The organism is Flavobacterium taihuense, assembly GCF_019351435.1.
GTDB classification, from domain to species: Bacteria; Bacteroidota; Bacteroidia; order Flavobacteriales; family Flavobacteriaceae; genus Flavobacterium; species Flavobacterium taihuense.
In genome coordinates this window covers 230,686-287,688 of the sequence record NZ_JAHWYN010000005.1, presented here as the reverse complement: position 1 = coordinate 287,688, position 57,003 = coordinate 230,686, and the positions used below count along the sequence as shown (strand labels likewise).

General features: G+C 33.7%; 57 protein-coding genes, 2 tRNA genes and 1 rRNA gene (1 of these 60 only partly in view). 23 read left to right on the top strand and 37 right to left on the bottom strand.

Annotated elements, in window-relative coordinates; genetic code table 11:
- Positions 1-116 (bottom strand): 16S ribosomal RNA (locus KZH69_RS08005); the annotation flags it as partial.
- Positions 117-1,103: 987 nt separating this feature from the next.
- Here KZH69_RS08005 and KZH69_RS08000 point away from each other — a divergent pair.
- The 7 genes from KZH69_RS08000 to KZH69_RS07970 all read left to right on the top strand — a co-directional run bounded on the left by KZH69_RS08000 (position 1,104) and on the right by KZH69_RS07970 (position 7,513).
- A complete protein-coding gene (locus KZH69_RS08000; protein WP_219316905.1) occupies positions 1,104-1,535 on the top strand; it encodes a DUF2721 domain-containing protein in 432 nt (143 codons plus the stop codon).
- Between the two features lie 43 nt (positions 1,536-1,578).
- On the top strand, positions 1,579-2,472 hold the full coding sequence (locus KZH69_RS07995; protein WP_219316904.1) for an EamA family transporter: 894 nt from the start codon (positions 1,579-1,581) through the stop codon (positions 2,470-2,472).
- 164 nt (positions 2,473-2,636) lie between these two features.
- The gene (gene aqpZ / locus KZH69_RS07990; protein ID WP_219316903.1) at positions 2,637-3,344 is read left to right on the top strand and encodes an aquaporin Z; all 708 of its coding nucleotides are present in this window, start codon (positions 2,637-2,639) and stop codon (positions 3,342-3,344) included.
- A gap of 72 nt (positions 3,345-3,416) precedes the next feature.
- Positions 3,417-4,019 (top strand): alpha-ketoglutarate-dependent dioxygenase AlkB family protein, encoded by a 603-nt coding sequence (locus tag KZH69_RS07985; RefSeq protein WP_219316902.1) that lies wholly within the window; start codon positions 3,417-3,419, stop codon positions 4,017-4,019.
- A gap of 181 nt (positions 4,020-4,200) precedes the next feature.
- Positions 4,201-4,479, top strand: a complete 279-nt coding sequence (locus tag KZH69_RS07980; RefSeq protein ID WP_219316901.1) for a DUF2805 domain-containing protein — start codon at positions 4,201-4,203, stop codon at positions 4,477-4,479.
- A gap of 261 nt (positions 4,480-4,740) precedes the next feature.
- Complete coding sequence (locus KZH69_RS07975; protein WP_219316900.1) at positions 4,741-6,603, top strand: M61 family metallopeptidase; 1,863 nt, start codon at positions 4,741-4,743, stop codon at positions 6,601-6,603.
- A 193-nt stretch (positions 6,604-6,796) separates the two neighbouring features.
- On the top strand, positions 6,797-7,513 hold the full coding sequence (locus KZH69_RS07970) for a DUF4369 domain-containing protein (protein ID WP_219316899.1): 717 nt from the start codon (positions 6,797-6,799) through the stop codon (positions 7,511-7,513).
- A 421-nt stretch (positions 7,514-7,934) separates the two neighbouring features.
- On the opposite strand, the gene KZH69_RS07965 is transcribed toward KZH69_RS07970, so the two are convergent.
- The 7 genes from KZH69_RS07965 to idi all read right to left on the bottom strand — a co-directional run bounded on the left by KZH69_RS07965 (position 7,935) and on the right by idi (position 11,169).
- Positions 7,935-8,008 (bottom strand) — tRNA-Thr (locus tag KZH69_RS07965).
- Positions 8,009-8,078: 70 nt separating this feature from the next.
- Positions 8,079-8,152: transfer RNA gene (locus KZH69_RS07960), tRNA-Thr, on the bottom strand.
- 75 nt (positions 8,153-8,227) lie between these two features.
- Positions 8,228-8,497: a hypothetical protein gene (locus tag KZH69_RS07955; RefSeq protein ID WP_111410923.1), complete on the bottom strand. Its 270-nt coding sequence runs from the start codon at positions 8,495-8,497 to the stop codon at positions 8,228-8,230.
- Between the two features lie 150 nt (positions 8,498-8,647).
- Entirely contained in the window at positions 8,648-9,616 is a 969-nt protein-coding gene (locus KZH69_RS07950) for a type I phosphomannose isomerase catalytic subunit (RefSeq protein WP_219316898.1), read from the bottom strand.
- A gap of 62 nt (positions 9,617-9,678) precedes the next feature.
- Positions 9,679-10,134: a peroxiredoxin gene (locus tag KZH69_RS07945; RefSeq protein ID WP_219316897.1), complete on the bottom strand. Its 456-nt coding sequence runs from the start codon at positions 10,132-10,134 to the stop codon at positions 9,679-9,681.
- Entirely contained in the window at positions 10,134-10,544 is a 411-nt protein-coding gene (locus tag KZH69_RS07940) for a 6-pyruvoyl trahydropterin synthase family protein (RefSeq protein WP_219316896.1), read from the bottom strand. Before KZH69_RS07940 ends, KZH69_RS07945 begins: the two co-directional genes overlap by 1 nt.
- A 97-nt stretch (positions 10,545-10,641) precedes the next feature.
- The gene (idi, locus tag KZH69_RS07935) at positions 10,642-11,169 is read right to left on the bottom strand and encodes an isopentenyl-diphosphate Delta-isomerase (RefSeq protein WP_219316895.1); all 528 of its coding nucleotides are present in this window, start codon (positions 11,167-11,169) and stop codon (positions 10,642-10,644) included.
- Positions 11,170-11,339: 170 nt separating this feature from the next.
- On the opposite strand from idi, the gene KZH69_RS07930 reads away from it, so the two are divergent.
- The 8 genes from KZH69_RS07930 to KZH69_RS07895 all read left to right on the top strand — a co-directional run bounded on the left by KZH69_RS07930 (position 11,340) and on the right by KZH69_RS07895 (position 17,611).
- Positions 11,340-11,795, top strand: a complete 456-nt coding sequence (locus KZH69_RS07930; protein ID WP_219316894.1) for a GNAT family N-acetyltransferase — start codon at positions 11,340-11,342, stop codon at positions 11,793-11,795.
- Between the two features lie 152 nt (positions 11,796-11,947).
- Positions 11,948-12,508, top strand: a complete 561-nt coding sequence (msrB, locus tag KZH69_RS07925; protein ID WP_219316893.1) for a peptide-methionine (R)-S-oxide reductase MsrB — start codon at positions 11,948-11,950, stop codon at positions 12,506-12,508.
- Between the two features lie 18 nt (positions 12,509-12,526).
- Positions 12,527-13,159, top strand: a complete 633-nt coding sequence (gene msrA, locus KZH69_RS07920) for a peptide-methionine (S)-S-oxide reductase MsrA (protein WP_219316892.1) — start codon at positions 12,527-12,529, stop codon at positions 13,157-13,159.
- Between the two features lie 75 nt (positions 13,160-13,234).
- On the top strand, positions 13,235-13,771 hold the full coding sequence (locus tag KZH69_RS07915) for a MepB family protein (RefSeq protein WP_219316891.1): 537 nt from the start codon (positions 13,235-13,237) through the stop codon (positions 13,769-13,771).
- Positions 13,772-13,818: 47 nt separating this feature from the next.
- The gene (locus KZH69_RS07910) at positions 13,819-15,429 is read left to right on the top strand and encodes a trehalase family glycosidase (RefSeq protein WP_219316890.1); all 1,611 of its coding nucleotides are present in this window, start codon (positions 13,819-13,821) and stop codon (positions 15,427-15,429) included.
- A gap of 16 nt (positions 15,430-15,445) precedes the next feature.
- A complete protein-coding gene (locus tag KZH69_RS07905; protein WP_219316889.1) occupies positions 15,446-15,919 on the top strand; it encodes a nuclear transport factor 2 family protein in 474 nt (157 codons plus the stop codon).
- 76 nt (positions 15,920-15,995) lie between these two features.
- Positions 15,996-16,442: a GNAT family N-acetyltransferase gene (locus KZH69_RS07900; RefSeq protein WP_219316888.1), complete on the top strand. Its 447-nt coding sequence runs from the start codon at positions 15,996-15,998 to the stop codon at positions 16,440-16,442.
- Between the two features lie 209 nt (positions 16,443-16,651).
- Positions 16,652-17,611: a quinone oxidoreductase family protein gene (locus tag KZH69_RS07895; RefSeq protein WP_219316887.1), complete on the top strand. Its 960-nt coding sequence runs from the start codon at positions 16,652-16,654 to the stop codon at positions 17,609-17,611.
- Between the two features lie 456 nt (positions 17,612-18,067).
- Here the strand turns inward: KZH69_RS07895 and KZH69_RS07890 are convergent, their stop codons facing one another.
- A complete protein-coding gene (locus KZH69_RS07890; RefSeq protein WP_219316886.1) occupies positions 18,068-19,630 on the bottom strand; it encodes an NAD(P)/FAD-dependent oxidoreductase in 1,563 nt (520 codons plus the stop codon).
- A gap of 175 nt (positions 19,631-19,805) precedes the next feature.
- Here KZH69_RS07890 and KZH69_RS07885 point away from each other — a divergent pair, with 175 nt between their 5' ends.
- Entirely contained in the window at positions 19,806-20,042 is a 237-nt protein-coding gene (locus tag KZH69_RS07885; protein WP_219316885.1) for a hypothetical protein, read from the top strand.
- Between the two features lie 96 nt (positions 20,043-20,138).
- On the opposite strand, the gene recQ is transcribed toward KZH69_RS07885, so the two are convergent.
- The gene (gene recQ / locus KZH69_RS07880) at positions 20,139-22,334 is read right to left on the bottom strand and encodes a DNA helicase RecQ (RefSeq protein ID WP_219316884.1); all 2,196 of its coding nucleotides are present in this window, start codon (positions 22,332-22,334) and stop codon (positions 20,139-20,141) included.
- Between the two features lie 85 nt (positions 22,335-22,419).
- Between recQ and KZH69_RS07875 the strand changes: the two genes are divergently transcribed.
- From KZH69_RS07875 to KZH69_RS07855, 5 genes are all read left to right on the top strand, one after another.
- A complete protein-coding gene (locus KZH69_RS07875; protein ID WP_219316883.1) occupies positions 22,420-23,385 on the top strand; it encodes a KpsF/GutQ family sugar-phosphate isomerase in 966 nt (321 codons plus the stop codon).
- On the top strand, positions 23,385-24,200 hold the full coding sequence (gene tatC / locus KZH69_RS07870) for a twin-arginine translocase subunit TatC (protein WP_219316882.1): 816 nt from the start codon (positions 23,385-23,387) through the stop codon (positions 24,198-24,200). Before KZH69_RS07875 ends, tatC begins: the two co-directional genes overlap by 1 nt.
- On the top strand, positions 24,193-24,540 hold the full coding sequence (locus tag KZH69_RS07865) for a carboxymuconolactone decarboxylase family protein (protein WP_219316881.1): 348 nt from the start codon (positions 24,193-24,195) through the stop codon (positions 24,538-24,540). Before tatC ends, KZH69_RS07865 begins: the two co-directional genes overlap by 8 nt.
- Before the next feature lie 81 nt (positions 24,541-24,621).
- Complete coding sequence (gene lptB / locus KZH69_RS07860) at positions 24,622-25,362, top strand: LPS export ABC transporter ATP-binding protein (protein WP_219316880.1); 741 nt, start codon at positions 24,622-24,624, stop codon at positions 25,360-25,362.
- A gap of 29 nt (positions 25,363-25,391) precedes the next feature.
- Entirely contained in the window at positions 25,392-25,652 is a 261-nt protein-coding gene (locus tag KZH69_RS07855; protein WP_219316879.1) for a DUF5808 domain-containing protein, read from the top strand.
- Between the two features lie 40 nt (positions 25,653-25,692).
- Here the strand turns inward: KZH69_RS07855 and KZH69_RS07850 are convergent, their stop codons facing one another.
- Entirely contained in the window at positions 25,693-26,538 is an 846-nt protein-coding gene (locus KZH69_RS07850; protein ID WP_219316878.1) for a glycoside hydrolase family 25 protein, read from the bottom strand.
- Between the two features lie 7 nt (positions 26,539-26,545).
- Positions 26,546-27,268 (bottom strand): CDP-alcohol phosphatidyltransferase family protein, encoded by a 723-nt coding sequence (locus tag KZH69_RS07845; RefSeq protein WP_219316877.1) that lies wholly within the window; start codon positions 27,266-27,268, stop codon positions 26,546-26,548.
- Between the two features lie 187 nt (positions 27,269-27,455).
- Here KZH69_RS07845 and KZH69_RS07840 point away from each other — a divergent pair, with 187 nt between their 5' ends.
- Together KZH69_RS07840 and KZH69_RS07835 are read left to right on the top strand one after the other, a co-directional pair.
- Positions 27,456-28,526 carry a putative type IX sorting system protein PorV2 gene (locus tag KZH69_RS07840; RefSeq protein ID WP_255557682.1) on the top strand — a complete coding sequence of 357 codons (1,071 nt, stop codon included), beginning with the start codon at positions 27,456-27,458 and terminating at the stop codon, positions 28,524-28,526.
- Between the two features lie 45 nt (positions 28,527-28,571).
- Positions 28,572-29,711, top strand: coding sequence for a lipoprotein N-acyltransferase Lnb domain-containing protein (locus tag KZH69_RS07835; RefSeq protein WP_219316876.1), 1,140 nt, complete (start codon positions 28,572-28,574; stop codon positions 29,709-29,711).
- A gap of 1 nt (position 29,712) precedes the next feature.
- On the opposite strand, the gene KZH69_RS07830 is transcribed toward KZH69_RS07835, so the two are convergent.
- The 25 genes from KZH69_RS07830 to KZH69_RS07710 all read right to left on the bottom strand — a co-directional run.
- Entirely contained in the window at positions 29,713-31,113 is a 1,401-nt protein-coding gene (locus tag KZH69_RS07830) for a sugar transferase (protein WP_219316875.1), read from the bottom strand.
- A 57-nt stretch (positions 31,114-31,170) separates the two neighbouring features.
- On the bottom strand, positions 31,171-32,178 hold the full coding sequence (locus KZH69_RS07825; RefSeq protein ID WP_219316874.1) for a glycosyltransferase family 4 protein: 1,008 nt from the start codon (positions 32,176-32,178) through the stop codon (positions 31,171-31,173).
- Positions 32,150-33,493, bottom strand: coding sequence for an O-antigen ligase family protein (locus tag KZH69_RS07820; protein WP_219316873.1), 1,344 nt, complete (start codon positions 33,491-33,493; stop codon positions 32,150-32,152). The genes KZH69_RS07825 and KZH69_RS07820 overlap by 29 nt, the downstream gene beginning before the upstream one ends.
- 1 nt (position 33,494) lies before the next feature.
- The gene (locus tag KZH69_RS07815) at positions 33,495-34,568 is read right to left on the bottom strand and encodes a glycosyltransferase (RefSeq protein WP_219316872.1); all 1,074 of its coding nucleotides are present in this window, start codon (positions 34,566-34,568) and stop codon (positions 33,495-33,497) included.
- Positions 34,568-35,557 carry a glucosamine inositolphosphorylceramide transferase family protein gene (locus tag KZH69_RS07810; protein WP_219316871.1) on the bottom strand — a complete coding sequence of 330 codons (990 nt, stop codon included), beginning with the start codon at positions 35,555-35,557 and terminating at the stop codon, positions 34,568-34,570. Before KZH69_RS07810 ends, KZH69_RS07815 begins: the two co-directional genes overlap by 1 nt.
- A gap of 6 nt (positions 35,558-35,563) precedes the next feature.
- Positions 35,564-36,712 carry a glycosyltransferase gene (locus tag KZH69_RS07805; protein ID WP_219316870.1) on the bottom strand — a complete coding sequence of 383 codons (1,149 nt, stop codon included), beginning with the start codon at positions 36,710-36,712 and terminating at the stop codon, positions 35,564-35,566.
- Between the two features lie 14 nt (positions 36,713-36,726).
- Positions 36,727-37,536 carry a class I SAM-dependent methyltransferase gene (locus KZH69_RS07800; protein ID WP_219316869.1) on the bottom strand — a complete coding sequence of 270 codons (810 nt, stop codon included), beginning with the start codon at positions 37,534-37,536 and terminating at the stop codon, positions 36,727-36,729.
- A complete protein-coding gene (locus tag KZH69_RS07795) occupies positions 37,533-38,534 on the bottom strand; it encodes a glycosyltransferase family 2 protein (protein WP_219316868.1) in 1,002 nt (333 codons plus the stop codon). Before KZH69_RS07795 ends, KZH69_RS07800 begins: the two co-directional genes overlap by 4 nt.
- Positions 38,531-39,550 carry an exostosin domain-containing protein gene (locus KZH69_RS07790; protein ID WP_219316867.1) on the bottom strand — a complete coding sequence of 340 codons (1,020 nt, stop codon included), beginning with the start codon at positions 39,548-39,550 and terminating at the stop codon, positions 38,531-38,533. The genes KZH69_RS07795 and KZH69_RS07790 overlap by 4 nt, the downstream gene beginning before the upstream one ends.
- An 11-nt stretch (positions 39,551-39,561) precedes the next feature.
- Entirely contained in the window at positions 39,562-40,353 is a 792-nt protein-coding gene (locus KZH69_RS07785; RefSeq protein ID WP_219316866.1) for a glycosyltransferase family 2 protein, read from the bottom strand.
- 2 nt (positions 40,354-40,355) lie between these two features.
- A complete protein-coding gene (locus KZH69_RS07780; RefSeq protein WP_219316865.1) occupies positions 40,356-41,888 on the bottom strand; it encodes a glycosyltransferase family 2 protein in 1,533 nt (510 codons plus the stop codon).
- Positions 41,885-43,036, bottom strand: coding sequence for a glycosyltransferase family 4 protein (locus KZH69_RS07775; protein WP_219316864.1), 1,152 nt, complete (start codon positions 43,034-43,036; stop codon positions 41,885-41,887). Before KZH69_RS07775 ends, KZH69_RS07780 begins: the two co-directional genes overlap by 4 nt.
- A gap of 4 nt (positions 43,037-43,040) precedes the next feature.
- Positions 43,041-43,919 carry a hypothetical protein gene (locus KZH69_RS07770; RefSeq protein ID WP_219316863.1) on the bottom strand — a complete coding sequence of 293 codons (879 nt, stop codon included), beginning with the start codon at positions 43,917-43,919 and terminating at the stop codon, positions 43,041-43,043.
- A gap of 1,956 nt (positions 43,920-45,875) precedes the next feature.
- Positions 45,876-46,358 (bottom strand): endonuclease domain-containing protein, encoded by a 483-nt coding sequence (locus KZH69_RS07765; RefSeq protein ID WP_369410643.1) that lies wholly within the window; start codon positions 46,356-46,358, stop codon positions 45,876-45,878.
- 181 nt (positions 46,359-46,539) lie between these two features.
- Positions 46,540-47,973, bottom strand: a complete 1,434-nt coding sequence (locus KZH69_RS07760; protein ID WP_219316862.1) for an MBOAT family O-acyltransferase — start codon at positions 47,971-47,973, stop codon at positions 46,540-46,542.
- An 8-nt stretch (positions 47,974-47,981) separates the two neighbouring features.
- On the bottom strand, positions 47,982-49,379 hold the full coding sequence (locus KZH69_RS07755; protein WP_219316861.1) for a glycosyltransferase family protein: 1,398 nt from the start codon (positions 49,377-49,379) through the stop codon (positions 47,982-47,984).
- Between the two features lie 41 nt (positions 49,380-49,420).
- Positions 49,421-50,239 (bottom strand): polysaccharide pyruvyl transferase family protein, encoded by an 819-nt coding sequence (locus tag KZH69_RS07750; protein WP_219316860.1) that lies wholly within the window; start codon positions 50,237-50,239, stop codon positions 49,421-49,423.
- Between the two features lie 6 nt (positions 50,240-50,245).
- Complete coding sequence (locus tag KZH69_RS07745) at positions 50,246-51,121, bottom strand: N-acetylneuraminate synthase family protein (RefSeq protein ID WP_219316859.1); 876 nt, start codon at positions 51,119-51,121, stop codon at positions 50,246-50,248.
- Positions 51,122-51,185: 64 nt separating this feature from the next.
- Positions 51,186-52,364 carry an acylneuraminate cytidylyltransferase gene (locus tag KZH69_RS07740; protein ID WP_219316858.1) on the bottom strand — a complete coding sequence of 393 codons (1,179 nt, stop codon included), beginning with the start codon at positions 52,362-52,364 and terminating at the stop codon, positions 51,186-51,188.
- A gap of 83 nt (positions 52,365-52,447) precedes the next feature.
- Positions 52,448-53,059: a class I SAM-dependent methyltransferase gene (locus KZH69_RS07735; protein ID WP_219316857.1), complete on the bottom strand. Its 612-nt coding sequence runs from the start codon at positions 53,057-53,059 to the stop codon at positions 52,448-52,450.
- 38 nt (positions 53,060-53,097) lie between these two features.
- Entirely contained in the window at positions 53,098-54,168 is a 1,071-nt protein-coding gene (locus tag KZH69_RS07730) for a glycosyltransferase family 2 protein (RefSeq protein WP_219316856.1), read from the bottom strand.
- Between the two features lie 9 nt (positions 54,169-54,177).
- Positions 54,178-54,960 carry a glycosyltransferase family 2 protein gene (locus tag KZH69_RS07725; protein WP_219316855.1) on the bottom strand — a complete coding sequence of 261 codons (783 nt, stop codon included), beginning with the start codon at positions 54,958-54,960 and terminating at the stop codon, positions 54,178-54,180.
- 14 nt (positions 54,961-54,974) lie between these two features.
- Positions 54,975-55,823, bottom strand: coding sequence for a glycosyltransferase family 2 protein (locus KZH69_RS07720; protein WP_219316854.1), 849 nt, complete (start codon positions 55,821-55,823; stop codon positions 54,975-54,977).
- Positions 55,824-55,848: 25 nt separating this feature from the next.
- Positions 55,849-56,835, bottom strand: coding sequence for a glycosyltransferase family 2 protein (locus tag KZH69_RS07715; RefSeq protein WP_219316853.1), 987 nt, complete (start codon positions 56,833-56,835; stop codon positions 55,849-55,851).
- Positions 56,836-56,845: 10 nt separating this feature from the next.
- Positions 56,846-57,003, bottom strand: the 3' end of a protein-coding gene (locus KZH69_RS07710) for a glycosyltransferase (RefSeq protein ID WP_219316852.1). It continues 1,066 nt past the right edge of the window; 158 of the gene's 1,224 nt are visible here — the last part of the coding sequence; its start codon lies beyond the right edge, outside the window — the gene reads right to left on this strand; it ends in the stop codon at positions 56,846-56,848.

The following is a 57,003-nucleotide window of genomic DNA, read 5'->3' as shown; positions in this document are numbered from 1 at the left end:
TACGCGTTACGCACCCGTGCGCCGGTCTCTGGTTCCGAAAAACCATACCCCTCGACTTGCATGTGTTAAGCCTGCCGCTAGCGTTCATCCTGAGCCAGGATCAAACTCTTCATCGTATATTATGCGCCTAATAAATTAAGCTGTTTTTATTTGACTGAAGTTCTAGTGGTTATTCTCAAATCTTCCGATTCTATTACTCTTATTTTATTTGTTCTGATTTTTCATCAGAACGGCTGTCAATTCAATATGTCTAGGAACGTGTTCTTCTTGTTTTTTCACTCCGTTTAACTCACATGGTGTGTCTCTCGAAGCGGGTGCAAAAGTAACTTTTCTTTTTTAACTGGCAAGAACTTTTTGAAGTTTTTTTGAAAATTTTATTTTTCGTTTTCTTCTCGTTTTCTTAGCAGTATTTCAAGGAACATTACGCGTTTTGCGGGGTGCAAAAGTAACTATCTCTTTTATTTCTCACAAGCTTTTTGAAATCTTTTTTTGAAAATAAATTTCTTTTTTTTTCATCCCTACTTGTCAGTATAGTAAAGAACTTAGTCGCTGTTGCGGGTGCAAAAGTAGCGCCTTTATTCGTGTAAACAATGACTTTTTACATTTATTTTACTTTAATTTTACACTTATTTTTTAAAACATTGATATATTGAAATTTACGAGGCATGCTTTTTGCAAATTTATAAATTTAAGCAGGGTGAATTTGGGAATCTGATCGGTTTTGCTGCGTTTTGGGGTTTGGCTTGGCGTTTTACTGCGCCAACATCGCCAACAGATCTCACGGGTACGACCGATTTACGCGGATTTTTCTTTTGTAGATTTCCCTCCTATATATAAGGTGTGGTTTTATTGTCCCGCTTCTTATGGAAACTAAGGCCATAGCCCCGATAGTAGTGGAAATCCTCCTAGTGCCGGCGTTCGGCACCAGGAGATTGTAACGCATAGCGGGATGAAGCTCCTGATTTTGATAGCTCAACAATGATCCATACATACACTTTTTGAATTGCTCTCCTATATATAATGTAATTAAACTTCTATAAACTGATGTCATTTTTTTATTCCTGTATAAAAATGTCGAACTTTGCGATCTAAAAACACCCTAGATGACACTTCACATAGAAACTCCTGCATTGCTCTTTTCGGCTACTTCATTAATCTTGCTGGCTTACACTAATCGATTTTTAACAGTTGCAACCATTGTACGCGGGTTGAAGAAGGTCTACAAAGAGAAAGAGAATCGAATGATCTTGCTAGAAATAAAAAACCTCAACCTTCGATTAACCCTTATCCGTTATATGCAAATGGCTGGCGTATTGAGTTTGTTCCTATCCGTTTTTACCATGCTTGTTTTGTTTTTAGATTATCAATTGACTGGGATTTATTTATTTGGTTCCAGCTTGCTTGCTTTGTTAATCTCTTTGGCATTGTGCTTTTGGGAGATTAACATTTCGGTTGATGCTTTGCGTTTGCATTTGAGTGATTTGACTCATAAAGAACTTGAAAAAGAACAGCAATCAACTATTGAAGCAAAATAGACTTCGTTTTATTTTCTACTAAATTAAAAATCACACACTCAAAATGTTTAAAAACAATACACTCAAGGGCGTTTTCTTGGTAGGATTTGGCGCGACCAGTTACGGAATGCTGGCTACATTTGTAAAAATGGCTTACACCGAAGGTTATACTACCGCCGAGGTTACGATTTCTCAATTTATATTGGGAATTGCTGGAATCCTTATCATTAATGCATTTCAAAAAGCCAAAAGTGAAACCGAGGTTGTAAAAGCCACGAAGAAAAACATATTTCAGTTGATGATTGCCGGCACCTCTATGGGTCTGACAAGTGTCTTTTATTATATGGCCGTGAAATACATTCCTGTTTCCATAGCCATCATACTATTGATGCAAACCGTATGGATTGGTTTATTACTGGAAATGATTTTGGAAAAAAAAGCACCTTCTATCCAAAAAATCGTTGCTGCTGTTGTGGTTTTATTAGGAACGCTTTTGGCTACCAATATATTTAAGAATGAAATTCAATTGGATTGGCGCGGAATTACTCTTGGAATGTTAGCTGCCTGCTCCTTTACGACCACAATGTTTACAGCAAATAGAGTTGGTTTAGGAATTTCTTCGGCTCAACGAAGCCTGTATATGCTTTTGGGAGGAGCAATAATTGTTTTTGCCTTTGGAATCGTAACACAAAATACTCCGTTTCAATTTGCAATATTTCTGAAATGGGGAATCATATTATCACTTTTTGGCACTATTATTCCCCCTATGCTTATGAATATAGGTTTCCCTCTTACGGGAATTGGATTGGGAAGCATCGTTTCTGCTCTTGAACTTCCTGTTTCTGTTCTAATGGCTTACACTCTTCTTCATGAAGAAGTGGTCTTCTTACAATGGATTGGCATACTACTAATAATATTTGCCATTGTAATAATGAATATAACTTTCAAAAAACAGTAACACATAATGACTATCAGTATTAAAAAAACACAGTAATAATCATTATGTGTTACTTTTTTTATAAATTCGTAATCCATACAATTCTTGTTAAACTACAAAGACAGTATATTGGAATACCTTTTTATAAATTTTCACCTATTAATTATTAACTTAATTTTTTTATTATGAAAAAACTTTTTGCAGAATTTTTCGGAACGTATTGGTTGGTTTTTGGAGGTTGTGGAAGCGCGCTTTTTGCCGCAGGAATTCCTAATTTAGGAATTGGATTTGTGGGAGTTTCATTGGCCTTTGGATTAACGGTTTTGACAATGGCTTATGCAGTTGGACATATTTCTGGAGGACATTTTAATCCTGCAGTCTCTTTTGGATTATGGGCTGGCGGAAGATTTTCGGCCAAAGAATTACTTCCCTATATTATTGCACAATGTGTTGGCGCTGTCGCAGCAGCAGGAACACTTTACAGTATTGCATCCGGAAAAGCTGGATTTATGATAGACAACACTAAGGCAGGTGCTTTTGCATCTAATGGATATGGAGCCTTTTCTCCCGATGGTTATTCTATGCAGGCCGCTTTTGTTACCGAATTTGTGCTAACCTTATTTTTCCTTTTAATTATACTGGGGGCCACAGACAAATTTGCCAACGGAAAATTTGCCGGAATTGCTATCGGACTTGCTCTAACCCTTATTCACTTAATCAGTATTCCAATCACAAATACATCCGTAAATCCGGCAAGATCATTATCACAAGCTATTTTCGTAGGTGGAGAGCCACTGTCACAACTTTGGTTGTTTTGGGTAGCCCCAATTTTAGGCGCAATAGTCGCTGGCTTCATTTATAAAAATCTATTGCAAGATCATTCAGAAGCTTAGATTTTATAGCCCTATAAATTATAAAGAGAAAAACAAGAGGCTTGATTTTGTTTTTCTCTTTATTTTTGCATTATGAATTCACTTTTTCAATCTGAACCCCTATTTTTAGATTTACCGGATGCCGAAATCATCTACTTCCCTGCTTTTCTTTCAGAAGAAGAAGCAGATTTACTTTTTCAAGAATTACTTAAAACCATACCTTGGCAACAGGATGAAATTACGGTTTATGGCAAAAAACATTTGCAACCACGATTGACTGCTTTGTTTGGAAATGAAGGAAAGCCCTACTCCTATTCGAATATTATCATGCAACCTCACTATTGGACATTGCCTTTGCAAAAACTAAAATCTCTTGTCGAAAATGTTTCCAACACAGTTTTTACAACCGTTTTATTAAATTATTATAGAGATGGCAGTGACAGCAATGGCTGGCATGCCGATAACGAAAGAGAATTAGGAACAAACCCCATAATTGCCTCATTGAGTTTGGGAGCCGAAAGAATTTTTCAGTTAAAACACAACATTGATACTACCCAGAAGAAAAACATAATCCTCGAAAATGGCAGTTTATTATTAATGAAAGGCACTACACAACATTTTTGGAAGCATCAGGTCCCAAAAACAGCAAAACCAATTGGTCCCAGAATAAATCTTACTTTTAGAGTAATCAAATAGAATTGTTTAAAAATTAACTTAAAATATATTTTCAAAAACATCGTTAGCCTAAAAAAGAATTAAAAAATGAATATTTTTTCCAATTAAAATAAAAAGTAATAATAATTTTTATTAATATTGGTATAAGATTTAAAATCAGATTTATTAATCATTAACACCAAATAGAATTAATTTTCACGTGATGAAAAAGAGTAACCGCAAAGAATTGAACTGGGAACAAACAGAAAGGCTAATTACATTAGCCCAAGAGGAAAAAAATCCATTTGAGATTATCAAAAAAGAATTTGGATTAGCTGAAAAGGAGGTTCTTGAAATTATGAAAAAGAAAATGCCTGCAGAGAAATATGAAATGTGGAAAAAGAAAGCCATCGCAAGTAAACCAAAACCCAAACCTCTAAAAATTGATGATTTTGATGATGATTTAGACGGAAAATATTATATAAAAAATAAACTAGACTAACCCAAACCTAAAAAACTCCTGTATATCAGGAGTTTTTTTTTATTTCTTTTTTTAAGTTTTACTTTACTATTAAAGAATAGTAATCTAATAATCTAAACCATACTCATGCTATCTTAGTTTTTTGAATAGACTAGAATTCATGCAATTCAGTTGAAATCCCTCTTTTTGAGTTATTTTTTTATTGGATTTACTTTTATTAAAAGATTTTTGTAACATTTTTAGATTTTAAAATACTAATGCACAAAACAAACATTAACAAAAATGAAAAAAATAATCTTTGCAATTGCTTTTTCTTCCTTAATTTGGACAAGTAAAGCGACCACTACAACCCCTGTAGATTCTAAAAAAGAAGAAATTGAAGTCAATATCAATCTTACTGATGTAAAAGATGACCAAGTTCTGGTTACAGTAAAAGCACCAAAAATCAAAGCGGATGTTATTACTTATAGTCTTCCAAAAACAGTTCCTGGAACTTATTCAGTAGATGATTACGGTAAATACATTGCAGATTTCAAAGCTTATGATAGTAAAGGAAACTTATTGACTGTCTCAAAAACAGATGACAACACTTGGTCAATCAAAAATGCTAAATCACTAATAAAAATTACATATTTAGTAAACGACACTTTTGACACCGAAAAAGGAAGAGGTTTTGGAAAAGACGATGTATTCTCTCCCGCAGGAACCAACATTGATGCAAATAAAAATTTCATGCTGAACTTGCATGGTTTTGTTGGTTATTTCCAAGACAAAAAAGAGATGCCGTACAAAGTTACCATAACGCATCCTGAAACACTTTGGGGAGCTACTTCAATGATTGACAAAGATAGTTCTAAAACAGTGGATCTTTTTGAAATGCCACTTTACTCCGAATTACTGGAAAATCCAATTATGTATTCTAAACCTGACTATACCACTTTTACGGTAGACAATATGGATATTCAAATTGCAGTTTACTCACCATCAGGAAAAGTAACAGCTGAGAGCATCACTCCCGAAATGAAGACGGTGATGACGGCTCAAAAAACATTTTTAGGCAAAATTAATTCCACAAAAAAGTATACTGTTATTCTATATTTATCTACAATGACTCCAACCGATGCAAAAGGTTTTGGCGCATTAGAACATCCTACGGCAACTACTGTTGTTATGCCCGAAATGATGCCTTTAGACGAATTGGTTAAACAAATGAAAGATGTGGTTTCTCATGAATTCTTTCATATTGTAACTCCTTTAACCATTCATTCTAAAGAAATTCAATATTTTGATTACAATGCTCCTAAAATGTCCCAACATTTATGGATGTACGAAGGAGTGACGGAATACTTTGCCAATCTCTTCCAAATCAACCAAGGATTAATCAAAGAAGATGAATTTTATTCTCGAATAGCCGAAAAAATAGAAAGTGCCAACACTATGAATGACACTATGCCATTTACCACTATGAGTGCCAATGTATTGACCGAACCTTACAAAGATCAATACTTAAATGTATATCAAAAAGGAGCTTTAATTGGAATGTGTTTGGACATACAAATCAGAGAAAGCAGCAATGGAAAAAGAGGAATCTTAGACTTAATGCACCAATTATCTAATGAATATGGAGTTTCAAAACCCTTTAATGATGCAGATCTATTTGCAAAAATAACAGCACTAACTTATCCTGAAGTGGGCGATTTTTTAACTAAATACGTATCTGGACCAACTCCAATACCGTATTATGAGTATTTAACAAAAGTTGGAGTAACAAAAGTAACCAAAAAAACTCCAGAAGGAATATTCCTAAAAGGTCAGGTTCCATATATCGCTGTAAATCATGAAAACAAAGAGATCTTTGTTGCTCCAAATAAAGAATTAAGTATATTCTATTCAACCTTAGATTTAAAAGCTGGAGATATAATTCTTGCCATCAACGACAAAGCTTATTCGTTAGACAATATTTACGATATGATTACCGAAAGTCAAAAATGGAAAGAAAACGATCCTATCACAATCAAAATTAAACGTGATGGAAAAGAACAAGTATTAAAAGGAACCGTAAAATTCCCTTATATAGACACCAACGGTCTTGAAGCATCAGACGCTTCAAAAGCCTCACTTAGAGAAGCTTGGATGAAAGGATAATCTTAAAAGTCCAATTCAAAAATCCCATTCGCCGCGGCGAATGGGATTTTTTTTTGAAATTCACTCCCGTTAAAACGATTCATTCCAACAATTTTCTTTATTTTGCGCCAAAAATAAACAAAACTAAAAACATCATACTTCAACAATGAAGAATAATGCATTTAGGTTCCCAAAAAACAAATATTATTTACACATGAAAAATTCTATTATTGCTTTTGCTACTCTACTCCTTTTAGTCGCTTGTAACAAAAATGAATCCAAAACAAATCTGCATATCACAGGAAACATTAAGGGATTAAAAGAAGGTACCTTGTACATTCAAAAGTATGCTGATTCTTCTCTAGTTGCCATCGACAGTATAAAAATTGATGGAAACGCTGCTTTTGAAAGTAATATTGATTTGAAATCACCAGAAATGTTGTATCTATATCTTGACAGAGGTGTAACCAACTCCCTTGACAATAACATCATGTTCTTTGCAGAGCCAGGAACCATCAATATTGACACCAACTTAGATTCGTTTATTTCAAGTGCTAAAATCACAGGATCCAAAAACCAAGAATTATTTGAAGAATATAAAAAAATAAATTCTCGCTTCAATGATGAAAATCTAACTTTGATCGAGAAAAAATTTAGAGCAATAAAAAGCAATAATGCCAAAGCAGTTGATAGTCTCAACGCTTTACAAGACAACAATATAAAACGAAAATACCTTTACGCGACCAATTTTGCTGTTAACAACAAAGATCACGAGGTATCTCCATATATTGCTCTAGCCGAAATCTATGATATCAATATTAAATATTTGGATACCATTCAAAAATCAATGACTCCAAAAGTTGCCAACTCTCTTTATGGTAAAAAATTGACCAAATACGTGAATGACATCAAAAAAAATGAAGCAAAATAGTTCAACCTATTTTATATATGCAAACCGCCTTATCAGGGCGGTTTTTTTGTATCCAAAATTCATCAGTTAATTTCTTTTTGTCCGTTTGTAAAAATTACCATGGCCAGGCTTTCCAATAGCTGTCAGAATGAGCGACTTCAGTAGCTCGCTCCAATCCAACGTTATTAAGTTAAGTTTTCTTATTTCTTGCTAATCTTTGCCTAAATTTAGCTCTCACAAAGGCGCAGAGACGCAAAGAAAACAGTTTTAAATTTTGCAGCTTGCGGCTTTGCGAGAAAGTTTAAAACTTAAAAATATCACCTCCAATTCCTCTCACGAGCCGATCAGAATCCTAATCCCTGATCCATCCCAATCCGATTTCATGACCGTACAGATATAAAATAAAAAACCACCTAACAAAAGTTAGATGGTTTTACTAAAGAGCCGGCGGAGGGACTCGAACCCACGACCTGCTGATTACAAATCAGCTGCTCTAGCCAACTGAGCTACGCTGGCGGACTCAATATATTTTGCAATGTGTCAAACTCAAATAAAAAACCATCTAAATGAATAGATGGTTTTTTTGAGCCGGCGGAGGGACTCGAACCCACGACCTGCTGATTACAAATCAGCTGCTCTAGCCAACTGAGCTACGCTGGCGACTCATTACGGGTGCAAATATAAGTCTGTATTTCGTTTTTCCAAAATAAATTCAAACTTTTTTTGCCCTTTTTTTTACTGCAAATCGTTGATTTTACCAATCAATTGATTAGCAGTTTGTTCCAATTCTACATTTATTTGTTTGAAATGTGCTTTTTTGTTTTCAACATTTTTAGCGTTCACTTTAGTGATCAAAACATCAAAAGCAGCGATAGCTTCGTCAATTAATGCATTCGTTTCTTCTGTAGGTTTTCCTGTTGTAGAAATCTCAAACAAGTAAACTGCTTCAATAATATCTCCTAAAACGTAGTTGATGTCTTTCTTTAAATTCTTAACGTTTGCCATTTTATTTTTTATTTAATTTGCGTTTGCAAAAGTACACATAATCTTTCTATTCCCAACTATGAAATCGCCATAAAAACTAGTTTGTTACAAACAAACACCCATCAATAAAAGGCGATAACATAGATGACCTATAAAAAATAAAATTCACATCTATGAAATGTAAATTTCTAAAATAGAAGCTTTTCCCTTCAAATTATAGTTCTTCATTGCAGCAGGAATAAGTACTGTATCTCCTTTTATATATTGATACGTAACACCATCATAGGCTATTTCAAAAGAACCTTCAACACACATATACACCACAAAAGACATTCCTGAATTCACAACCTCTTTTTCATTTTCCAATGGAATAAAATTGGTCGTAAAGTATGGACAGTCAACTACTGTATTCGACTTATTTACTTCTTTGGTATATTCTTTATAAGTATTGACTTTTTTATAGTTTATGGCATCTAATGCCAAATCAACATGAAGCTCTCTTGTATTTCCTTGGGCGTCTTTGCGGTCAAAATCATATAAACGATAGGTAATATCAGAAGTTTGTTGAATTTCGGCAACTACCAATCCAGCTCCAATGGCATGTACAGTACCGGTTTCTAAGAAAAAAACATCCCCTGGTTTTGCTTTTACATCATCTAATATGCTGGTTAACGTTTTATTATTAAGATGCTCTACATATTCTTTAGCACTGGAATCATTTTTAAAACCTACAATGATTCTTGCATCTGCATCGGCTTGCATCACGTACCACATTTCGGTTTTACCAAAAGAATTGTGGCGTTTTTTGGCCAATTCATCATTAGGATGAACCTGAATGGATAAATCCTCACGAGCATCCAAATATTTAAAAAGCAGTGGAAATTGATTTCCAAACCTTTTATAAACGGCTGTTCCAAGAATTTCGTTTGGCAATTCGTTGATTAATTCTGTCAATGCTTTTCCCTTATAATCACCGTTTGCAACAACACTTACATCTCCTTCAACGGTCGACAACTCCCAACTCTCGCCTGTAATACTAGAAGTAATTGGTTTGTTCAAGATTGTTTTTAATTTTTCTCCACCCCAAATTCTTTCTTTGAGGATTGCATCAAACTGTAATGGGTATATTTTTGAGTTCATCTTTTTTATTTACAAATTTCGATACTTTTCTATTCAATCAATAATACTATTTTGTCAATTTACTATTGTAATTTTCTAATTGCTTCAAGCGCTTTTGGAATATGCCGTTTTGCCATCATACTGTCAAATACCATAATAATCGTTCCTGTTTTATCTGCCACATAGGTAACCCTCCCTGGCAATAATCCAAATAAGCCTGCGGGAACTCCAAAAAGCTTCCTTATTTTCTTGTCAGAGTCTGACAAAAGGATAAAAGGCAATTTAAATTGTTGGGTGAATCTTTGATGTGATAGAATGCTATCACTACTTATTCCAATAACTTCTGCACCCAAATCAGTAAAATCTTCGTATTGATCCCTAAAACTGCAAGCTTGAGCCGTACATCCTGGAGTATTGTCCTTGGGGTAAAAATAAATAACCAACGGTTTTATTCCTATTATTTCCTGACTGTCAAAATCATTCCCATGAGTGTCTTTTGCTGTAAAATTTGGAATTTTATCTCCTGTTTTTAGTTCCATTATTCTCCTTTATAGGTTACAAAATTTCGGGGTGTTTCATAAAGAACCACTTCTAAATCTAAATCTGATTTTACTTTTTTTCGTATTTTATTCCAAATCACCACTACAATATTCTCTGCAGTAGGATTCAAATCTTGAAATTCTGGCACATCCAGATTCAAATTCTTATGATCAAATTGATCTTCCACTTCTTCTTTGATAATATCTGTCAGGAATTTCACATCCATAACATAGCCTGTTTCCTTGTTAATTTCCCCCGTAACACTTACAATTAATTCATAATTGTGCCCGTGAAAATTAGGATTATTGCATTTACCAAAAATGGCATCATTTTGTTCGAAAGTCCAATCTTTTCGATACAAACGATGCGCTGCATTAAAATGGGCTTTTCTGGATATGGTTACTCTCATGGGGTGGCTTTTAGATTTTAGATTGCAAATTTTAGATTACTGCTTATTAATTTTAGATTTCTGCATTCTAAAATCTTTAATTCTGCTTTCTGACTTCTTATATTGTATGTTCTTCCAAGAAATGGTAAAATTCATCAAAAATAATTTTGAACCAAACCGTATAGATATCTGGATTCAAAAGCATATCACTTTGTATATCCTCAATTTTCATCCATTTCCAATCTTCTACTTCGTCTGTATTGATTTCAGGCGCTCCATTATAATAACCAATCATTACGTGATCCAGTTCATGCTCTGTCAAACCATTATCAAAAGGAGCTTTGTAAATAAAATGAAAAAGTTCTTTCAATTCGGTATTAAAACCCATTTCCTCAAACAATCTTCGATTACCCGCTTGAATATTGGTTTCACCGTCTCGTTGATGACTGCAACAGGTATTTGTCCATAATAAAGGAGAATGGTATTTTTGATGTGCTCTTTGTTGGAGCATCACTTCATTTTTATCATTTAAAACAAAAACAGAAAAAGCACGATGCAAAATGGCTTTTTCATGTGCTTCCAATTTTGGCATTAAACCAATTTGTTTATCTAATTCATTTACTAATATTACTTTTTCTTCTTCCATAGTGCGTATTGATGAAACAAAAGTACAAAAAAGATATCCTTTGTAAAGGCTTTAACATTCTTTTGCCTTTTGTGGAAGTTATCATTCTTGAGAAACCTTGAAATCCAACCCATAGAAATTCTACATTTCCTTTTTTGTATATTTGATATTATAAATTCATACGTAAATCTATGATTCACATCCGAAAAGCAACCTCACACGACCTAACAATATTATTGGAATTTGAGCAAGGAATTATCGCTGCCGAACGTCCATTCGATCCAACATTGAAAGAGGGGGAAATAAGTTATTACAACCTAGAAAAAATGATTTCAGCAGCTGATGTTGAAGTCATTGTTGCCGTTCTAGACGAACAAATTATTGGCTCTGGCTATGCCAGAATTGAAGATGCAAAACCGTATTTGAATCACAAATTATATGCTTATTTGGGTTTTATGTTTACGCATCCTGACCATCGAGGAAAAGGAGTAAACACTCAAATTATCGAAGCACTAAGCGACTGGGTTCGTTTGCACGGTATCTCCGAGATGCGACTGGATGTTTACAATGATAATTTTTCGGCAATAAGAGCGTATGAAAAGGCAGGATTCAAAAAACATTTAATCAACATGCGTATTAGCATATAGAGAAACAGACTATTTACCTTTTTATAAAACCAAAAACCTTTTTTTTACGTATCTAACAATAGTTAAAACTTACTTAAATCACTCTCAATTGTAAAGTACCTGACATTTCTGGGATGATATATACAATACATTTGTAGCACAAAAAACAAAACATGAAAACGAAAATTAATTTTTTTAGCTTCTTATTTTTAATTCCATTATGCATGTTTAATGCATGCGGACAAACAAAAGACAAAGAAAACAACAGCACAAAATCTTCAAGTATGGAAACGAATAGCAGCAAACCTAAAAACCCTTATTATTCTCATACCGATACTACAAAACTCAATCTTACAGATGCCGAATGGAAAAATATTTTACCAGAAGACGTTTATTTAGTATCTCGTAAAGCGGATACCGAAAGACCTTTTACAGGTAAATATTGGAACACTGATGTGAAAGGAACCTATTATTGCGCAGCTTGTGGCAATCTTCTTTTCCGTTCTGGGGCCAAATTTGCCAGCAGTTGTGGTTGGCCCAGTTTTTTTGAACAGGAAAACAAAAAAAGTATCGTCTTTAAAAATGATAATTCTATCGGTATGGAACGAATTGAAGCTCTATGTGGCAGATGTGGCGGTCATTTAGGTCACTTATTTGATGATGGTCCTGCCCCAACTGGAAAAAGATATTGCATGAATTCTATTGCTCTTGATTTTGTCCCTGATACCAAATAACCAATAAAATTAATCTTTATGAAAACAAAATTAATTATTTTAGGCTGTTTGTTATTTACCGGAACGCTATTTTCACAAAACAATACTACATCCAAAAAAATGACACGATCTAATTTTGAAACCATAACACTGGGGGGAGGATGCTATTGGTGTGTAGAAGCCGTTTATGAAAACCTAAAAGGAGTTAAATCTGTTGTTTCTGGTTTTTCAGGAGGCAAAACGATAAACCCCAGTTATGAAGAAGTTTGCTCTGGCACCACTGGTCATGCTGAAGTGGTTCAAATTACTTTTGATAAAACAGTAACCAATCTGGATGAAATTTTCAAAGTGTTTTTTACAGTACACGACCCAACAACACTGAATAGACAAGGTGCTGATAGAGGAACACAATACCGTTCTGTGATTTTTTATAATAAGGAAGAACAAAAACAAGAAGCAAAATCAATCATTGCCGAGCTCAAAAATGCCAAAGTATATGACAACCCAATTGTAACTACTCTTGAACCTTTTACTACGTTTTATAAAGCAGAAGATTACCATCAAAATTATTATGCCAATAACAAAAATCAGCCCTATTGTCAAATGGTCATTCAACCCAAAATAGAAAAATTTGAAAAGGTATTTAAAGATAAACTGAAAAATAAAAAGTAGTTTTAGCATTAAAAAGGCGAGATCATATTTTCGCCTTTTTTTATACTTGCAATCTATTACCGAAATCCCCACCAAATGAGCCTTCAAAATCAAAGAATTAAAGTTGAAGAATTACCACAAGACTTTCTTTTTATAAAAAAAGCATTTCAAGATAATGGTATCTTCGAAATAACCCAGCCCGTTCTTGAACCCGAAAGTGCTGAATATGGAGCCTGTACTTTCACTCTAAACAATTTAAAAATTAGATTCCGAACGGCAAAAATAACGCCTACCAAAACAGGCCAATTTGTAACGTTGTGGAAAAGAATAAATCAAGGTCCTATTCAGCCTTTTGACAGTTTTGATCCTATCGATTTATTCATTATCAGCACCCGAAAAGACAATCAGTTTGGATTATTTATTTTTCCAAAATCTATTCTTATAACTAAAGAAATAATTTCAGATAAAAAAGAGGGTAAACGTGCTATTCGGGTATATCCGCCTTGGGATAGCACCACCAGCAAACAAGCCCAAAAAACACAGAAATGGCAATTGGATTATTTCTTGGAAATACAAGAAAATAATTTATTTAGCATCGAACTCGCAAACCTACTTTTGACACAAACTGAATAGTTCCCTTTATTTTCATATATTTAGTTTCAATTTATAACTAAATAACTATGAATATAAGACATTCCATACTATCCTTCTTATTGCTGTTTTTTGGCATCCAAAATTGTTTTTCGCAGACAATAATCAATGAAAAAAATACAGCTGTAACTTATATTCCGGACCGTGATTTGGGAGAATTATTCATTACTGTACAAAAAGAACATGTATTTCCGGACTCCAAAACCTTTGTCGATTGTATTCCAAATGAAAATCCATTCGAAATTTTAAACAAATACCAAAAAGCAAAAAATTCCGGTTCTTTTGTACTAAAAGAGTTTGTCCAACAAAACTTCACTCTTCCTCCAATCATTCCTCCAACTGTGATTGACACGAATAAAAATATGATGTTGCATTTGCAAAATCACTGGCCTAATCTCGTCAGAGAATCCAAATCAAAGGACCAATATACCACCTTAATCAGTCTTCCTTATCCATTTGTGGTTCCGGGAGGACGATTTAGAGAAATGTTTTATTGGGACAGTTATTTTACTATTATTGGTCTTTTGGAAAGCAATCAAGATGAATTGGCTCTAAATATGATTCGCAACTTTGCTTATTTAGTAAACACTTACGGACACATTCCCAATGGCAATAGAACGTACTTTTTGTCTCGTTCTCAACCACCATTTTTTGCCGAAATGCTTAAAGTTTATTCTCAGAAGCATGGTGTCAATTCTGTTATTGCATTTTTACCTGCATTAGAAAAAGAATATCAATATTGGACAGCTGACGCTAAAAATGTATCTCAATCGAAAATTGCCGTAAACAAATCTGTTTGGACAAATGAAACCATTTTGAACCGCTATTCTGGAACGCTTACCACACCAAGAGCTGAAGCCTATGACAAAGAACACAAATGGTCACAGGCATTGAAAGAAGAATTGCGACCTGCATTTCATCAAAATTTACGTGCCGCTTGCGAGTCGGGTTGGGATTTTAGCAGCAGATGGTTTGCTGACGAAAAAAATAAAACCACGGTCCAATGCGAGAACTTCATTCCGGTTTGTCTGAACAGTTTGTTGTACAATTGCGAAAAAGAACTTGCTGCTTTATACCAATTTCAATCCAATTCTAAAATAGCTAAAAAATATGAAGCTTTAGCCGAATCAAGAAAAAAAGCAATCCTAAAATATTGCTGGTCCGAAAAAGAAAGTATTTTCAATGATTATGACTTTGTAACTAGGAGACAAAATTCCGTGATTTCATTGGCAACTGTCTATCCGCTATTTTTTGGCATTGCAACGCAACAACAAGCCAATAAAGTTGCCCAAACCATACAAGAAAAATTCTTAATGAAAGGTGGTGTAGTTACCACTTTGAACAAGACTGGCGAGCAATGGGATGCTCCTAATGGTTGGGCTCCACTTCAATATTTGACCGTTATGGGACTGGCGCGGTACGGACATATTGAATTGGCAAAAAATATAGCGCAACGATGGCTGGCACTTAATGAAAAAGAATATTTGGCAGAGGGGAAAATGATGGAAAAATACAATGTCGTAGATCTAGATTTACCTGGCGGCGGCGGAAACTATACCAATCAAGATGGATTTGGCTGGACAAATGGAGTTGACTTAGCCCTAAACAGTTGGTTGTTGAGAATAGAAACTAATAAATAACTTTAAACAAAAAAACATGAAAATTAGATTATTATGCTGTGTAACTTTCTTATTCTTAGCCGTTACAAACATCTCCCAAGCTCAGGAAAAAAAAGTAGCTCCAACTTCGCAAGAACTGTACAACGAAATCGCAGCAATGGATACTGTCCTTTTTGACGCTTTTAATGCAAAAGATATGGCCAAATTCAAACCGTTGTTTACTGAAGATCTCGAATGGTACCAAGACAATGGCGGATTACTTTCCTATGAAACCGTTTTTACAAATTTTGAAAAAATGTTCAAAAACGAAAATAAACTAACCCGACAGTTGGTCAAAGACAGTCTTGAAGTACATCCCATAAAAGATTATGGAGCCATCGAAATAGGAGTTCATCAATTCCGACACATGGAAAATGGAAAAGAAGAAATAGGTACCTTTAAATTTGTTATGATTTGGAAGAAAGTGAACAATCAATGGAAACTATCAAGAGTAATAAGCTACGATCATTGATTTAAATAAAAAAATAAAATCTGCTAGGTATAATTACTTTTATACACAAAAAAAAAGAATTCAATAAATTTAAAAAATGATCATTAGAAACGCTTTAATTGAAGATATTAATCAGATTCAAGCAGTACGAAATTCGGTAACAGAAAATACGTTGTCAGATCCTAACTTGGTAACTGATGAAGATTGCAAGGAGTTCATGACCAATAGAGGAAAAGGTTGGGTTTGTGAGATTGAGAACGAGATTGTTGGTTTTGCAATTGTTGATTTGAAAGAAAATAATATTTGGGCATTATTTTTAAATCCTAAATTTGAGAAAAAAGGAATTGGCAAACAACTTCATGACAACATGCTTGACTGGTATTTTGGGCAGACAAAAAAAAGTGTTTGGTTAGGCACTTCTCCAATGACAAGAGCCGAAAAATTTTATCGAAAAGCAGGTTGGATAGCGATTGGAACACATGGAAACAATGAAATTAAATTTGAAATGACTTATAAAGATTGGGCCGCCAAGAAATTGAGTTAAACTTTCATTAACTCCTGAAATTTAGCTTTCTTTGCATCCTCAAAAAAATGAAAAATGAAATGAGCATAACCGTAAATTGGTCGCAATTGAAAATCATCGAATACCGAAATAAAATAGTAACCGCTGAGATAAATACCAATGAAGATATGCGACTCGAACGATAGCGAACAGGCGAAGCAATTCCTCATTACATAAAAACATTATCTCATATGAAAGCACTTACCTTCTCCACATTTGGAAACTCAGATGTACTTGAATATATAGAAATCCCTTCACCCCCATTAAAATCAGGCGAAATATTGGTCGAAATGAAAGCGATCGGTCTTAACTTTGCCGATGTGTACAGACGCAAAGGAAATTATCACCTCAAAGGAAACCCACCTTTTATTGCCGGCTATGAAGGAGCTGGAATTGTTGTGGATACGAATGGAAATTCTGATTTCAAAATTGGTGATAGAGTTGCATTTGCTGATGTTCCTTTTGCCAATGCTGAGTTGGTTGCAGTTCCTCTTGAGCATGTAATTCCACTACCGGAGAGTATCTCTTTCGAAACCGCAGCCACCATTTTATTACAAGGTTTGACTGCACATTATTTGGCAACCGACAGTCATAAAACCCAAAAAGGAGAAACGGTATTAGTTCATGCTGCGGCTGGAGGAGTCGGACAATTCTTGACACAAATCAGCAAACTTCTTGGGGCAACAGTAATTGGATTGACCTCATCATCTGAAAAAGCGGCTGTTTCAAAACAAAATGGTGCCACCAAAGTATTTTTATATTCGGAAAACTGGAAAGCGCAAATCTTGGATTTTTGTCCAAAGGGTGTCAATGTCGTTTACGACAGCATTGGAAGCACTTTGACGGACAGTTTCGAAGTAACCAAAATGTGCGGACAAGTCGTGTTCTTTGGAATGGCGGGAAGTGATCCCGAATTTATAAATCCTAGAATGTTGATGGATACCTCAAAAACATTGACTGGCGGTGACTTGTGGAGCTATTTAATTTCAAAAGAAGAACGCATCAAAAGAGCGCATCAATTATTTGATTGGATTGCCAACGCCGATATCACTATTGCAGTACCCACAATTTTCAAACTATCCGAAGGAAAATTGGCTCACGACTATCTGGAAAGCCGAAAAAGCACCGGAAAAATCATATTGATTCCTTAAAAACTTCGTCAATTCTCAAAAGTTCCTCTGTGTACCACACTATAAAGAAAAGAGAACAACTCATCGTTACGGTGAATTGGTCTCTTTTCTTTGTGCTGTCACCACATACCTATCGAAATCCGCTCTACTTCAGTAGCAAGCTTCAAATGAAATTCACTGAACACCTATGAAAATAAAAAAATAGTGCAGTAATCCCTCACGTACAATGCAATTAAGTTAAGAAATTGCTTTTTTTATTTTCACGCAGATTTAGCAGATTTACGTAGAAAAATGAGTCTAAATTCTGCGAAATCTGCCGAATCTGTGTGCTTTTTTTTTATATTTCCACCTTAACTTGATGACATTGCCCTCACGTAAAGCATTAATTAAGACTTTTTTATACACTCAGTCCATTTTCGATTTCAAATTTAAAATTATAAAATCTAAAAACTGCAAACTGTATACTGAACTCTGCGTTTAATTCTTCAATACCTCCGCAATTTTCAAAGCACATTTCTCACCATCAATCGCCGCCGAAATAATTCCGCCCGCATAACCAGCACCTTCTCCACAAGGATACAATCCTTTGATTTCTAAATGCTCATATGAAAAAGCGTCTCTAGGAATACGAACAGGCGAAGACGTTCTGGATTCTGGCGCATGCAAAATGGCTTCGTTTGTCAAATAGCCGCGCATGGATTTTCCGAATTCTGTAAATCCTTCTCTTAAAATTTGAGACAAAAATCCAGGAAAGACTTGTCCCATTTCTACCGAAGTAGTTCCCGGAACATAGGAAGTTTTAGGAATACTGGAAGACACTTTATTCTGTGTAAAATCGACCATGCGTTGTGCCGGAACTTTTTGTGTCTCACCACCCAAATGCCAAGCTTTTTGTTCAATACTTTTTTGAAATTCCATTCCTGCCAGAGCACCAAATTTGGCAAAAGGCTTAAAATCTTCCAATTTCAATTCGATTACAATTCCGGAATTAGCAGTAGCTTGATCTCGTTTGGATGGTGACCAACCATTAGTTACTACTTCGCCTGGACTAGTGGCACAAGGTGCAATCACACCTCCCGGACACATACAAAACGAATACATGCCACGACCATTAACCTGTTTCACTATCGAATATGGTGCTGGAGGCAAATGTTCACCACGATAATCACAACTGTATTGAATGCTGTCAATTAGCGATTGAGGATGTTCGGCCCTTACGCCCAAAGCAAAAGCTTTAGCTTCGATAAGTATTTTCTTTTTATCCAACAACTCAAATATATCCCGTGCCGAATGTCCCGTTGCCAGAATTAATTTATTGGCTAAAATCGTATCTCCATTTTGGGTTACAATTCCCTGTACTTCATTATTTTTTATCAAAATATCGGTCAAACGGGTTTCAAACAAAACCTGTCCGCCACATTCGATGATTTTTTCCCGAATATCTTGTATAATTTGAGGCAATTTATTGGTTCCGATATGCGGATGAGCATCTACCAATATATCTCCAGATGCTCCAAAAGCAACTAGCAATTCTAATATTCGAGTGACATCCCCCCTCTTTTTGGATCGGGTGTATAATTTCCCATCTGAATATGTTCCTGCTCCGCCTTCACCAAAACAATAATTGGAATCTTCATTGACAACATGATCTCTGTTAATGGCTTTCAAATCGCGACGACGGCCACGAACGTCTTTTCCGCGTTCAATCACTATTGGTTTCAAACCCAATTCTATTAATTGCAAAGCGGCAAAAAGTCCCGCTGGTCCTGCCCCTACAACAATTACTTCTTGTGCGGTTGATACATTTTTATAATCAGGCAGTTCTATTTTATGTTCCTGAAAAGGTTCTCCTTTTAAATAAATCGAAACTTTCAAATTCATTTTGATAGCTTTCTGGCGTGCATCAATCGATCTTTTCAAAATAATAACATGCTGAATCTCATTTGCCGAAACTTTTAGTTGTTTGGACAAATAATCTTTGAGTAACGATTCATTGGAAGCGATTTCTGGCGAAACTTGTAATAGGAGTTCTTGTGGCATGTTTTCTAAATACTTCGATTTTTAGATTATTAAAAATAAAACAATCCGTTTGCAAAAGTAACATTTTGAATCCAATTCCAATTGATCAAACAAGAATGGAATAGAAAATCTTGTTTATTTACAACAAGACTATGTAACTTTACATTCTTTAATCAAACGAAATTCAAAAAATATAATGTCCAGAAAAATAAAACTAATATGGGATTTCCGTGGTTCTGCTTCAGCAAAAACAGCCGAACACCACGAAATTCATTTGAAAGAATACATCACAATTGAAAAATTAACTCCAAACATTACAGGATTTCAAATCTTGGATGAAATGTGTGCGATAGCTTATATGGTAGTAGCTGAAGAAAATATGATTCAGATACGTGACGCTTTGAAACCGCATCGTGGAGAAGTTTATCAGTAATCAGATAGCAGAACTCAGACTTCAGTTATGCAGAAAACAAAAAAATCCCATCTGAAATGGGATTTTTTCTATAATCTGGGTTCTATACTCTGCTAACTAATTAGCCACTTCGCTAATGAATTTTATTCGCATCAATCGCAATTCATCAAGATCATAGTCACCATCAAATTCTTTGAGGGCTTTCTCAATACTATCGGATTCGGATTCCATAAAATACTCGTGAATCTCTTCTTGTTGATCATCATCTAGCATTTCGTCTATCCAATATTTAATATTCAATTTGGTTCCGGAATACACAATTTGTTCCATTTCTTTAATCAAATCGTCCATTTTTAACCCTTTTGCGGAAGCGATATCGGTCAAAGCCAATTTTCTGTCGATATTTTGAATAATATACAATTTATTAATCGAATTGACTCCAGTAGATTTTACAACCAAATCATCAGGACGCATGACATCGTGTTCTTCTACATAACGGCTTATCAATTCAATAAATTCTTTACCGTATTTTTTAGCTTTTCCTTCACCAACTCCATGAATATTGATCAGCTCAGCTTGTGAGATTGGATATTTCAAAGCCATATCTTCGAGGGAAGGATCTTGGAAAACTACAAACGGAGGAACACCTAATTTTTTTGCGACTTTTTTTCGCAATTCGCGAAGCATCGACATCAATAATTCATCGGCTGTTCCAGAGGATTTAGCCGCTGTCACTATAGCCTCATCTTCAGATTCATTGTATTCATGATCTTCAGACATCATAAACGATTCCGGATTTTTCATAAAAGCCAATCCTTCCTTGGTAATCTCAATAATCCCATAGGTTTCGATATCTTTAGACAACAATCCAGCTACAAGAACTTGTCGCAATAATGCCATCCAAAATTTCTCATCATGGTTCGATCCTGATCCAAAAAAGGATTGAGAATCTGTTTTATGGGCATTGATAACCGCATTCACACGACCGATTAAGGTAAAAACAATCTCTTTTGATTTGTATATGTGTTTGGTTTTTTTGACAACTTCCAACAGTTTCAACACTTCGTCTTTGGCTTCCACTTTTGTTTTTGGATTGCGAACATTGTCATCCATATCGGCACCTTCACCGGTTTCGCTGTCAAATTCTTCACCAAAATAATGCAGCAGAAATTTTCGTCTGGACATAGATGTTTCGGCATATGCAACAACTTCATGCAACAATGCAAATCCTATTTCTTGTTCCGCTACTGGTTTTCCTGATAGAAATTTTTCTAGCTTTTCTACATCTTTATAAGAATAATAGGCTAGGCAATGTCCTTCTCCACCATCTCGTCCGGCTCGTCCGGTTTCCTGATAATAACTCTCTAATGATTTTGGAATATCGTGATGAATCACAAAACGTACATCAGGCTTGTCGATTCCCATACCAAAAGCGATGGTTGCCACAACAACTTCTACATCTTCCATCAAAAACATATCTTGATGTTTGGCACGTGTTTTGGCATCTAAACCCGCATGATAGGGAACGGCACTGATTCCATTTACTTGCAAGACTTCTGCAATTGCTTCCACTTTTTTGCGGCTCAAACAGTAAATAATCCCCGATTTTCCTTTGTGCTGTTTGATAAATCGAATAATATCCGATTCAATATTCTTTGTTTTAGTACGAACTTCATAAAACAAATTGGGTCTATTAAATGATGCTTTAAAGGTAGTAGCATTGGCCATTTCCAAGTTTTTCAAGATATCCTCCTGTACTTTTGGAGTGGCAGTAGCGGTAAGTCCAATAATAGGAACTTCACCCAATTGCTTAATGATGTTTTTTAGATTTCGATATTCAGGTCTAAAGTCATGTCCCCATTCCGAAATACAATGCGCTTCATCAATAGCGACAAATGATATTGGCACCGTTTGAAGGAATGCAACGTATTCTTCTTTGGTTAAGGATTCTGGAGCTACATATAATAACTTAGTAATACCCGCTGTAATATCGGCCTTTACTTGAGTAATTTCGGTTTTGGTAAGGGAGGAATTTAGAACATGTGCAATTCCATTCTCGGAAGAAAGACTTCGAATGGCATCAACTTGATTTTTCATCAATGCAATTAGAGGAGATACAACTATTGCGGTTCCTTCTTGAACTAAAGCAGGTAATTGATAACAAAGCGATTTCCCTCCACCTGTAGGCATAATAACAAATGTATTTTGCTTATTTAGCAAACTTGTTATTACCTTTTCTTGCAGGCCTCTGAATTGGCTAAAGCCAAAATATTTCTTTAATTCTTTGTGTATGTCAATTTCGTTTGAATTCATTCTTTAATATGTGGTATTTTATATAAATTTGCGGCACATAAAGATACAACTTTCTTTTACACTTACAAATTTTAAATTATCAGTTTTGATTACAAAAGAAAACATATTGGCCAATGCCAAGAAAACAATTGAATCCGAAAGCCAATCTATTGCTAAACTAATTGATTTTATAGACGATACATTTGTGGAAGTGGTACAATGCATCTACAATTCGAAAGGAAGATTGGTCATCACGGGGATTGGCAAGAGTGCTATTATTGCTCAAAAAATGGTAGCTTCATTCAATTCAACAGGGACGCCATCTTTATTTTTACATGCCTCTGAAGCGATTCATGGTGATTTAGGAATGATACAAAAAGACGATGTTATTATTTGCATTTCAAAAAGTGGCAATAGTCCGGAAATCAAATCATTAGTTCCGCTTTTGACTCGTTTTGGCAATAAACTAATCGGTATGACCGGAAACATGACGTCCTTTTTGGCCAAAGGTTCCCATTATGTCTTGAATACAACTGTTGATGCTGAATCTTGTCCATTAAATCTGGCGCCCACAAATAGCACTACTGCACAATTAGTTATGGGAGATGCCATCGTAGTATGTCTGATGGAAATGAGAGATTTCAAAGCAGAAGATTTTGCAGTGTATCATCCAGGTGGTGCTTTAGGCAAAAAATTATTGCTTCGTGTGAAAGACATGTTGGAACACACCTTAAAACCAGAAGTTGGCCCTGAAACTCCAATTAAAAAAGCGATTTTCGAAATTTCGGAAAAGCGTTTAGGGGTTACTGCAGTGGTAGAAAACAATAAAGTAATTGGAATAATTACCGACGGAGATATTCGAAGAATGCTAAACGACAGAGATACTTTTGCCGAATTAACCGCTAAAGATATTATGACCAAAAACCCAAAAACAGTACAATCCACAGACATGGTGGTGGATGCTTTTAATATTATGGAAGATTTCTCCATTACTCAACTAATTGTTGTGGACAATGGAGCGTATAAAGGGGTATTGCATTTACATGACATTTTAAAAGAAGGAATCGTATAATGGCACAGAAAAACCTAGGCGAAATGTCCTTTTTAGACCATCTGGAAGAGTTAAGATGGCTCTTAGTTCGAAGTACAACAGCTGTAATCATTATGGCTTGCGCTACTTATTTTATTAGTGATTACTTGTTTGATACCATTATATTTGGTCCTACAAGGCCTACCTTTTTCACCTATCGCTATTTTTGTGAATTATCACATCAATTAGGATTTGCCGAAAGTATTTGCATCACAGAAATGCCTTTTATCATTCAAAATACTGAAATGGAAGGTCAGGTCAATATTTTTGTATGGATGTGCATCTTGGCTGGTTTCATTTTGAGTTTCCCTTACATTTTATGGGAAGTTTGGAAATTCATCAGCCCCGCTTTGTATGAAAAGGAAAAGAAAAATGCTAGAGTATTTATATTTACTTCTTCATTGCTTTTCTTTTTGGGGGTTATATTTGGTTATTTTGTAGTTATTCCAATGTCAGTAAATTTTGTGGCTACTTTTACGGTAAGTAGCGTTGTCAAAAACCAATTTACACTGGACTCTTACATAGGAATGGTAAAAACCAGTATTTTGGCTAGTGGATTGTTCTTTGAACTCCCGATAATTATTTATTTCCTAACCAAATTAGGCCTGGTAACTCCGGAATTTTTAAGAAAATATTGGAAATACGCTGTTGTAATAATCTTAATTGTCGCTGCAATTGTTACTCCTCCCGATGTGGTGAGTCAAACTATTGTAGCCATCCCAATGTTGCTTATTTATGAAGTAAGTATATTGATTTCAAAAATTGTAACACTAAATAAAAAGAAAGAAAATGTCTGATATTATACAAGAATTTAACGACTACCGTTCTAAAATGAACGAAAAATTATTGGCCGATAACAATAAAATAGTAAAACGTATTTTTAATCTGGATACCAATGCGTATACTGCGGGAGCTCTAGATGTGAAGACCAAAGAACTTTTAGGATTGGTTGCCTCCACTGTTTTGCGTTGTGATGATTGCGTAAAATACCACTTAGAAACCAGCTATAAAGAAGGAGTTACCAAAGAAGAAATGATGGAAGCAATGGGAATTGCAACCCTTGTCGGAGGAACAATTGTAGTACCACATTTGCGCAGAGCTTATGAATTCTGGGAAGCATTGGAAGAAACCAAATAATTATTCGTTGGTTTGTTTAATCGTTAATTGCGCGATTAAACGATTAAACGGTTAAACATTTCAAACGATTAAACTAAAAAAATGAAATTAAGAGCAGAAAATTTAATAAAAACATACAAAGGTCGTTCTGTTGTAAAAGGCATTTCAGTAGAAGTAAACCAGGGAGAAATCGTGGGACTTTTGGGACCTAACGGTGCCGGAAAAACAACTTCTTTTTATATGATTGTAGGATTGGTAAAACCAAATTCAGGAAATATTTATCTGGATGATTTGAATATTACCGATTATCCAATGTACAAAAGAGCCCAACAAGGAATTGGATACTTGGCACAAGAAGCTTCTGTTTTTAGAAAATTAAGTATCGAAGATAACATTTTGAGCGTTTTGCAATTAACCAAACTTTCCAAAGAACAACAAGAAGCCAAAATGGAAAGCTTAATTGCCGAATTTAGCTTGGAACATATCCGAACTAATCGTGGAGATTTGCTTTCAGGAGGAGAACGTCGTCGTACCGAAATTGCCCGTTGTCTGGCAACAGATCCTAAATTCATCTTACTGGATGAACCTTTTGCAGGTGTTGACCCCGTTGCTGTTGAGGATATTCAAAGAATTGTAGCTCAATTAAAAAATAAAAATATTGGAATCTTAATAACCGACCACAACGTACAGGAAACGCTGGCTATTACCGATAAAACCTATCTCATGTTTGAAGGAGGAATTCTAAAAGCAGGTGTTCCTGAAGAATTGGTTGAAGACGAAATGGTACGTCGTGTATATCTAGGCCAAAATTTCGAATTGAGAAAGAAGAAGCTAGAGTTTTAATATTTATCTTTTCAATAAATGATTTTGTCATGATACCAAAGAAAAAAAATGACGATTGGAAAGATAATGATCCTGATAAAGAAACGTGGGAGAAATGGAAAAAAGACCCTAATAAATGGAAATGGGGCGGCATTTATTATAACAAAGAAGACAATCGCCTTTTTGTTCCCAAAAAAATAGAATGGATGGGGATAACTATCAATTTTGCCAATAAAAAAGCAAAATGGGCTTGTCTTTTATTCTTGTTGTTTTTTTCAATGGTTCTATTTTTTATTCTAAATAAAAGTTAATCGAATCAACGCGCTTCATTAATGGCATAACTGACAACTACTACTCAACAGTAATATATTCCAACTGCTGTAAATCACCATTATAAATATTCACATCAACATTATTCTCGATTCCAGGTACAGTAGCTTTCTCTGTAAATTGCCAAAAGAGCCAATCTTCCTGAATTTCTTCCCGATAAAAGTTGTAATTGGCTATCCAAAAAAGATAATCACTAAACTCCTCTTTCAAAAAATCATCATAGTATTTCTCTCCTGTATAAATTATGGGCCGTACTCCATAATGTGATTCTATGGCTTCTAACCAACGCCTTAAACCAATTTTTAATCGCTCAATGGATTGTTCTTTTGGGAGTCTTTCGATATCCAAAACAGGCGGCAAATCCCCTTTTTTAAGCTTTACCGTTTTTATAAAAAGTTTGGCCTGTTCAAGAGAATTTTCGTTAGGTCGGTAATAATGATAGGCTCCACGAATCATTTTATTTTCTTTGGCGCCAAGCCAATTCAGTTTAAATTGATTATCTACCCTATCGTTTCCAACGGTTGCCCGAATAAAAACATAACGTATAGGATATTTTTCTTCAATAGTATCAACATAAGACCAACGGATTTTTCCTTGATATTCGGAAACATCAATACCGACTACTTTTCCCTTGCTTTTTTCTAAAACCTTTAAATTACGAGCTTCAGAAAAAACATTAGTTTCTTTATTATAATGTGATTTAAAACCTAGATAATAGGCAAAACTGGAACGGTAATGATAAGCTACTGACAATACAACCAAAAGCAAAAAACCAATTATAAAATATCTAAAAAATTTAGTAGAGAAAATGGAGTTCTTCTTTTTCGCCTTTCGGGTATAAGTTGTTCTTGTATTCTTTCTTTTCATCCAAAACTTACTTCTTTAAAAACTTATTATTAATCACCGAGAGCAATACATAGAAAATAATAACCAGTGCAACACCTAAATAGTGAAGAAAAACCAACATCAAAACAGAAATGGCCAAGAAAATAATTTGAAGTACATTGTCTTTAAAATTAAACTTCTTGATTTTTAAAGAAAATAAAGGAATTTCAGCATTCAATATATAAGCACTAAACAATGCTATTAACAGTAAAACCCATTTCTCTGTCAAAATTTCAAGTACCATTAATGAATCGGCGGAATAATACGCTTTGACTAGTGGAAGACTCAATATAAAAAGAGCATTGGCTGGAGTTGGCAACCCAATAAACGAATCGGTTTGACGTGTGTCTATATTAAATTTTGCCAGACGCATACAAGAACCCAAAGTGATAATAAAACCTAAATAAGGAAAAAATTGCAGATAGCCTTCACTCATATAAACCGAGCTGCTTTGCATCATTTTAAACATTACAAACCCCGGAATTACGCCACTTGTTACCATATCAGCCAATGAATCCAATTGCAATCCTAAAGGCCCCGATACTTTAAACAATCGGGCAAAAAAACCATCAAAAAAATCTAAAAAAATTCCGACGCAAACAAAAAAGAATGCCATTTCAAATTGATCTTTACTTACAAATATTAGAGCGATGCAACCGCAAAAAAGATTTAATAAAGTAATTGTATTGGGAATATGTTTTTTGATGTTCATAGTTTTAAATTGAATGATAAGCTCGACAAATTTAATATAATAAGTGAAAGCGATACTTGTTTTGTTAATAGATTTTAGATGCTTCTTAACAAAAATTATTAATTCATTGAATTGAAGTAGCTACATCATCAAAAAACTTTATTTTTGGTAAAAATTAAAAACGCATTACGCCTCCAAATACTCTCTTTTGAAAAAAACACAGCTCCTTTTGTTCCTTTTTATTGTAAATACTATCTACAGCCAGACAGTTCGAAAATATTCGAATGAGTTCATGAATATAGGTGTAGATGCAGCAGCTTTGGGAATGTCAAATGCTGTGGTGGCTTCTACTTCTGACGTCAATTCATGCTATTGGAATCCAGCAGGACTGCTTCATCTGGAAGACAATCAAATGGCCTTAATGCATTCCAATTACTTCGCCAATATTGCCAAATATGATTATGCTGCTTATGCTAGTCCCATTGATGACCGAAGTGCTTGGGGAATATCGGTAATACGTTTTGGTGTTGATGATATTATGAATACCACCGATTTGATAGACAACGAGGGTAATATTGATTACAATAGAATTAAACTGTTTTCTACGGCAGACTATGGTTTTACCTTTTCGTATGCCGTAAAATTACCCGTCCCCGGATTTCAATATGGAGTAAATGCCAAAATTATTCGAAGAATCATTGGGGATTTCGCAACTTCTTGGGGATTTGGCTTTGATTTAGGATTACAATTTGAAAAAAATGATTGGCAATTTGGGTTAATGCTTCGTGACATCACAACGACTTATAATATTTGGAACATCAACGAAGAAGCCTATAAAAAAATAGCTGATGCCATCCCTGGCCAGAATCAGGAAGCACCTGAAAGCACAGAGATTACCTTACCGAAAGCGCAATTGGGTGTGGCCAAAAAATTTGTTTTTCATGACGATTACAGTCTTTTGACCACCGCCAACATGAATATGCAGTTTACTCAGACAAATGATTTAATTTCAAGCAGTTTGGTGAGTATCGATCCAGCAATTGGTTTGGAATTTGGTTACACCAATCTTGCTTTTTTGAGAGCTGGCGTTGGGAATTTCCAAAAGGTAACACAATTGGATAATGGAGAAAAAATAGGATTTCAACCCAACATTGGTTTGGGTTTTAAATACAAAGGAATCGCAATTGACTATGCATTAACTGCATTAGGCAACCAAAGTACAGCAATGTATTCCAATGTGTTTTCTTTGAAAATTGATTTATCCCTTTTTAGAAACTAACTTTAGACCCTTAAAAATCACATTTTAAATTAAAAAATTGACAAAATGAATATCTATCAATTAAAAAAAATATTTTTATGCATTCTTTTGCTGAGTTCAATCTGCAACTCATTCAGCCAAAATACCTTGTTATCCAAAAATGCTCGAATTAGTATACTTACCTGTGGTACCGGAAACGAATCGTATTCTTTATTTGGTCACACAGCCATAAGAGTCAGTGATTTAGAGAACAATCTCGACGTTGTCTATAACTATGGTGCTTTTGATTTTGATACACCCAATTTTGTGATGCAATTTACCAAAGGGAATTTAAATTATTTTATAGTAAACAATAGATATATTGATTTTATGAATCAATACAATTATGAAAAGAGAAGTGTTTATGAACAAGAATTAAACATTCCACTAGCGCTCAAACAAAAATTATTTGAAAACTTAGCTCAATCACTGCTATCTGAAGAACGTTTGTATCAATATAAATTCATTGATAACAACTGCACTTCGAAAGTGGTAGATGTAATCAACAAGACATTGAATGCGAAAGTAATTGTCAAAAAAACGGATACAGACCAAACTTACAGAAGTATTTTATACCCTTATTTTGACAATCATTTTTATGAAAAATTAGGAACGAGCATTGTATTTGGAACAAAAGTGGACCAAATGGGCACTAAAATATTTTTGCCCTTTGAACTTCAAAAAAGTTTAAAACTCATTCAGTATCAAAACCATCCTTTATGCCAAGAAAATAAAACATTAATCGCTTTCGAAGAAGAAACACCAACTTCTTGGTGGAACAACTGCTATACTTATCTTGTACTTTTAGGGTTTGTGATTTTTATAAACAAGAAAAGTATTGATTTTATTTATCTAACAATTATAGCTTTATTGGGTTTGCTATTTGTTTTTTTAGGATTTTATTCTTCGCATCAAGAGTTAGGATACAACTACAACATTCTATTGTTCAATCCTGTACTCTTTATGGTATTGTATTTTTGGAGCACAAGAAACCCAAAATGGACCTACAGATTTTCTGTCTTAAATATTCTTATGATGATTGTGTATTTCTTTTTCATCATCACAAAAATTCACTTGCTTATTGTTTCACCAATACTGATAACCAATTTGATTGTTTTAGCGCGTCTGGCTATCAAACACAAAAAACGCATTCCTATAATTATTTAATTTATTGGCCTCTATAAAATAAAACCGTAGAAACCGTTTTGAAAGCAATGCTCAAATCCAAGTAAATGCTTCGATGTTTGATATAATACAAATCATATTGTAATTTTATCAGGCTATCTTCCAATTTTTCGCCATAGGAATAATTGACTTGAGCCCAACCGGTAAGTCCAGGTTTTATGATATGACGGGTTTCATAGAACGGCATCATTTGAGCAATTTCTTTAACAAAAACAGGTCGTTCAGGTCTTGGACCAATAATAGCCATATCTCCTTTTAGAATATTGATAAACTGCGGAAATTCATCTATTCTGGTTTTTCTTAAAAATTTCCCAAACTTGGTAACTCGAGAATCATTCGTTTTAGCAAAAACGGCTCCTGCTTTTTCGGCATTTTTCACCATGGTCCGAAATTTTATAATTTTAAACACAACACCATCTTTACCGACTCTTTTTTGAGTATAAAACAATTTTCCTTTGTTCCAAAAATTATTACATACCAATATTAAAGGAATTAAAAATAGCCCTATTACTATGCCAGCCAATGAAAAAACAACTTCAAATATCCTGATAGAATAAAGGTATAATTTATTTTGGTTGCTACGACTGAAAGGGAAGAAACGGTAAAAGTCTCGCGAAATATATTGAACCGGAATACGTTGTGTTTTACTTTCATACACATGCGTATATTCCCGAATACTCTTACCCGATTCTAATAAATGAAGTAATTGCTGATATAATTCAGCCGTAATTCCATCAGTTTTTTGAGAGGCAATCACTACTTCTGAAATTCCATTTTCGGCAACAAATAAAGTTAGATCTTCTATTTTAATATGTCTTACATATTGATAATCAAACTCTATAATTGAAATAGAATCAGTATCTGAATTAACGTATCCTATTATTTTATAATGAGGGTCGACACTCTCAAGACCCGAAACAAGCTCCTCAACCTGTTCCTTATCACATACTAAAACCACATTTTGAACAAATCTATTGGATGCTAAAAAACGAACATAAATCATTCTCCAAGCATATAATGCTACAAAAACTGTAATGTAAAAAAATAATAATTGCAAACGGTTTTTAGGTAATTGGGGAGAAAAAACAGGTGTTAATAAATAAAACACTACCGTGGAGGATGTCGTTAGAACTGCACTTCTTAATACTTGAAAATGATTACTTGCTACTTGAAGATTGTACATTTCGAAAATCGCTCCAAATATGTTAATGTAAACAGCCAAAATAATTACCCAATAATAATTAGAAGCTGTAAATTGAAAATAATCGAATTTGAAAATAAAGCCTATACTATACAACCCAAGCAATACAAAAACTACATCAAAAAAACGTAAAAGTAATTTACGTTCAGATATTTCGAAATGCATTTTTTTTTTATTACCCATAAATTTTAAAACTTATTTTTGCTGCAAGTTACTTATTATATAAAAACTAAACCTCCTTTATTTCAAAATAGCCATCCACTCATCCTTAACTATTTGCCAGTCAAAATATTCTGCTTTCAGTCTTGCGTTCTTAGTTAATTCTTGAAAAATATCCGGACTATCCATTAATTTCTGAATTTGACTAACCATTTTATCGACATCATTATCTGACACCAACAAAGCATCTCGATTATCCTCCAGAAGAAACGGAATTCCCCCAACATTGGTAGATACGACCGCCAATCCTAAGCTCATAGCTTCCATAACGCTAACCGGTGTATTATCAAAATGAGTTGTATTAATAAATATATCATAATTTTTAGAAAGGGAAATCCATTCTGGTTTGGATAATTTACCTGTAAAAAGCACTTCCAATTTTAACTCTTTGGCTTTTTGTTTGGTACTCAATAAACTTCCGTCTTTTTCTGGTCCAACCATACAAAGCGTCGCTTCGGGATATTTTTTTTTTATGACTTCAAATACCTCAACAGCCATCATAGGATTGTATATTTCTGCAAAAGAGCGTACCCATAATAGATTGGGAGTGGCTATTTCTCGTTTTAAAAATGGATAACTTCTTAATTCAATAGCATTGGGAATGTGAATTACATTTTCATAACCTTCTCCTTTAAATTGGTCTTTCAAGAAAAGAGACGGTGCTATATTCTGAAAAGAATGTTTAAAAATCATTTGGCAAACTCTTGGATTATTTTTTAGTCTAGAAGCTAAATTTCCGCCGTGCAGAATTGGTATATATTTTAATCGAAACAATCTACACAACTGAGATGTCGCAAATGCATACCAGAAATTAGTCGTACTATACGTGTCAATTAGTACTACATCTACCTTACAATACCGAACTACATTCCACAACATGGCAATCAATCTTCGAGCTTGATTTTTTTGAGAAGCACTATATGATACCATAAATCCCTCTTGCTCCAAAAGTGGGCCAAGAATTTCAATGGTCGTTGGGGTAACTCCATGTTTGGATAATTTATTTCCTATGTACAGTAGATGTTTCAACAGTATAAACTTTTAATAATGAAAGAGCATAAACAAATGCAGGAGCAGCTAGACGCATGGCGGCATGATTAATAGTTAACAACCAAAACGCTAAAAAAGACAATGCCAATATATTTTGACGATTATTAACAAATAAAAACAAAGGAGTACAAAATAAAATCAGTAAATCAATCAAACCAAGAGAACCATGTTCTGCCAACATTCTCGTAATCTCATTATGAGAAGCTAAATCAATTCCGGTCTGTTGCCTTCTTATTTCTTTGTTTTTACCCACACCAACCCCTAAAATAGGATTATCTAAAAACATTTGCAATTCGGATTCAATAAGCACCTCTCTACCACTTAGTTGACTTTTTTTCTTTCTCCCTAAAGCATCTTCATTTGCATACCGCTTATTTATCATTCCGCTGGTTTGTATGGAACTATATCCCCAAACGCCCAAACCTGCCAAAAAAGACACAATAACAATCAACCCTATTTTAGGCTTTATCGTAAAACTAGCTTGGAGATACAATACTACCAAAAGTATAAAAATCATCCCTATTGCCGTCATTACCCCTCCTCTCGAAAAAGTAACAATTCCTCTAAAAGCAAAAACTAGAACAAATGATGCATTTACAATTTGTAATAACCTACTCTTAGAATTCAATAACAATTGCACAAAAAAAACAAACACCCCTAATCCCAATATGGTAGAAACTTGATTGGGTCCAAATCCACCTGATGTAGCAAAATTAGATTGCGTCCCTGTAACCACATCCTTCACACTAGGGCTAAACAGAAACAAATAAACGGACGTAGCAATTAACGGTAAAGAAAAAGCAGCTATTATTGCTTTCAAACGATCAAATGATACTTTTCTTTGGTAACAATATATAGAACAAAAACCCAAACAAACGGGACCTGAAATATTAAACGCAATTGCTTTTCTTATATCCGTATCAAAATTTAAAGAAAGAGTAGATATAACAATACTGGGGACCAACAATATCAAAAAGAGCCAATACATTATGGCATTCTTCAAAAAACCGGAATACACCATACCCAAAAACATAAAAATCATGATGGAGTATTTCCCAAACTCATTCAAGATCATTCCGTCTGTCATTCGCAAAAGTACCTCAACACTAACGACATAAGCAGATATAATAAGTGCTTCATTGTTTTTGTTCCTGTTTTTTACAATATAAAAAACACCAAATACGAATAGTGTTAAAGTATATATTTTTGATATAAAAGGAAATACATATACCAATACTCCCAAAAAAGCATGAAATAAAATTAAATAAACATACGATAATTCTTCTTTTTTCATTTTAACTGATTTGCAACCACTTTAAATATTTTTCAATCACACTTTCAGCCGTATAACTGATTTGAATAGTATCATATAATGCACTTCCAAATTCAGATTGCAATTCCTCACTAGTTATCAAATTAACCAGAGACTCATAAAACAAATCCGGTTTATTAGAATCAACAATAAAACCATTCAATTCATGTTGCACTATCATAGGTATTTCACCAACACGAGTAACAACAACCGCTTTTTTATACAATCCATATTCTAAAAGCGCTACAGGCAAACCCTCAGATTTAGAAGTCAAAACAGCAATAGATACTTGATTTAGTATGTTTTCAATATCTTGTTGCGAACCGTAAAGAAATACATTATTTTCTAAATCGTACTCCTGAATCAATCTAGAAATTTGTTTGGAATAGTCATCTTCAAAATCTTTTCCAACCAAATGAAAAGTCCAATCAGGATATGACTGCTTTAGTTTTATGGCAACCTCTAATAATAAAAAGTGGTTTTTATCACCTCTCAAATTTGCCAAAGAAACAATCCTTTTCTTATTTTTCCCTTTCAAAATGGTGGTAGCTTCCACTCCTATTTCTTTTACTGGAAAATTAGGCAAATAAATAACATTATTGGCCTTTAATTGTTGTTTGACCCAAATTTTAAGCTCTTGATTTACGGCAATTACTCCATTAAAAAAAAGTGCACTAAATCTCAAAATCAATATCTTTTTTTTAGGCAAAGAACGGCTATTACCGTGATGATTGTGCCAAAATAATTTCAAAGAAGGAAACGTCAATTTTAATAAAAATCCCAAAAAAAAAGAAGTACTATGGGCATGAATATGAGTAATCTTGTTTTTTAAAACAAAAGAACGCAATCTAAAAAGAGCCCCAAAATCAACTTTGCCCTTTTTATTCAAAAACAAATAAGAAACATTTCCATTTATTTGATCTAAAAGTAGGCCTTCTTTTCTAGTAGCCACTATGCCAGAAAATTCTATTTGAGTGGCAAGCACATTCGCATAACTAACTGCCATACGCTCAGCACCACCTGCTTCAAGGGAATCTATTAATTGAATGATTCTCATTAATTTAAAATCCAATTTTTTAAATCAATATATGTCCATTTTAGAGGGCCCCAGATATTGATTTTTTTAGAATCACTGTTTAATCTACTACCATCATACACATAGTAATAATGATTAGCATCCAACCGTTGAATATCCAACTGATGCATGCCTGCATTAAATTCTTTGATATCTTTATTAGCCTTTAAAAAAAAGGGTGATTCTCTTTTGGTGGTATAGGATCCATCTTTAAAAGAAAATCGATATAATGACAATCCGTATCCATAACCATTGGTACAATTTTGAATGGGCAAAATCAATCCTTTTTTATCTGCAAAAAAACGTCCTCCTGCCCTTGCTTCCGTTCCCATTAGAGCAATAGGCTTTTTATTCAAGCTCCATTTTCCAAAAAGAGAATCCGCTTGATAGACATACATATTTAGTTTATCATCTGATGCCACCATAATACTTAGAGAATCTGAAACATAAATAGAAGGATCTTTCAATCTAACATTACTGACTAAAGTATCACAAACTCTCCAATCATAAGGGAAATGATAAGCTTTGTATAACAAAACGGCATTGGCTTGCTTAGACTCTGGAACCATATAAAAACAATTTTTATATTTAAATACCTGTGGATAGGACAAATGGAACTTTTGTGTCAGAACTGTACCCCGATAGTAGTAATTCTTACCATCGATAGAAGTCAGTAAACCAACATCTCCATTTGTTTTGGTTTTTTTATGCTCAAAAAACAAATAAAAGGTGTCTTTTTCTTTTACAAAGAAAGGATCTGCCAGAAAAACTGTACTGTCATTTTGTGCTTTTAACTTCTCAATAGAATAAATGTCATTTTCTTTCACATTTATAACTTTCGGATAATCACTGGACTCTCCATACCCTACAGACCAACCGCCTCCATCTTTTTGGAAAAAGGGGGTTCTTTGATTTATTAGTAATACAGACAGAATTCCTAAAAACAAAATTCCAACTAAAAATTTCTTCATTTTACATTAATTTTTTATAATTTTTTTTATTTCTGATTCAAAAACATCCAAGGTATATTTTCTGGACCAATTAGATACCTTATTTCTTCTATTCCTAAAATTAATTTCATCATTAAGTAATACTTCCAATTGTAGAACATCTTGTTCCAAATTGTGGCGGCAGTTCGAGCTAAGCTCTCGAGGCATTTGCAACAATACACCTCTTTCACCATAATCAAGCATAAAAGGGACACATGAAACGGGAGTAGCTATAGGAATGCACCCCCAAAACATCCCTTCGGCTAATGCTTTTGGCCAACCTTCACTTTTAGAAGGCAATAGCACAAAATGGCACCTTTGATAAGCTTCTGTAACTAATTTTTGATTTTGGTTACCTCTTAATACTATCCTCTTTTCTAGACTATTTGAAACAATATAACTTTCCAAAACTTTACGTTCTATACCTTCTCCATACAAATCTAAAAAAACGTTATATCCTTTTTTAGATAATGATTCCACTAATTGAATAGCATACAATGGATTTTTCCCTTGAGATAAAGTGCCTACAAAAACAAAATGTATTTTCCCCTTTAAGTCCAACAATTGAATCGGAGCTTTATCCGATTCCAAATAGGTTGCCGTAAAAAAGGGTTTTATATTTTTTGAACTTCCCTCCCATTCCCCATAAACTAAAACCTGCATATTTCTGGTCAAAAAGGTATTGTCCAAAATCCATTTTTGCAATCGGTAACTCCATGGTTGATTAGCTTTCGGGTCCCAATTTCCTGCATATTTTGCTGTTTTGGGTTTATTAGGAAATAAGATTTGAATCAAACACCCCAATAATCCAATATTCCCCGGGCATCTTAAATGAATATGATCGGCTTGAAACATGGCTTTGTAAATCTGCCAACTTATTTTAGGAGCTTTTAAAATAGCGTTCAAAACAGCTCTAAATCCTAATAAACTGATTGAATCAATTTTATAAAAAGTGATTTTTTTCTGGTTGTAAGGAATATCAATTGCGGTCTTCTCCCTTTGAATGATTGGAGCAACAATCAGAAACTCATCAATATGTTTTCCCCAAACATTCATTTCACGAACGTATGGAGCATATGCAAAATAACTGTTTTTATCAGTAATATGCTGAACATGAGTAATTATAGCGAACTTCATAACAGAAAAATGAATTATTTCTTTTTCTCCATTAGCATAGTCAAATGCATGCAACTAAATAAAACAGAATCGGAAGTTTTGGAATATTCCCAGTCCTCTTTATGCCATTTTCGACCTATTTTATTTTTTTTCTCATCCGATATTGGAACCATTGAAATAAATGCCATCCATTTCGACTTACCAAGGAGTCCACGTCTTTCAATAATACTAAAAGCAGACTGAAACTGATAAAACGTTTTTTTAGTAAAAGGCCATTCCCAAGCAGCATCAGACTGGAAAGGACGATACAAGGTTCTAATTATCTTTATAGGAAAACTAGTTTCTAACGGATCATAACTAATGATTTGTCCATTCGGAACTAATTTTTCATTAAGTTTATCAATTAAAATTTTTGTATTTTCAAAATGATGCAAAACTCCATAAGCATAAATCAAGTCATAGTCGTTATCCGCAAATTCGGCCGAAAGAAAATCAACCGCTTTCGCTTTTGCATTTGGAAAAATAGCCAATCGTTCATTCAATTTATGAATAGCAACATCGCTCAAATCAATTCCTAAATACTCTTTTGAATGCTCCGCTAAATACATAGACCAATAATTTCCAGAAAAACATCCCAAATCCAATACTTTCTTAGTGCTCAAATCTCCAAACCATTCTTTATGTTTCAAATACGCTTGATCTTGCACGCCAACCGCTTTTTTTATCTTATTTAAGATACCATTTCTAAATTTTGACCAAATACGAGTAGCAAAATTTTTCTTTTTCGTATTGTAAAATTCTGCTTGCTTTATATTGGTTTCTAATATCGATTCTGTTGTTTTCATTTCTTCTCTTTTGGTTTATTAAAAATCAAACTCCACCAGCCAGCCGTTCTTCCTAACGCTTCAGTAAAAGCAACGGTTCTTTTGGATGTTGTAATTGCATTACTGAACCGAATTAATGTCAAAAGTAGCGTAATACTATGCCATTTCAAAAAATCAATTGTATTAGGGTTCGGATTTTTTATACGCCACACATACCAGCCATTTCTAACTACCATTTTACCATATTGATATTGATTGGGTCTTCCTGAAGCCTCATGATAATGATTTAAATGAGCAGCAGTATTCAAATATAATTTACCTGTTTTGGCTACTCTCAAAGTAAAATCGGCATCTTCATACAAACCATATCCTTGAAAATAAGTAGAAAATCTAAACCTTTCAAATGTATTTTTCCTAAACGAAGAAACCCCTCCCATCAATTGCTCTACTTGGTACGTTTTATCAGTTGGGGGCAAAAAACCAATACTTCTTCCATGGGAAAATAGGGAAGAAAATCCTGGTGGACAATCACTGTCTAAACCTAGCTTTTTTCTTAAAATGAAGCGACTCCCATCTTTCCTTTTCCATCCATCAAAATAAAACTCATTTATTTTAGGCATATAATCAAGCCCTACAAATTCCCACTTCGTTTCATTATAAATGTACCCGCCTACTCCTAATGCATCTGGATATACTTTATATGTGTTTAGCAATTGTTCAAAATAATCCTTCTCTAGAACCGTATCATCATCCAAAAAACAAACCACTTCCATATCCTTCCCAACACGATCAATACCATAATTACGCTGTTTGGTCAAACCTCGTTGCTCTTTTGATACTAGAAAATAATTTAGATTTTGAAAGGTGTTATCCGCTAGTACCTGCTGCGTTTCTTTATTAATAGAACCATCTACAATCAAAATTTCATCAGGATAAAGTGATTGTTCCTGTACCGATTGCAACAAATGAAGCAAGGGTTTAGGACGCATATAAGTACAGATGATTAGCGAAAATTTCATTTATTCTGATTTTTTTTACACCATTCGACAAAATAATTTTCACGGGACAAAACATTCAAAAACAGTTTTCTATTATTCTCTTGCATCTCGATAAAATCTTGATTTGAAATTTTATCGTGAAAACGTAATAATTGATCTACAAAATTTACTTCTGTAACAAAAACACAATGCCGCTTCCAATCTATACTTTTGTGAAAAGGCAACCTTATATCGGTATCTACAACGACCGGAATTCTTCCCATAGCCAATGTCTCGTATAAGCGTACCGAAAAATTTCCTAATCCTCGCAAACAAAAGACATATGGGTTTTCATACATATTTTCATAAAACTCTATCGTTGTCTTCTTTATTTCGGAAGTATCTAAAGAGGCACTAGAATGTTTTTTCCTAAAAATAAAATCAGATTTAACTCTTGAGTCAGCTTTAATTTTCTTGAGCAATTGATATCTTTTATATCCTGAAGGATAAAATGACTGGTAATCTGAATAAAAATTATTTTTAATATTCAAACCTATTACATATAAATAAATTCCAAATTCTTTAAGCAAACTCTTCAATGAACCATTAGCATTTCCAACAAACCCAATAGATGGAATAGATTCTTTTTCCAAAATAACAAACTCTTTTTGAATAAATTTACCATAAGGATCATGAATAAAAGAAGGCAAAATATTTGTTTTGTCATTCATTTTAGAATTAAATCCTCCAAGTCTAAAGAGGTAAATATCATCTTGAACTGTTTTGCCAAAATCACCCGCACTATAGGCCCAAATGATTTTATTTTGCGCTTTTGCGACTGAAATAAAATCATTTAAATAGCTTTGCTGCTTATTTTTGATCAAAAAATTAATATCAACTGGAAGCACTGCAATATCCGATTCGCTGATTGAATCAACAAGCTTGTATTTTTCTAAAAGATTAACATTCTTTAAGTAACACAATTCAAATAATAATGGAAAAACAATTTTTCTATTAGCAGGTGTAATAAATGTAGTATCTGTATAGATTTTAATCATTTATCAATACTTTATAATTTTCTAAAATTTTTATAGGTTGCCAAACCTCTTTTATATTTATTATATAAAATCAATTCTAAATACAATCGAAAAGCTCGAGCAATTATAATTACCTTTTTATTTATTTTATATTCTTTTGCCTCATAAATACTCTCATATACTAAAACAGATTGACTACCAATAATTGTTGAAGCTAATTTTTTATTTGAAATACCTATTTTAGCATTAGATTTTAAAATTCGGATTGCATACTCAGTCTCTCCATATCTACCAGAAGTATTCTCAAGATAATACCCATAGTTTTCATAAAACTTTTTTGTTGTTACAAATGGGTGGTCACTGTATTGATAATAATTTAATAAAAAATTTCGAAAAGAAAATTTTGGAATCAAAGAAATATTTGCCGTTAAAGTAATTAGCTTATTAAATTGACAATTTGATGTAAATCTGACCATGTCAACTTTTTTATTTTCCAATAAATCAAAACATTCTTGCAAAACATTACTGACTTTGGGATCTAATACAAAATCCTCCTGACAATAAATAATATACGCTCCATCGCAAGCCTCAATACCTTTATTTAAATTTGCAGCAAGTCCTTGATTCACTTTTGCTAAAATCAACTTATCAATTTCATAACCTTGCAATAGCTTAATATTTCTATCTTCACTACCGTCATCACATACAACAATTTCATAATTAGAAATATTAATTTTTTTAATTGCTTCTATACACTCCATTAAATCAAATGGTCTATTATAATGTGTAATTAAAAAACTAATTAATTTTTTGTCCTTTTCCATAATTATATATTTTTCGCCCAGTATTTACTAACAAACCATTTCCTCTGAAATGTTTTTAAAAAAAACAAATAATTTAAAACTGGTTCTTTTTTAAATAATTTAAAAAACAACACCATTTTGTAGCCCAACAATTGTTCTTTGGTATTGTTTTTTTGTTTTACATACATCATTGACGGGGATGGCTTGGGTTGCACAGCTTCATTTGACCATGCAAAAGTAGGTTTTATTCTAAATCCCCCAATTGGTGCTTTGAGATGTGTAATTTTCAAATCAGGAAAATAAATCACATCATGTCCTTTATTACGCAGTTGGAACCCAAAATCAGTATCCTCACCATAACCAAATTCAAGTGCTTTATCAAAAGACACGAATCTTAAAAATTCTGATTTCACAAAACTATTCCCTGACCCAAAAATTCCAGACTGATGAATAGTTTTATAAAGTTGTATTTCGCAAGGCTGGAGATAAGATGTTATTATTGCATCCGTTCCATATTGAGTGACTCTCTTAAACACATTATTGACTAAATTTTCATCCAATCTATTATCATCATCATTCAAAAACACCCACTCGCTTTCTACTTGGCTCAAAGCCAAATTTCTGGCATTACAAGCTCCAGCCTGGTGGGTAAAAGTGTGTTTAATTACAAACGGCCATTTTTCGGTTTGCAAATAATCCAATTCTGAAACACTATTCTCTTGTGGATTTTGCTCCACAATAATCACATTAATTGGCAAATGGGTTTGTTTCGCTAAATCTTGCAAAACATCATACAAATAGTCTTTTCTGCCAATCGTGGGAATAATAACGTCAATAGTTCCTGTTGTAACTACTTTTTTTGTTGATTGAACTTCAATCATATCAAAATTAACATTAGATAGATTTCTATTTCTAAAAACCAAACTTCGTATCAAAGACAACAACTGATAGCATTTTTCATAAATTAATAGATTGAGGAAAAGCAAAAATACCCAACGCATGCGATAATGTTGCTTTACAAATCGGAATAACATAAAAGTACTGATGTCTTGAATAGGCAAGATAATCTCGTTTTTTACTAAAAGTTTTGGCTCAGAATAACAAAGCAATCCTTTTGGCATTCCCACTTTAGCAATAGAATTGAGGTAATAATCAAAATCCGAATCCAACTTAATTTTATCCTTAAAAGTCAATAAAACTGAACCATAAACTACTCCTACCAAACTACTCATTTGCCAGGTGGGATAGCTTACTTTTTTATTGATATTGATAAATGGTGAATCTTCAACGTAACCAATTCTGCTTCCCAAATAATTACTGCCACTCGGATTGTACGACAACATTATTTTTTGATGATGCATTAATTCAGGAACAACTTCTATATTAATGTGCTTACTGCATTCTTGATAACACCAAACTAATTTTGATTCTGGAAACTGAATCGCTAATTGCATTAATCCGTATGCAATCGACTCATCCATAGAAAAAGAGATCTCTTTTTTTTCTTTAGATTCAACTCTGGTAATGCAAGTATTATTATGATAGACTACAATCAAAATTTATCTATTATGGATTTATAAAAAGTTATGTTTTGTGCCACAATTTTTTCAATGTCGAAAATAGCTTCTACTCTCGTTCTTGCAGCGCTTCCAATGGCATTGCATAAATTTTCATCTTGTAACAAACCAACTATTTTATTGGCAAGCTCATCGTGATCTTTAGGATGTACCAAATAACCACTCTCGCCATCAACAATCAATTCCTGTGCCCAACCAATATTACTATTCACTACTGGTTTTTGCAATGCCATAGATTCAATAGTAACCATTCCTAAAGTTTCGGCAAAAGTTGGAAAAACGCAAACATGGGCTTTTTTTATATAATCCTGTACTTCTTGATATGGAATTTTACCTAAATAAGAAACATGGTTTAAATCGTCGTCTTCAAATTGTTGTTGGACTAATTCCCAAGTTGATTTGGATTTGGTCTGGATGTCATAAGAATCGCTTCCTATAAAAATCAATCTGGCTTCTGGGTATTTATTTCTTACTTTGTTAAAAATAACGGGGAATTCCAACACTCCTTTTTTTCTAATAATAGTGCCAATATATAAAATCAATCCATTCTCATAAATCAAAGGGTCATCATTTTCAAATTGATTCAACTCCAGTCCATAATGGATCGTTTGGATTTTTTTATTTTTAATGTTAAAAAGTTTTTTTGACAGTTCTCCAGCAAAACGAGTAGGTGCAATAAAAGCTTGGGCTTTACTAATTGCAGCTTTTTCAAACCAAAAATTCTTAAATTTTTGGTTCCTTTGTTCCAAATGACAAAAATAAGTATCACTTCCGTGAAAGCGAATTATGACTGGTACTTTGAAATTCACAAAAGCGGTAATTCCTGTCCAATCTGGTGCTTCAACCAAATTGATTCCTTCTGAAACAATGCATGCATTCAGATAGTTCTGAATGTATTTTCGATGCCAAAACCAACCAAACGCTTTATACTTTTGAGTTTTTATCAAATGTATTTTTATCCCTTTTTCTTGAAAAATCGCATCTTCTTTTTGGCCATAAACAAAAACGGAAACGGTTACGCCTTTTTTAACCAAAGCCAATACCAAATTCTTGACACTTGTGCCTATTCCTGCCGCATGTTGTACACGCGCATGAGGATATTCGGGGGTTAAAAAGGCAATATGCATATTTTTATTTATTAAAAAAATCTTTTATAATTCGGGTCGTAAATAGTCTCGCACCTGTATCATTCATATGTCCGCAGGACGAAAAATATTTATCCTCCACTACTACATTTTCATAATTGTGAATTTCGGGATACATTTTCTTAACTTTATCAAAATAGTCCATTCCTTTGACATTCTCACACATAGGAGTCATTACAGCAATTAAATTAATTTTATTGTCTTTGCAAATTTGCTTAATTTCTTCGTAATACTGATTGTCTTCTAAAGGCTTTAGATTAACAATATTGTTCTTCATATTTCCTTTTCGCTTAATTAAAGGATAATACCCTTTATTGTCCAAAGTATTCGTTGGCTTTTTCAAAGTAGTATTATAAAGCTCTCGGAAACCAATACGTTCATCAAATTTTATATATCGGTAAAAAGGTAAATAATACAACTCCCAGAAATCATATTCGTTTGAAAAATGTTTTTTCACCGTTTCTGACTGGTGCAAATAGGGTAAAAATTTACTCGAAATCCCATAATCTCTATGCTTATTGGACAAATTCAAATCGGCTTCCAGAATTACGTTCTTAATTTTATAATGCCGTTCTATCATTAATTTCAATAATAAATCAGCTTCAAACAAATGACCTCCACTCATTCCATAATTAAATGCTTTTAATCCTTTGTCTTCAAACATTTGGGTAACAAAATGGTTATTGGCTCTGGAAGATCCTAAAATAACAACATCGAAATTTTCATTTTTGGAATTATAAATATGGTCTATTTTGCCTCGATTACTCGATTGCAGATAAATAGCGGTATAAATAAAATCTAAAGCAACAGCAATTACTACTGTTAAGACTAATATTTTTAAAGTGAATAGTAAAAACTTTTTCATTAGAATTTTTATTCTGTTTTTTAATCATTAATGATTCAAATAATTTCTTTTTTTTTCCTTTCCCCATCCCTAAAAGGAAAAAAAATAACATCTTGTGTTACAAATCAGCTCTTCATTTTCGGCTCCCTTTAGGGTCGGGGTAAAACGAAAATTCTTCACACTTTCTTTTTTTTCTTCCCCAACCCTAAAGGGAGAAAAAAAGATGAAGAACATTCCCCTATTCCAAATTAGTTCCTCATTTTCGGCTCCCTTTAGGGTCGGGGTAAAACGAAAATTCCCATTTCCTCATTTTCGGCTCCCTTTAGAGTCAGGGTAAAACGAAAATTCTTCACACTTTCTTTTTTTTCTTCCCCAACCCTAAAGGGAGAAAAAAAGATGAAGAACATTCCCCTATTCCAAATTAGTTCCTCATTTTCGGCTCCCTTTAGGGTCGGGGTAAAACGAAAATTCCTCACACTTTCTTTTTTTTCTTCCCCAACCCTAAAGGGAGAAAAAAAGAAAGACAACATTATCTTCAATTTCAAATCATCCTAATTTCAATCTCTCTTTAGAATAGGAGTAAAACACCCCATTTTCGGCTCCCTTTAGGGTCGGGGTAAAACGAAAATCCCCATTTCCCCATTTTCGGCTCCCTTTAGAGTCAGGGTAAAACGAAAATTCTTCACACTTTCTTTTTTTTCTTCCCCAACCCTAAAGGGAGAAAAAAAGATGAAGAACATTCCCCTATTCCAAATTAGTTCCTCATTTTCGGCTCCCTTTAGAGTCAGGGTAAAACGAAAATTCCTCACACTTTCTTTTTTTTCTTCCCCAACCCTAAAGGGAGAAAAAAAGAAAGACAACATTATCTTCAATTTCAAATCAATCCTAATTTCAATCTCTCTTTAGAATAGGAGTAAAACACCCCATTTCCGACTCCCTTTAGGGCAGGGGTGCTTCAGGGTAAAAACAAAAATTCTGCGCTCTCTCTTACTCCTCGACCCAACCCTAAAAGGCAAAAGAAGAGAACATCTCGTGTTTCAAATCAGCTCTTCATTTTCGGCTCCCTTTAGGGTCGGGGTAAAACGAAAATTCCCATTTCCTCATTTTCGACTCCCTTTAGACTCAGGGTAAAACGAAAATTCCTCACACTTTCTTTTTTTTCTTCCCCAACCCTAAAGGGAGAAAAAAAGATGAAGAACATTCCCCTATTCCAAATTAGTTCCTCATTTTCGGCTCCCTTTAGAGTCAGGGTAAAACGAAAATTCCTCACACTTTCTTTTTTTTCTTCCCCAACCCTAAAGGGAGAAAAAAAGAAAGACAACATTATCTTCAATTTCAAATCAATCCTAATTTCAATCTCTCTTTAGGATAGGAGTAAAACACCCCATTTCCGACTCCCTTTAGGGCAGGGGTGCTTCAGGGTAAAAACAAAAATTCTGCGCTCTCTCTTACTCCTCGACCCAACCCTAAAAGGCAAAAGAAGAGAACATCTCGTGTTTCAAATCAGCTCCTCATTTTCGACTCCCTTTAGGGTCGGGGTAAAACGAAAATCCCCATTTCCCCATTTTCGGCTCCCTTTAGGGTCGGGGTAAAACGAAAATCCCCATTTTCCCATTTTCGACTCCCTTTAAGGTCGGGGTAAAACGAAAATCCCCATTTCCCCATTTTCGGTTCCCTTTAGGGTCGGGGTAAAACGAAAATCCCCATTTCCTCATTTTCGACTCCCTTTAGGGTCGGGGTAAAACGAAAATCTCCATTTCCCCATTTTCGGTTCCCTTTAGGGTCGGGGCAAAACGAAAATCTCCATTTCCCCATTTTCGACTCCCTTTAGGGTCGGGGTAAAACGAAAATTCCCATTTCCTCATTTTCGGCTCCCTTTAGGGTCGGGGTAAAACGAAAATCCCCATTTCCTCATTTTCGGCTCCCTTTAGGGTCGGGGTAAAACGAAAATCTCCATTTCCCCATTTTCGGCTCCCTTTAGGGCCAGAGTATAAACGCTCTAATTCTATCTATAACTTCCGGCAATTTGAACATAACTTCCTCATTTGTAAATCGAATCACTTTTAATCCTTGAAATTCAATATCACTCGTTCTTTTTTTATCAAGAAACTGTTGTTCTTCGGATAAATGATAATCACCATCTATTTCAATTACAAGCTTCAAAGCATGACAGTAAAAATCAGCAATATATAAACTCAGAGGATGTTGTCTTCTAAACTTATATCCTCCAATCTGATTTTCTCTTAATGCTAACCATAGCTTTTCCTCTGCCTCTGTTAGATTCTCTCTTAATTTTTTTGCATTTGAAAAAATCTGTGGAGATGCACCTTTCCACATATCCTCAGGTTTAAACGGATTCTCATCCATAACTTTTATAAATAGGTTTAATTCAAAAACAATCCTTTTTTTTCTTTCCCCAACCCTAAAAGGTAAAAAAAAAGATGACATCTCGTGTTTCACATCAGCTCTTCATTTTCGGCTCCCTTTAGGGCTGGGACAAAACGAAAATACACCAATTCATTTTCCTTTTCCGACTCCCTTTAGGGCTGGGGTATTTCAGAGTAAAACAAAAATCATCAATTCCCTTATTTCCGACTCCCTTTAGATCCGGGGTTTCCGACTCCCTTTAGGGCTAGGGTAATTAAAACTGAAAATAGATAAATTCCTTATAATCCGAATAGGTTCCAAAAGCAAGAATCGCAGTTATAGCCAAAGCTAATTTAACAGTATTGTATTTCCCCGAAATTGGCTCTTCTTTGGTTCTATTATTCCACTCAACCAATACAAAAACACCTACCATTAAGAGCAACTCATAATTGTATCGCTCATTTACAAGATACTGAGAGGTAAATTCTCTGTTTACAACGATCCGTTTCAAATACAAGAAAGCATCAGTAATGGTTTTCGCTCTAAAAAATACCCAAGCCACACAGGTTAACGAAAAAGTATAGAACATGCGCCCAATTATTCCAATCGATTCAAAGTTCCATTTTAAAGGAACAGCTTCAAGATTATTTCGGTTTCTGCTTAACATCAACAACGGCAAGAAATACAATGCGTTAATAAATCCCCAAGTTACATAGGTCCAATTGGCACCATGCCAAAAACCACTCACCAGAAAAATAATAAAAACATTTCTGATTTGCATACTCTTTGACCCTTTACTTCCTCCCAATGGGATGTACAAATAATCCCTAAACCAAGTGGTAAGCGAAATGTGCCAACGACGCCAGAACTCGGCGATATCCCTTGAAAAATAAGGATAATTGAAATTGCGCAATAAATCCAATCCGAACAATTTTGACATACCTAAAGCCATATCAGAGTATCCTGAAAAATCCCCATAAATTTGAAAAGCAAAATAGACTCCTCCCAAAATTAAAGACAAGGAATTCATTGAAGTGTAATTATCAAAAATAGCATTGGCATAAGTGGCACAAGTATCAGCAATAACCACTTTCTTGACCAATCCCCAAATGATTTGACAGATTCCTTCTTTGGCTTGAGCCATATTAAACGCTCTTTTTATTTTTACCTGAGGCAATAAATGAGTCGCCCTTTCGATAGGACCTGCCACCAAAAGCGGAAAATAACTCACAAACAATGAGTAGTCAACAAAATTGTATTCGGCTTTGATGCGTTTATAATAAATATCAATCACATAGGACAATCCATGAAACGTATAAAAAGAAATCCCTACTGGCAAGATCACATCCAGTAAAATCGGGCTTGCTTTAAATCCTACTGAAGTTAACATTTGTGCAAACGAAGTGGAGAAAAAGTTAAAGTATTTAAAAATACCCAAGAATCCTAAATTCACAATAATACTTAGCCAAAACCAAAACTTTCTTCCTTTTTCATTAATGCTTTTTTCAATTCTGATTCCTGTATAATAGTCTAAAAAAGTTGAGAAAACCAACAGAAACAAAAAACGCCAATCCCAACAGGAATAGAAATAGTAGCTGGCAATAATAAGGATTGCATTTTGGGTACTTTTTGTTTTATTAAAAACAAACCAATACAAGAAAAACACGATGGGCAAAAAAATGGCAAAAGCCAAGGAATTGAAAAACATATTTTAGTTTAATTTTTTAATATAAAATCAATAGTATCCCAAATTTCAACAGACGCTTTGGTAGGGTTCATTCCAACGATTTTATCAAACCATTTTTTTCCATCAACAACACTTGACGATTTTCCATCCAGAATATCTTTAATAGTTAGGGTCAAATCTGATTTCTTTCGAATCCATAGCGCAGCTTCTTTAGAGGGCATAGAACGAAAATGAATGTAGTTGTAATTTTGTCCAATATCTCGAATCCCTTTTTTTAATTGTGGTTGCTCATAATCAAAAAACAAGCAGGATTTATTATGCGCTACAAAATCAAAAACCATAGAAGAGGCTATATTGGCCACAAATTCAGTATGCTCGCAAATATTGGATTGCAAGGCGAAATCTTCCTTAGTTGGCATTATTTCATTCCAACTTTTACCAACTGGACTCCACAAAGGGTCTATACTGACAATAACATCCTGATATTTTTTTAAAATCGCTTCATATCTATCTGTAAAATCAACTGGACATTTTCGGTAAATAATCCCTAAAGAATATCCTTTTTTATTTAAATCACGAACAGAAAGCGCTAAATCTTCCAAATAGTATTGATCTAGCGGAGAGGTCACAATATCATCACCGGAAAAACAAATGTATTTTTTATTGTTTTCTAATTGGTATGTTTCAAAAAAGGCTTCTTTACTTAGTAAAAGACTTTTGTCAAAATGACTTTCAAACTGCGGGGTACCCGTTACAAAAACTTGATTTTCATTAACGTACGGACAATACAACAAAACCTCTTCTTTCATATGCTCACTCCATACAAAATAATAATCCGTCTCTACCAAAGTAGTGGCTTTGGGCAAATTATCCCAAGAAAAAATAAAGGTTGCTGTTGGAATTCCTAGATCTTGTGCCGCCAAAACGGGTGCAAGTGCTTGAGTAGGTCGCTGATTGGTACAAAATACAAAATCAGGTTTATGCGCTTCAAGTTGCTTTTTACAATCTTGATATTTAGTGGTGGTTCGCTCTAATTTTTTAATTTTTTCCCGAACGCATGTTATTCCTTTTTCATTCGAACCAAAAGTTGTGAATACATCCACCATTAAACTTTTGGCCGCATTTTTAATTCCTTGGTACGATTGAGGAAAATTATACGTATTGTAAACGGTTTCTTTGAATTTTTTATCAAAAAAATTCAATTCCATTCGTTTACGGGCACGAGTGTAAATGGTTGTTAGAGGATGCAGAGAGGTATTTTCGATTTTAACTTCCTTAAAACCTATTTTTTCTGCAATAGAAAAAGGAGTGTTATTCCAATACGTAATAGCATAGCCTCTTTTTTCTCCAATGTTTTTAAAATCGGTAAAAGCAAAATTGCGCAACCCTACACCGTCTGGGAGAAAAATAAATATGTTTTTTTTCATTGTAAGTAGTAATGAATAATTGGATTTCAAAAGATAAATAATTATTTAAAAGGACATACTTTCATTAATCCATCACATAGTCCATCTATCATTTGTTTTTGAGGCAAACTAGGCAAATTAGCAAAAAGATTCTCCATTTCAGAATACGTATAGGGCCTTATCTGTATTTCAGGTTGGTAAAAAGATAACTGAACCGACTCTAAATAATCTTGATATTTTATATCATTCCCAAATACTTTATCTGAAAATTTTTGCCAAACTGCTGGAATACCATAAGCATGAGCGATAATAATTCCGTGCAAAGAAGAAGAAATTATTTTTTCACATTGCAAAAACTCGACTGTTTTGGATTCTACATCATTGGTCATCATATCGAACAGCAAAACATCAGGATTATCTTCAAACCAATGCTGAACTAGCTTATAATCATTATAATGCGGCACAAAACCGTATTTGTATTTCTTTTCAATTTTAGGATTAAAATACTTCGGCAATAATAACGCAGGATCGCCGTAAACCTCAGGAACCTTATAGCCAAAAGTCAATAAATAATTTCGTGTTTGTGGACCCCGAACGGCCAAAAAAGCAGCATTTTTAATTGGTGTCTTTTGGTCAATAATCCCACTACCCCAAACAATACATTTATGATTTACATTAGCTAAAATACTTCCGACAGTTACGTAAATTGGTGCAAACCAATCTAAGATTGAAAACTTCTTGGGCCAGGCGAAAACCACTTTCTTATTTGAAATTTTTTCTACAAGATATTTTCCCAAAACATCTCCATAATTTTCTTTGGATTTGCCTTGAATCACTTTTTCGTTCCACCAAAAAAGTCGGATTGTATTTAAAAAATGCATCAGCGATTACCCTTTTTTATTCTTTAATTTATCCCGTTGCACTTGTTCAATAGGCAAAATATCAGTAGATTTAAAGGACAAGGCATTGTGCACTGCATGTAAATCTCGAGCCAATTTTCGAAGTCCCATAGGTTCTAATGATGCTGCATGATCCGTTCCTTTCCATGTTCTGTCAATTGTATAGTGTCTCTCAATAATAGGAGCTCCAAGAGTATAGGCAGCAATATCGACAGCTATTCCCAAATGATGCCCGGAAAAACCAACATGCTTTACTTTGTCACCATATTTCTGAGTCAATAAATTGATATCTAATAAACAGACATCTTCAAAAGGAACTGGATAGCCTGAGGTACAATTGTACAAGACCAAATCCTTGTTTCGTCCTTTTTCAATAAAATAATTCACTAAAGTTTCGGTTTCATCTTTCGTAGTCATACCCGTTGAAATATGAATCTCTCCCGAATAATTATCACACAACCAACCTAGCATTTCAAAATTATTGTTACAAGCTGATGGAATTTTTAGAAACTGAGGATTTAGTGAAGCCATTTCTTTGGCTGAAGTGGAATCCCAGACTGAAGTGGAATAAATGATACCGACTTCTTCACAATACTTTTTTAACTCCGCATGTTGATGAACATCAAATTCTAAATATTCCCGATGCTCGCCATAAGTAGCTCCATACGAATTAGAAGCATTAGGATGAGGCGCATTGTATTGTTCCGCTGTCAATAATTCTTTATTATTTCTTTTTTGGAACTTCACCGCGTCTACATTACAAAAAATAGCAGCAATCTTGATCAACTCTTTTGCAATCTCCATATCTCCTTTATGGTTGCAACCGATTTCGGCTATTACAAAAGGCTTTATATATTTATTCATCTGTGATATTTATTGTTTTTTAAAGGTCATAGGTAATTCGCATATCTTCATTTGTATTTGCGCCCTATTTTTCGGACCTGCTCATTTCATATCTTTTATTATACTTCATTATCATTTCACATGTTTCGCGAATAGCGCCATTTCCCGAATGGTGCGATAACACAATATCAGCATTCATTTTAACGACATCTACTGCATTCGCTGGTGCAAATGACCATCCAACACTACAAATGTTCGTCAAATCATTGACATCATCCCCCACATAGGCAACGGCCGCAAAACTACTATTTCTAGACGCAATAAAATGCTTTAAAAAAGAATATTTATCCTTAACTCCTAAAAAAGTATTTTCGATTTGAAGTTTTTTCATTCGTTGGGCTACCAATTTGGAATCCTCAGATGTGAGTGCAACCACCTCCACATTATTTTGTCTTAGAATTTCCAACCCCATTCCATCTCGCATATCAAACTTTTTGGCCATTTCTCCATCTTGACTGTAATACACACAACCATCGGTAAAAACACCATCAACATCCAACACCAAAAAATCTATTCTTTGATTTTGTTTTTTTGATTTTTGACGATTAATTAAAAGTGTTTCGATACTATCCCAATCTGAAAGGCTGTCTATTTCCATCAACGTTTCTTCAGCCATTTCGACCAATCCAATCTTCCCGCTTACTCTATTTTTTGAATCAATGAAAGCTGCTTTAGTCGTGCAATATACAGCACCATTTTCGATTAACAATCCCTCAAAATCTTGTCTTCTTGGTCTATTGAAAACATCATAATTAATAGGTTCTCCCTCTTTCCCCCAAATAAATCGGTGTGTTTTTACCACACTGACTACTCCATCATAAGACTCTTTGGTTATTTTCTCAAGCGCAATATTGATATCTGTTGCTAAGGTTAATGGTGAAGTGGCTTGCAGCAAGCACAATACACTGTAATTATGATTGATTTTTTCCGAAAACTCCAGCATGGCACTTTCGGTCGAAGCGGTATCACTGGCATTTTCTTCGTTACGCAATATTGGAATTACTTTGCTGGTCCAACTATACTCTTTCTCTATAAATGCAATAATCTCCAAATCATCAGTAAACACATACACCTGATCCAGTTCAGAAAAAATAGCCTCAGTAAGTACCCATGAAAATAGGGGGCGTCCCACCATTTTCTTTTTATTTTTTCCTGGAATTCCTTTGGAGTTTTTACGAAGTGGAATAAGTCCTATTTTTTTCATATGTCTATACTATTTACTCTTCTGTTTTAAATATGAAACCATTATTCTTGTATATCACAATAAATAATCAAATCCTTAAATTCTTATATTTTCATAAGATTAAATATTGATTGCTTATTCCATTCTTTATAATCCTTAATTTTATAATTATAATTGGTAAAAATAGCTTCTAATTCTTCCTTCGTTAAATCGCTCAACCAACCATTTTTTTCTCTGGATAGTTTTACTATGTCTGAACAGCAATACGACAATATAATCTGTTCTACGTGATTATCGCTTAACTGATGAATAACATTATCAACATCATATACGTACTCTAGGACACCGCTAAAAACCGCAACGTTGTAGGACTGTAGTTTTAAAGAAATGGGTTCGTTGAGATCACAAACTACTGTTTCATCATATCTTTTTACAATATCTGACGGAGTATACAATTTGGAATCTTTTAATAATGTTTTCAAATGCATTACCCCGGCTCCAAATTCAATAATACTCGCTTCTGGCTGTATAAAAGAAGCCAATATTGCTGTTCTTTCATTCCAGTTAGAAAATAGTTCATTATTTCTTGCCCAACGTGCACTATCAGATTCTTTTTTTGATTTTAATAGATATGTCGCTTTTTCTATGTCCACTATTCTAATGTTCTCTTTTCTTCTTTTAAATTTATTTAATATTCTGGAAAGTATTTTTCTCATTCGGATATATATTTTAGATTATGATTTTGTCTTTATTTTTAAAATTGAATTTTTAAAGTAATTATCCTATTTTGCCTGTCAAAGGAATAAAAATAAAGTTGAGTTCTATAATTAAATACTATTTCTTCTAATAGCCTGTCATTGACATCATTCATCGTTAGATAGATTTTATACTTTTTACCTAGTATTTTTTTACAGGTTTGTTTTATTTTATTAGCAAGTGAGACATCTTTAATTTCAACTGAAATCAATTTATCCTTGCAATCACTAAACTGTGCAATAAAAGATTTAATTTGTACATCGACTGGTTCAATTGTCATATTAAAGTCTGGCAATTCATTTAATTTTAAACTATCAGATTCATTAGTAATTAAGCCCCAAGGCAAATTTGCATTTGCTTTTATTTTTGCCATTTTGATGACTAGCTGGCTATAAGAGTGATTTATCTTTTCTAATGTCAAATGAAAAGGTGCCTTACTTTTATTCGAACGATAATGTTTAGAATGCCATTGATGTAATAATAAAATCTCCTTGTCATAAAATTCTACTTCATATCTGGCATTTTTGAAACGAATATGTACATCTGTATCTTCAGCGCCCCAACCGTGATAAAATTCATCATATCCATTAATGCTTTTTAACAAAGTGGTTGGATAGAGCGTAATTCCAGTAGCTTCTATCGATGACAAATGATTAATTTTATAATCTTTAAAAGTCTTTTCATGAAATGACTCTTCTTTATTTAAAAAACCAACCTGAAAATAAATCGCTTTTTCTTCCGACTTTATTGATTCTAAACATTCAAAAAAATCCTGACGATATAACATATCAACATCACCTATTAAAAAATAGGGATGTTTCGTTTGTTTTAAAGCTATATTAATAGCTCTAGATTTGTTCCAAAGTTGACCATGAACGGAGCAAGAAACTAATTCCACAAAAGAATAATTCTGAACCAACTGTATTATGCCCCTGCGAAAAAAAGTATCACTGCCGTAATCGACCAAAATTACTTCAAATGATTGAACCGTTTGTTTCGCTAAAGAATCCAAACAATTCTTTACTAAACGAAGTTCTCTATTACGATATGTTAATACTAGTGTTATCAATATAAATAGTTAAAATTTTTCAGGTTTATCATTAAAAACAAATCTTATCATGAAGAAAAATCTCAATAAAACATACCAAAAACCAACAAAAAAATTCTTTAACAATATGCAAATCGATTTTATAAAACCTTTGAAAACACTTAACAAACTTAAGTCTTGATGCCAAAGTTGATAATTCCCAATTACATCATTTTTAAATCTAAAGAAATTTTGCCGTGGGGTTCTTTTTATTTCATAATGAAATATAGAAGCAACAAATTCAATGTCATATCCTTCTTTTAAAACTCTTTTGGTCCATTCTTTGTCCTCAAATGTAGCCACATCTTCTCGAAATGGGTGTTTTTCCCAAACTTTTTTGCTAAATGCTGAACCTGAAAAAATAAGCCCCGCTTTATTAGGATCATCTTTCGATTTAACATTGTTTATAAACCCTCTAAAGTCGTTCGAACTATGCAAACATCTTAATCCTGCAAGATTGAAATTCTCCTCAAATTTTCTAAGTATCAATTTGAAAAAATCATGACTAACGGGATAAGAATGCGCACTAAAAATAACAACTATAGGCTGACTTGCTTCACTCGCCGCCCTATTAGCACTCCCTCCGTAACTAAAATTTGCAATACTTACAAATTTAGCCCCGTATTTTTCCGCTCTTTTTTGGCTTTGATCTGTTGATAAATTATCCAGTACAATTATTTCCTCAATATCATCACTATATCTTTCTGTCAAATTTTTTAACAAAAAAGTAAGTGCATCGTCTTGATTTTTGTTTCTTATTACTACTGAAATCATAAGGAATTTTTGCTTTAAAAGATACTTTTCAAAAACCTAATCGGTTTGGCTATTATTTTAGCAATCTTGTATTCTAGCGAATTTTTAATTTTCATTTCACTTGAACGATGCCTTTTTATCAAAAAAATAAAATAGAAAAGAGTCATGTCATAGTGCTCAATATAAATTTCTTTATGTTTCTTAAACACGTATTCTATATTGTTTTCTACATGATTCTTTAAGGTATCAATTAACATTGAGTTTTTTGATTTTCTGTAGTAAAATAAAAACTCCTCAACAAACTTATATTTCCACCCTCGTTTTGTGATTGAAATCCAAAACTCCCAATCTTCAAAACCAAATTTCATTTCCTCATCATACCCACCTACCTCTTCCCAACACTTTTTACGAAACAATGAGCTAGGCATCATAATGTTTTCATACATCAAATGATGATAGGTACTGCCTGATGCTTTTTCCTGATAAAAAATATTTTCTTTTTTGTCTCTAAAAAACTCCCTATAGCAAGATACAATCGCCAAAGCATCATCATGAATCAATTCAGGAACAAGCCTCCTTAAATAATTAGAATTTAATATATCATCAGAATCCAAAGGTAATATCAAAGCTCCGCTACTTATTGTTATACCAGCATTTCTAGCACTAGATAATCCTCCGTTTGTTTTCTTTAAATATTTAAATCTATTATCCTTTTCACACCATTTAGTGGCCACTTCTTCAGTATTATCTGGGCTACCATCGTTTACAATAATACATTCCCAATTATCATAAGTTTGATCCAATACTGAATGCAATGTTTCTGACAAAAAATGAGCTTGTTTATAACAGGGGACAATAATGGAAACTAATGGTTTTTCTAACATAAATATTGTACTTAGTGGGTAAACATTATTCGTTTACAATTCTTTTAAACTTATTTCGAAATGCATTCATCCCTATTCCTTTAATTTTAAACAATTTGAAATTTAAAAAAAACATTAATAATAATAATTCTCTTTTTTGCTTTAGAGTATATAATGTTGACTTTATAGACCAAACAAAAATCTTATTGGACTCTTTCTTATTTTGATAAAAATATGGCATAACGTATTCCAAAATAATCTTACAACTAAACTTTCTTAAATCAGATGCGTAGTTTTTATTCTTGAAAAAATCTACATGTATTTCATATAACACGAGTAGTGAATCTAACATATTAGCTATAAAATTTCCCTTCAAAACCTTATCTTCATCTACTCTGTAGTAACTATCAATGTTATAATCCCTACTGATTTTAAGTTGATTCAATCGTGAAAGTACTTTTATATTAAAACTAACATCCTGAAATCGTTTTAAATTTTCATCAAATCTACAATTTTCAAGAATATACCTTTTATAGCAAGAACCCATAGTATGCCAAGGAATCTCATACCTCAAAAACATCCTCAAATAATTTTCTATATTGATGTTTTTTGGGTCTTTATTAATGGAAAACAATTGTTTTTTGCCATCAATAAGTAAAGAAGTATCTCGTATTAATAAATCAATGGACCAGTCTTTTGTCATTAAAGCCATTCGTTCCGCTAAACAAAAAGGTTCACAAATATCATCTGAATCTACAAACATTATAAATTCACCTTTACTTCTTTCAAATCCGTAATTACGACAGGCATTCGCACCTTTTGGACGATTTTCAGGTCGCAGATAGTATTTAAATTGACTGTTCTTTTTCAAATATTCTTCCACTAAAGCCATAGTATCATCAGTAGACCCATCATCTACAATAATACATTCCCAATTAGCATAACCTTGTACCAAAATACTATCAAGAGTTTCTCTTATCAAAAGAACTCTATTGAAAGTAGGGATAATTATAGAAATTAACGGATTATCCATTCCAATTTTGTTAAATTATACCACTATAATAACTGTTAATCATATTAGAAATATCGAAATTTTCCGTAACCCATATCCTAGCATCATTACTCATCTGCACATATTTTTTATTATTTTTTATCAATTTCTCAATATTATTTGCCAAAGAAACGATATCTTTTTGCGCAA

Excerpts from the sequence above, each read along its gene's own strand:
- KZH69_RS07725 (WP_219316855.1), bottom strand. The coding sequence starts at position 54,960 with ATGATTTCAGTAGTAATAAGAAACAAAAATCAAGACGATGCACTTACT.
- KZH69_RS07905 (WP_219316889.1), top strand. The coding sequence starts at position 15,446 with ATGAAAATTAGATTATTATGCTGTGTAACTTTCTTATTCTTAGCCGTT.
- KZH69_RS07720 (WP_219316854.1), bottom strand. The coding sequence starts at position 55,823 with ATGTTAGAAAAACCATTAGTTTCCATTATTGTCCCCTGTTATAAACAA.
- KZH69_RS07790 (WP_219316867.1), bottom strand. The coding sequence starts at position 39,550 with ATGATTAAAATCTATACAGATACTACATTTATTACACCTGCTAATAGA.
- KZH69_RS07980 (WP_219316901.1), top strand. The coding sequence starts at position 4,201 with ATGAAAAAGAGTAACCGCAAAGAATTGAACTGGGAACAAACAGAAAGG.
- KZH69_RS07885 (WP_219316885.1), top strand. The coding sequence starts at position 19,806 with ATGTCCAGAAAAATAAAACTAATATGGGATTTCCGTGGTTCTGCTTCA.
- KZH69_RS07785 (WP_219316866.1), bottom strand. The coding sequence starts at position 40,353 with ATGGAAAAGGACAAAAAATTAATTAGTTTTTTAATTACACATTATAAT.
- KZH69_RS07915 (WP_219316891.1), top strand. The coding sequence starts at position 13,235 with ATGAGCCTTCAAAATCAAAGAATTAAAGTTGAAGAATTACCACAAGAC.
- msrB (WP_219316893.1), top strand. The coding sequence starts at position 11,948 with ATGAAAACGAAAATTAATTTTTTTAGCTTCTTATTTTTAATTCCATTA.
- KZH69_RS07770 (WP_219316863.1), bottom strand. The coding sequence starts at position 43,919 with ATGAAAAAGTTTTTACTATTCACTTTAAAAATATTAGTCTTAACAGTA.
- KZH69_RS07930 (WP_219316894.1), top strand. The coding sequence starts at position 11,340 with ATGATTCACATCCGAAAAGCAACCTCACACGACCTAACAATATTATTG.
- KZH69_RS07735 (WP_219316857.1), bottom strand. The coding sequence starts at position 53,059 with ATGAGAAAAATACTTTCCAGAATATTAAATAAATTTAAAAGAAGAAAA.
- tatC (WP_219316882.1), top strand. The coding sequence starts at position 23,385 with ATGGCACAGAAAAACCTAGGCGAAATGTCCTTTTTAGACCATCTGGAA.
- lptB (WP_219316880.1), top strand. The coding sequence starts at position 24,622 with ATGAAATTAAGAGCAGAAAATTTAATAAAAACATACAAAGGTCGTTCT.
- aqpZ (WP_219316903.1), top strand. The coding sequence starts at position 2,637 with ATGAAAAAACTTTTTGCAGAATTTTTCGGAACGTATTGGTTGGTTTTT.
- KZH69_RS07835 (WP_219316876.1), top strand. The coding sequence starts at position 28,572 with ATGAATATCTATCAATTAAAAAAAATATTTTTATGCATTCTTTTGCTG.
- KZH69_RS07975 (WP_219316900.1), top strand. The coding sequence starts at position 4,741 with ATGAAAAAAATAATCTTTGCAATTGCTTTTTCTTCCTTAATTTGGACA.
- KZH69_RS07775 (WP_219316864.1), bottom strand. The coding sequence starts at position 43,036 with ATGCATATTGCCTTTTTAACCCCCGAATATCCTCATGCGCGTGTACAA.
- KZH69_RS07955 (WP_111410923.1), bottom strand. The coding sequence starts at position 8,497 with ATGGCAAACGTTAAGAATTTAAAGAAAGACATCAACTACGTTTTAGGA.
- KZH69_RS07895 (WP_219316887.1), top strand. The coding sequence starts at position 16,652 with ATGAAAGCACTTACCTTCTCCACATTTGGAAACTCAGATGTACTTGAA.
- KZH69_RS07890 (WP_219316886.1), bottom strand. The coding sequence starts at position 19,630 with ATGCCACAAGAACTCCTATTACAAGTTTCGCCAGAAATCGCTTCCAAT.
- KZH69_RS07750 (WP_219316860.1), bottom strand. The coding sequence starts at position 50,239 with ATGCATTTTTTAAATACAATCCGACTTTTTTGGTGGAACGAAAAAGTG.
- KZH69_RS07755 (WP_219316861.1), bottom strand. The coding sequence starts at position 49,379 with ATGAAAAAAAACATATTTATTTTTCTCCCAGACGGTGTAGGGTTGCGC.
- KZH69_RS07760 (WP_219316862.1), bottom strand. The coding sequence starts at position 47,973 with ATGTTTTTCAATTCCTTGGCTTTTGCCATTTTTTTGCCCATCGTGTTT.
- KZH69_RS07970 (WP_219316899.1), top strand. The coding sequence starts at position 6,797 with ATGAAAAATTCTATTATTGCTTTTGCTACTCTACTCCTTTTAGTCGCT.
- KZH69_RS07745 (WP_219316859.1), bottom strand. The coding sequence starts at position 51,121 with ATGAATAAATATATAAAGCCTTTTGTAATAGCCGAAATCGGTTGCAAC.
- KZH69_RS07995 (WP_219316904.1), top strand. The coding sequence starts at position 1,579 with ATGTTTAAAAACAATACACTCAAGGGCGTTTTCTTGGTAGGATTTGGC.
- KZH69_RS07810 (WP_219316871.1), bottom strand. The coding sequence starts at position 35,557 with ATGAAGAAATTTTTAGTTGGAATTTTGTTTTTAGGAATTCTGTCTGTA.
- idi (WP_219316895.1), bottom strand. The coding sequence starts at position 11,169 with ATGGAAGAAGAAAAAGTAATATTAGTAAATGAATTAGATAAACAAATT.
- KZH69_RS07815 (WP_219316872.1), bottom strand. The coding sequence starts at position 34,568 with ATGAGAATCATTCAATTAATAGATTCCCTTGAAGCAGGTGGTGCTGAG.
- KZH69_RS07715 (WP_219316853.1), bottom strand. The coding sequence starts at position 56,835 with ATGGATAATCCGTTAATTTCTATAATTATCCCTACTTTCAATAGAGTT.
- msrA (WP_219316892.1), top strand. The coding sequence starts at position 12,527 with ATGAAAACAAAATTAATTATTTTAGGCTGTTTGTTATTTACCGGAACG.
- KZH69_RS07820 (WP_219316873.1), bottom strand. The coding sequence starts at position 33,493 with ATGAAAAAAGAAGAATTATCGTATGTTTATTTAATTTTATTTCATGCT.
- KZH69_RS07855 (WP_219316879.1), top strand. The coding sequence starts at position 25,392 with ATGATACCAAAGAAAAAAAATGACGATTGGAAAGATAATGATCCTGAT.
- KZH69_RS07985 (WP_219316902.1), top strand. The coding sequence starts at position 3,417 with ATGAATTCACTTTTTCAATCTGAACCCCTATTTTTAGATTTACCGGAT.
- KZH69_RS07900 (WP_219316888.1), top strand. The coding sequence starts at position 15,996 with ATGATCATTAGAAACGCTTTAATTGAAGATATTAATCAGATTCAAGCA.
- KZH69_RS07740 (WP_219316858.1), bottom strand. The coding sequence starts at position 52,364 with ATGAAAAAAATAGGACTTATTCCACTTCGTAAAAACTCCAAAGGAATT.
- KZH69_RS07910 (WP_219316890.1), top strand. The coding sequence starts at position 13,819 with ATGAATATAAGACATTCCATACTATCCTTCTTATTGCTGTTTTTTGGC.
- KZH69_RS07795 (WP_219316868.1), bottom strand. The coding sequence starts at position 38,534 with ATGAAATTTTCGCTAATCATCTGTACTTATATGCGTCCTAAACCCTTG.
- KZH69_RS07850 (WP_219316878.1), bottom strand. The coding sequence starts at position 26,538 with ATGAAAAGAAAGAATACAAGAACAACTTATACCCGAAAGGCGAAAAAG.
- KZH69_RS07800 (WP_219316869.1), bottom strand. The coding sequence starts at position 37,536 with ATGAAAACAACAGAATCGATATTAGAAACCAATATAAAGCAAGCAGAA.
- KZH69_RS07865 (WP_219316881.1), top strand. The coding sequence starts at position 24,193 with ATGTCTGATATTATACAAGAATTTAACGACTACCGTTCTAAAATGAAC.
- KZH69_RS07945 (WP_219316897.1), bottom strand. The coding sequence starts at position 10,134 with ATGGAACTAAAAACAGGAGATAAAATTCCAAATTTTACAGCAAAAGAC.
- KZH69_RS07845 (WP_219316877.1), bottom strand. The coding sequence starts at position 27,268 with ATGAACATCAAAAAACATATTCCCAATACAATTACTTTATTAAATCTT.
- KZH69_RS08000 (WP_219316905.1), top strand. The coding sequence starts at position 1,104 with ATGACACTTCACATAGAAACTCCTGCATTGCTCTTTTCGGCTACTTCA.
- KZH69_RS07950 (WP_219316898.1), bottom strand. The coding sequence starts at position 9,616 with ATGAACTCAAAAATATACCCATTACAGTTTGATGCAATCCTCAAAGAA.
- KZH69_RS07805 (WP_219316870.1), bottom strand. The coding sequence starts at position 36,712 with ATGAAGTTCGCTATAATTACTCATGTTCAGCATATTACTGATAAAAAC.
- KZH69_RS07830 (WP_219316875.1), bottom strand. The coding sequence starts at position 31,113 with ATGGGTAATAAAAAAAAAATGCATTTCGAAATATCTGAACGTAAATTA.
- KZH69_RS07940 (WP_219316896.1), bottom strand. The coding sequence starts at position 10,544 with ATGAGAGTAACCATATCCAGAAAAGCCCATTTTAATGCAGCGCATCGT.
- recQ (WP_219316884.1), bottom strand. The coding sequence starts at position 22,334 with ATGAATTCAAACGAAATTGACATACACAAAGAATTAAAGAAATATTTT.